At 64.0% G+C, this 57,671-nt stretch carries 50 protein-coding genes (1 of these 50 running past the window's edge); 31 read left to right on the top strand and 19 right to left on the bottom strand.

Annotated elements, in window-relative coordinates; translation table 11 throughout:
* The 12 genes from GTP41_RS15245 to GTP41_RS15190 form a co-directional block, all read left to right on the top strand.
* A protein-coding gene (locus GTP41_RS15245) for a UDP-N-acetylmuramoyl-L-alanyl-D-glutamate--2,6-diaminopimelate ligase (RefSeq protein ID WP_371867362.1) crosses the window boundary here: on the top strand, positions 1–215 show its 3' end. It extends 1,318 nt beyond the left edge of the window; only the last 215 of its 1,533 coding nucleotides appear in the window; the start codon falls outside the window, past its left edge; it ends in the stop codon at positions 213–215.
* Positions 215–1,660, top strand: coding sequence for a UDP-N-acetylmuramoyl-tripeptide--D-alanyl-D-alanine ligase (locus GTP41_RS15240; RefSeq protein WP_161026431.1), 1,446 nt, complete (start codon positions 215–217; stop codon positions 1,658–1,660). The genes GTP41_RS15245 and GTP41_RS15240 overlap by 1 nt, the downstream gene beginning before the upstream one ends.
* Positions 1,661–1,662: 2 nt before the next feature.
* Positions 1,663–2,832, top strand: coding sequence for a phospho-N-acetylmuramoyl-pentapeptide-transferase (mraY, locus tag GTP41_RS15235; RefSeq protein ID WP_161026430.1), 1,170 nt, complete (start codon positions 1,663–1,665; stop codon positions 2,830–2,832).
* On the top strand, positions 2,832–4,337 hold the full coding sequence (gene murD, locus GTP41_RS15230) for a UDP-N-acetylmuramoyl-L-alanine--D-glutamate ligase (RefSeq protein ID WP_161026429.1): 1,506 nt from the start codon (positions 2,832–2,834) through the stop codon (positions 4,335–4,337). The genes mraY and murD overlap by 1 nt, the downstream gene beginning before the upstream one ends.
* Entirely contained in the window at positions 4,337–5,548 is a 1,212-nt protein-coding gene (ftsW, locus tag GTP41_RS15225; protein WP_161026428.1) for a putative lipid II flippase FtsW, read from the top strand. Before murD ends, ftsW begins: the two co-directional genes overlap by 1 nt.
* Positions 5,549–5,559: 11 nt before the next feature.
* The gene (gene murG / locus GTP41_RS15220) at positions 5,560–6,615 is read left to right on the top strand and encodes an undecaprenyldiphospho-muramoylpentapeptide beta-N-acetylglucosaminyltransferase (protein WP_161026610.1); all 1,056 of its coding nucleotides are present in this window, start codon (positions 5,560–5,562) and stop codon (positions 6,613–6,615) included.
* Positions 6,612–8,000 carry a UDP-N-acetylmuramate--L-alanine ligase gene (gene murC / locus GTP41_RS15215; protein WP_161026427.1) on the top strand — a complete coding sequence of 463 codons (1,389 nt, stop codon included), beginning with the start codon at positions 6,612–6,614 and terminating at the stop codon, positions 7,998–8,000. The genes murG and murC overlap by 4 nt, the downstream gene beginning before the upstream one ends.
* 4 nt (positions 8,001–8,004) lie before the next feature.
* A complete protein-coding gene (locus GTP41_RS15210; RefSeq protein WP_161026426.1) occupies positions 8,005–8,964 on the top strand; it encodes a D-alanine--D-alanine ligase in 960 nt (319 codons plus the stop codon).
* Positions 8,965–8,979: 15 nt separating this feature from the next.
* Positions 8,980–9,744, top strand: a complete 765-nt coding sequence (locus GTP41_RS15205; RefSeq protein WP_161026425.1) for a cell division protein FtsQ/DivIB — start codon at positions 8,980–8,982, stop codon at positions 9,742–9,744.
* Positions 9,745–9,759: 15 nt separating this feature from the next.
* The gene (ftsA, locus tag GTP41_RS15200; protein WP_161026424.1) at positions 9,760–10,992 is read left to right on the top strand and encodes a cell division protein FtsA; all 1,233 of its coding nucleotides are present in this window, start codon (positions 9,760–9,762) and stop codon (positions 10,990–10,992) included.
* 96 nt (positions 10,993–11,088) lie between these two features.
* Positions 11,089–12,312, top strand: a complete 1,224-nt coding sequence (ftsZ, locus tag GTP41_RS15195) for a cell division protein FtsZ (RefSeq protein WP_161026423.1) — start codon at positions 11,089–11,091, stop codon at positions 12,310–12,312.
* A gap of 174 nt (positions 12,313–12,486) precedes the next feature.
* Positions 12,487–12,990 (top strand): peroxiredoxin, encoded by a 504-nt coding sequence (locus GTP41_RS15190; RefSeq protein ID WP_161026422.1) that lies wholly within the window; start codon positions 12,487–12,489, stop codon positions 12,988–12,990.
* Between the two features lie 2 nt (positions 12,991–12,992).
* Here GTP41_RS15190 and GTP41_RS15185 read toward each other — a convergent pair whose 3' ends face one another.
* A complete protein-coding gene (locus GTP41_RS15185; protein ID WP_161026421.1) occupies positions 12,993–13,556 on the bottom strand; it encodes an SET domain-containing protein in 564 nt (187 codons plus the stop codon).
* A 171-nt stretch (positions 13,557–13,727) separates the two neighbouring features.
* Here GTP41_RS15185 and GTP41_RS15180 point away from each other — a divergent pair, with 171 nt between their 5' ends.
* Positions 13,728–14,570, top strand: a complete 843-nt coding sequence (locus GTP41_RS15180; protein WP_161026609.1) for a DMT family transporter — start codon at positions 13,728–13,730, stop codon at positions 14,568–14,570.
* 65 nt (positions 14,571–14,635) lie between these two features.
* A complete protein-coding gene (gene lpxC / locus GTP41_RS15175; RefSeq protein WP_161026420.1) occupies positions 14,636–15,571 on the top strand; it encodes a UDP-3-O-acyl-N-acetylglucosamine deacetylase in 936 nt (311 codons plus the stop codon).
* 31 nt (positions 15,572–15,602) lie between these two features.
* Here lpxC and GTP41_RS15170 read toward each other — a convergent pair whose 3' ends face one another.
* Positions 15,603–16,073: a DciA family protein gene (locus tag GTP41_RS15170; protein WP_161026419.1), complete on the bottom strand. Its 471-nt coding sequence runs from the start codon at positions 16,071–16,073 to the stop codon at positions 15,603–15,605.
* Between the two features lie 147 nt (positions 16,074–16,220).
* On the opposite strand from GTP41_RS15170, the gene secA reads away from it, so the two are divergent.
* The gene (gene secA, locus GTP41_RS15165; protein WP_161026418.1) at positions 16,221–18,983 is read left to right on the top strand and encodes a preprotein translocase subunit SecA; all 2,763 of its coding nucleotides are present in this window, start codon (positions 16,221–16,223) and stop codon (positions 18,981–18,983) included.
* Between the two features lie 248 nt (positions 18,984–19,231).
* Positions 19,232–20,110 carry a class I SAM-dependent methyltransferase gene (locus tag GTP41_RS15160; protein ID WP_161026417.1) on the top strand — a complete coding sequence of 293 codons (879 nt, stop codon included), beginning with the start codon at positions 19,232–19,234 and terminating at the stop codon, positions 20,108–20,110.
* 46 nt (positions 20,111–20,156) lie between these two features.
* Here the strand turns inward: GTP41_RS15160 and GTP41_RS15155 are convergent, their stop codons facing one another.
* From GTP41_RS15155 to GTP41_RS15145, 3 genes are all read right to left on the bottom strand, one after another.
* Entirely contained in the window at positions 20,157–22,130 is a 1,974-nt protein-coding gene (locus GTP41_RS15155) for an ATP-binding protein (protein ID WP_161026416.1), read from the bottom strand.
* A gap of 215 nt (positions 22,131–22,345) precedes the next feature.
* Positions 22,346–22,753 carry a type 2 periplasmic-binding domain-containing protein gene (locus tag GTP41_RS15150; protein ID WP_161026415.1) on the bottom strand — a complete coding sequence of 136 codons (408 nt, stop codon included), beginning with the start codon at positions 22,751–22,753 and terminating at the stop codon, positions 22,346–22,348.
* Positions 22,754–22,763: 10 nt separating this feature from the next.
* Positions 22,764–23,996 (bottom strand): porin, encoded by a 1,233-nt coding sequence (locus GTP41_RS15145; protein ID WP_161026414.1) that lies wholly within the window; start codon positions 23,994–23,996, stop codon positions 22,764–22,766.
* 251 nt (positions 23,997–24,247) lie between these two features.
* Between GTP41_RS15145 and argJ the strand changes: the two genes are divergently transcribed.
* The 3 genes from argJ to mutT are packed head-to-tail and all read left to right on the top strand — an operon-like array spanning position 24,248 to position 26,758.
* Entirely contained in the window at positions 24,248–25,486 is a 1,239-nt protein-coding gene (gene argJ, locus GTP41_RS15140) for a bifunctional glutamate N-acetyltransferase/amino-acid acetyltransferase ArgJ (protein WP_161026413.1), read from the top strand.
* A gap of 4 nt (positions 25,487–25,490) precedes the next feature.
* Positions 25,491–26,360 carry an ATP-binding protein gene (locus tag GTP41_RS15135; protein ID WP_161026412.1) on the top strand — a complete coding sequence of 290 codons (870 nt, stop codon included), beginning with the start codon at positions 25,491–25,493 and terminating at the stop codon, positions 26,358–26,360.
* Positions 26,357–26,758 (top strand): 8-oxo-dGTP diphosphatase MutT, encoded by a 402-nt coding sequence (mutT, locus tag GTP41_RS15130; protein WP_161026411.1) that lies wholly within the window; start codon positions 26,357–26,359, stop codon positions 26,756–26,758. The genes GTP41_RS15135 and mutT overlap by 4 nt, the downstream gene beginning before the upstream one ends.
* Before the next feature lie 69 nt (positions 26,759–26,827).
* On the opposite strand, the gene GTP41_RS15125 is transcribed toward mutT, so the two are convergent.
* The 8 genes from GTP41_RS15125 to GTP41_RS15090 all read right to left on the bottom strand — a co-directional run bounded on the left by GTP41_RS15125 (position 26,828) and on the right by GTP41_RS15090 (position 34,077).
* A complete protein-coding gene (locus GTP41_RS15125; RefSeq protein WP_161026410.1) occupies positions 26,828–27,268 on the bottom strand; it encodes a nuclear transport factor 2 family protein in 441 nt (146 codons plus the stop codon).
* Positions 27,265–27,444, bottom strand: a complete 180-nt coding sequence (gene yacG / locus GTP41_RS15120; protein WP_161026409.1) for a DNA gyrase inhibitor YacG — start codon at positions 27,442–27,444, stop codon at positions 27,265–27,267. Before yacG ends, GTP41_RS15125 begins: the two co-directional genes overlap by 4 nt.
* Positions 27,445–27,449: 5 nt before the next feature.
* A complete protein-coding gene (gene zapD / locus GTP41_RS15115) occupies positions 27,450–28,205 on the bottom strand; it encodes a cell division protein ZapD (protein WP_161026408.1) in 756 nt (251 codons plus the stop codon).
* A 61-nt stretch (positions 28,206–28,266) separates the two neighbouring features.
* Complete coding sequence (gene coaE, locus GTP41_RS15110) at positions 28,267–28,869, bottom strand: dephospho-CoA kinase (RefSeq protein WP_161026407.1); 603 nt, start codon at positions 28,867–28,869, stop codon at positions 28,267–28,269.
* 1 nt (position 28,870) lies between these two features.
* Positions 28,871–29,740, bottom strand: a complete 870-nt coding sequence (locus tag GTP41_RS15105) for a prepilin peptidase (RefSeq protein ID WP_161026406.1) — start codon at positions 29,738–29,740, stop codon at positions 28,871–28,873.
* A gap of 7 nt (positions 29,741–29,747) precedes the next feature.
* On the bottom strand, positions 29,748–30,959 hold the full coding sequence (locus GTP41_RS15100) for a type II secretion system F family protein (RefSeq protein WP_161026405.1): 1,212 nt from the start codon (positions 30,957–30,959) through the stop codon (positions 29,748–29,750).
* Between the two features lie 11 nt (positions 30,960–30,970).
* On the bottom strand, positions 30,971–32,704 hold the full coding sequence (gene pilB, locus GTP41_RS15095; protein ID WP_161026404.1) for a type IV-A pilus assembly ATPase PilB: 1,734 nt from the start codon (positions 32,702–32,704) through the stop codon (positions 30,971–30,973).
* A gap of 83 nt (positions 32,705–32,787) precedes the next feature.
* A complete protein-coding gene (locus GTP41_RS15090) occupies positions 32,788–34,077 on the bottom strand; it encodes an HlyC/CorC family transporter (protein ID WP_161026403.1) in 1,290 nt (429 codons plus the stop codon).
* Positions 34,078–34,175: 98 nt separating this feature from the next.
* Here GTP41_RS15090 and GTP41_RS15085 point away from each other — a divergent pair, with 98 nt between their 5' ends.
* Both GTP41_RS15085 and GTP41_RS15080 read left to right on the top strand, forming a co-directional pair.
* Positions 34,176–35,042, top strand: a complete 867-nt coding sequence (locus tag GTP41_RS15085; RefSeq protein WP_161026402.1) for a helix-turn-helix domain-containing protein — start codon at positions 34,176–34,178, stop codon at positions 35,040–35,042.
* Between the two features lie 95 nt (positions 35,043–35,137).
* Positions 35,138–35,620: a NuoB/complex I 20 kDa subunit family protein gene (locus tag GTP41_RS15080; RefSeq protein ID WP_161026608.1), complete on the top strand. Its 483-nt coding sequence runs from the start codon at positions 35,138–35,140 to the stop codon at positions 35,618–35,620.
* 4 nt (positions 35,621–35,624) lie between these two features.
* Here GTP41_RS15080 and uraH read toward each other — a convergent pair whose 3' ends face one another.
* Entirely contained in the window at positions 35,625–35,978 is a 354-nt protein-coding gene (gene uraH, locus GTP41_RS15075; protein ID WP_161026401.1) for a hydroxyisourate hydrolase, read from the bottom strand.
* Positions 35,979–36,070: 92 nt separating this feature from the next.
* On the opposite strand from uraH, the gene puuE reads away from it, so the two are divergent.
* The 7 genes from puuE (at position 36,071) to GTP41_RS15040 (ending at position 48,475) form a co-directional block, all read left to right on the top strand.
* Positions 36,071–37,021 carry an allantoinase PuuE gene (gene puuE, locus GTP41_RS15070; protein WP_161026400.1) on the top strand — a complete coding sequence of 317 codons (951 nt, stop codon included), beginning with the start codon at positions 36,071–36,073 and terminating at the stop codon, positions 37,019–37,021.
* 79 nt (positions 37,022–37,100) lie between these two features.
* Complete coding sequence (gene xdhA / locus GTP41_RS15065; RefSeq protein WP_161026399.1) at positions 37,101–38,570, top strand: xanthine dehydrogenase small subunit; 1,470 nt, start codon at positions 37,101–37,103, stop codon at positions 38,568–38,570.
* Entirely contained in the window at positions 38,567–40,894 is a 2,328-nt protein-coding gene (gene xdhB / locus GTP41_RS15060; RefSeq protein ID WP_161026398.1) for a xanthine dehydrogenase molybdopterin binding subunit, read from the top strand. The genes xdhA and xdhB overlap by 4 nt, the downstream gene beginning before the upstream one ends.
* 1 nt (position 40,895) lies before the next feature.
* The gene (gene xdhC, locus GTP41_RS15055) at positions 40,896–41,834 is read left to right on the top strand and encodes a xanthine dehydrogenase accessory protein XdhC (protein WP_161026397.1); all 939 of its coding nucleotides are present in this window, start codon (positions 40,896–40,898) and stop codon (positions 41,832–41,834) included.
* A 3-nt stretch (positions 41,835–41,837) separates the two neighbouring features.
* Positions 41,838–43,151 carry a guanine deaminase gene (guaD, locus tag GTP41_RS15050; protein ID WP_161026396.1) on the top strand — a complete coding sequence of 438 codons (1,314 nt, stop codon included), beginning with the start codon at positions 41,838–41,840 and terminating at the stop codon, positions 43,149–43,151.
* Between the two features lie 29 nt (positions 43,152–43,180).
* The gene (locus tag GTP41_RS15045; protein ID WP_161026395.1) at positions 43,181–44,602 is read left to right on the top strand and encodes an adenosine deaminase family protein; all 1,422 of its coding nucleotides are present in this window, start codon (positions 43,181–43,183) and stop codon (positions 44,600–44,602) included.
* Positions 44,603–45,031: 429 nt separating this feature from the next.
* On the top strand, positions 45,032–48,475 hold the full coding sequence (locus GTP41_RS15040) for a TonB-dependent receptor (protein ID WP_161026394.1): 3,444 nt from the start codon (positions 45,032–45,034) through the stop codon (positions 48,473–48,475).
* Between the two features lie 74 nt (positions 48,476–48,549).
* Here the strand turns inward: GTP41_RS15040 and GTP41_RS15035 are convergent, their stop codons facing one another.
* The 5 genes from GTP41_RS15035 to GTP41_RS15015 form a co-directional block, all read right to left on the bottom strand.
* Complete coding sequence (locus GTP41_RS15035; RefSeq protein ID WP_161026393.1) at positions 48,550–48,741, bottom strand: hypothetical protein; 192 nt, start codon at positions 48,739–48,741, stop codon at positions 48,550–48,552.
* Between the two features lie 127 nt (positions 48,742–48,868).
* Positions 48,869–50,965 carry a peptidase domain-containing ABC transporter gene (locus GTP41_RS15030; RefSeq protein ID WP_229502894.1) on the bottom strand — a complete coding sequence of 699 codons (2,097 nt, stop codon included), beginning with the start codon at positions 50,963–50,965 and terminating at the stop codon, positions 48,869–48,871.
* Positions 50,962–52,272, bottom strand: coding sequence for an HlyD family secretion protein (locus GTP41_RS15025; protein WP_161026391.1), 1,311 nt, complete (start codon positions 52,270–52,272; stop codon positions 50,962–50,964). The genes GTP41_RS15030 and GTP41_RS15025 overlap by 4 nt, the downstream gene beginning before the upstream one ends.
* Entirely contained in the window at positions 52,269–53,186 is a 918-nt protein-coding gene (locus GTP41_RS15020; RefSeq protein WP_161026390.1) for an ATP-grasp domain-containing protein, read from the bottom strand. Before GTP41_RS15020 ends, GTP41_RS15025 begins: the two co-directional genes overlap by 4 nt.
* A gap of 55 nt (positions 53,187–53,241) precedes the next feature.
* Complete coding sequence (locus GTP41_RS15015) at positions 53,242–53,451, bottom strand: hypothetical protein (protein WP_161026389.1); 210 nt, start codon at positions 53,449–53,451, stop codon at positions 53,242–53,244.
* A gap of 220 nt (positions 53,452–53,671) precedes the next feature.
* Here GTP41_RS15015 and GTP41_RS15010 point away from each other — a divergent pair, with 220 nt between their 5' ends.
* Genes GTP41_RS15010 through GTP41_RS15000 form a run of 3 tightly spaced genes read left to right on the top strand, consistent with a single transcriptional unit; the run spans position 53,672 to position 57,585 of the window.
* Entirely contained in the window at positions 53,672–55,330 is a 1,659-nt protein-coding gene (locus GTP41_RS15010) for a bifunctional metallophosphatase/5'-nucleotidase (RefSeq protein WP_161026388.1), read from the top strand.
* Between the two features lie 9 nt (positions 55,331–55,339).
* The gene (locus GTP41_RS15005; protein WP_161026387.1) at positions 55,340–56,566 is read left to right on the top strand and encodes a phospholipase D-like domain-containing protein; all 1,227 of its coding nucleotides are present in this window, start codon (positions 55,340–55,342) and stop codon (positions 56,564–56,566) included.
* The gene (locus GTP41_RS15000; protein WP_161026386.1) at positions 56,563–57,585 is read left to right on the top strand and encodes a S1/P1 nuclease; all 1,023 of its coding nucleotides are present in this window, start codon (positions 56,563–56,565) and stop codon (positions 57,583–57,585) included. The genes GTP41_RS15005 and GTP41_RS15000 overlap by 4 nt, the downstream gene beginning before the upstream one ends.
* Positions 57,586–57,671: the final 86 nt, after the last annotated feature.

The following is a 57,671-nucleotide window of genomic DNA, read 5'->3' as shown; positions in this document are numbered from 1 at the left end:
CCGGGCATGCGAACTCCGAATTCATGACGGTGGAAGACCGCGCCGCCGCGATCCTGTCCGCCGTGCGCCACGCCGGCAAGGCCGACGTCATCCTGCTGGCGGGGAAGGGCCATGAGCCCTACCAGGAAATCAAGGGCCGCAAGATTCCGTTCTCGGACGCCGAGCACGCGCAGCTGGCATTGTCGGCGCGCCTGACCATGATGAGGCCGCACTGATGCGCAGCACACTCGCCCACATCCTGCCCGAGCTGCCCGGCGCGCACCTGCACCACGGCGTGCTGACCAATGACGCCGCGCTGGGGCTGGAATTCGACGGCGTGTCGATCGACACCCGCACGGCCGGCGCCGGCCAGCTCTTTGTCGCCTTGCGCGGCGAAGTGTTCGACGCCCACGACTTCCTGCCGCAGCTGGCCGGCAGCGGCGTGGCCGCCGTGGTGGTCGAACAATTGCCGGAAGGCTGGACCCTGCCTGCCATCGTGGTGCCGGACACCCTGGCGGCGCTGGGCCGGATTGCCAATTATTGGCGCCGGCAGTTCGCGCTGCCGCTGATCGGCGTGACCGGCTCCAATGGCAAGACCACCGTCAAGGAAATGATCGCCGCCATCCTGGCCGCCGCCCACGGCGAAGAAGGCCGCCTGGCGACGCGCGGCAACCTGAATAACGAAATCGGCGTGCCGCTCACGCTGTTCCGCCTGGACGCCGCGCATCGTTCCGCCGTGGTGGAGCTGGGCATGAACCATCCGGGCGAGATCGGCCGCCTGGCCGTCATCGCCGCGCCGACCATCGGCATGGTGAACAACGCCCAGCGCGAGCACCAGGAATTCATGCACACCGTGGAAGCGGTGGCGCGCGAAAACGGCAGCGTGCTGGCCGCCTTGCCGGGCGACGGCGTGGCCGTGTTCCCGCACGGCGACGAGTTCACCCCGGTCTGGCGCGAAATGTCGGTCGGCCGCCGCGTGCTGACCTTCGGCCTGGACGCCGCCGCCAATGTGAGCTGCAGCTACAGCGCCGGCGACTTCGGCGCCGAGCTGGCCGTCACCATCCATCCGGCGGCGTCCGCGTCGGCCGGCGCCGCCGCCTCGTTTGCCGCGCCGGACGCGGTGCCGCGCCACTTCACCGTGTCGCTGCAGGCCGCCGGCGAGCATAACGTGCGCAACGCGCTGGCCGCCATCGCCTGCACTTACGCCGCCGGCATCGACACTTCCACCATCCGCACCGGGCTGGAAGCGTTCGCGCCGGTGAACGGCCGGTTGCAGAAGAAGCAGGCGGCCAACGGCGCGCTGCTGATCGACGACACCTACAATGCCAACCCCGACTCCGTGCGCGCCGCCATCGACGTGCTGGCCAAGGCCAAGGCGCCGCGCGTGCTGGTGCTGGGCGATATGGGCGAAGTCGGCACCCAGGGCAAGGAGTTCCACGAAGAGGTGGCGGCCTACGCCGCCAGCAAGGGCATTGAGCATTTCTTCGCCACCGGCGCGCTGGCGGCCCACATGGCGCCGCACGCCGAGCACCACCAAGAATTCGACGCCTTGCTGCAAGCTGTAACGGCTGCGGCAACGCCGGATGCAACCGTATTGATCAAGGGCTCCCGCTTCATGAAAATGGAACGGGTCGTGCAGCATTTGATTGGATCGCAACACGTAACAAAGGAAACACACTAATCATGCTGCTCTGGCTTGCACAAATCCTGCAGGACGACATTGGGGCTTTCCGCCTCTTTAACTACATCACCTTCCGCGCCGTGATGGCCACCATCACGGCCCTGCTGATCGGCCTGATCGCCGGTCCCGCCGTGATCCGCAAACTGACCGTCATGAAGTACGGCCAGGCGGTGCGCACCGACGGCCCGCAGACCCACCTGAAAAAGCACGGCACCCCGACCATGGGCGGCGTGCTGCTGCTGATCGCCGTCGGCATCGCCACCATCCTCTGGTGCGACTGGTCGAACCGCCTGATCTGGCCGGTCATCGTGGTGACCATGGGCTTCGGCGCCGTGGGCTGGGTGGACGACTACCGCAAGGTGGTGCGCCAGGACCCGGAGGGCATGCGCTCGGCCGAGAAATATTTCTGGCAGTCGCTGGTCGGCATCGCCGCCGCGCTCTACCTGGCGTTCTCGGTGTCGGCCCCGACCCCGGCCCAGGTGTTCGAACTGTTCTTCCAGTGGGTGCAATCGGGCTTCTCGATGGACCTGCCGCCGAAGGCCGACCTGATCGTACCGTTCTTCAAGACCATCAGCTACCCGCTGGGCGTGTGGGGCTTCATCGCGCTGACCTACTGCGTGATCGTCGGCACCTCGAACGCGGTGAACTTCACCGACGGCCTGGACGGCCTGGCCATCATGCCGACCGTGATGGTCGGTTCCGCGCTCGGCCTGTTCGCCTACCTGACCGGTTCCGCGACCTATTCGAAATACCTGTTCATCCCGCACATCCCGGGCGCCGGTGAGCTGATCATCTTCTGCGGTGCGATGGCGGGCGCCGGCCTGGCTTTCCTGTGGTACAACGCGCATCCGGCGCAAGTGTTCATGGGTGACGTCGGCGCACTGGCGCTGGGCGGCGCGCTCGGCACCATCGCCGTGATCGTGCGCCAGGAAATCGTCCTCTTCATCATGGGCGGCATCTTCGTGGCGGAGACGCTGTCGGTGATCATCCAGGTGGGTTGGTTCAAGTTCACCAAGAAGCGCTACGGCGTTGGCCGCCGCGTGTTCCTGATGGCGCCTTTGCACCACCACTTTGAACAGAAGGGTTGGAAAGAAACCCAGGTTGTCGTGCGCTTCTGGATTATCACGATGATGCTGGTCCTGGTCGGCCTCTCCACTTTGAAACTGCGCTGATGATCTACAACGGCAAAATTGCACTGGTACTGGGGCTCGGCGAGTCGGGCCTGGCGATGGCGCACTGGCTGGCGCGCTGCGGCGCGCTGCTGCGCGTGGCCGACACGCGCCCGGTGCCGGAGCGCCTGCCGCTGCTGCGCGAGCAGCTGCCCGGCACCCAGTTCATCGCCGGTCCGTTCAACGCAGCCCTGCTGGACGGGGTGGACTTCGTCTGCGCCAGCCCGGGCCTGGCGCCGAACCGCGAGCTGGCCGAGATCATCCCGGCCGCCGCCGCCAAAGGCATCCCGGTCTGGGGCGAGATCGAAATCTTCGCCCAGGCGCTGAAGTGGCTGAAGGACGAGCGTGCCTACGCGCCGAAAGTCATCGCCATTACCGGCACCAACGGCAAGACCACCGTTACCAGCCTGACCGGCCAGCTGTGCGAACGCGCCGGCCTGTCGGTGCGCGTGGCCGGCAATATCAGCCCGGCCGCGCTGGACGTGCTGCGCGAAGTGATGGACAACGATGAATTGCCGCAAGCGTGGGTACTCGAGCTGTCCAGCTTCCAGCTGCACACCACCTACAGCCTGCAGGCCGACGCCGCCACGGTGCTGAACCTGACCCAGGACCACCTGGACTGGCATGGCAGCATGCAAGCCTACGCCGACGACAAGCAGCGCATCTTCGGCGAAAACACCGTGCGTGTGCTGAACCGCGACGACAAGTGGACCATGGCCATGGCCAATCCAATCGGCGAGAACGTGACCTTTGGCACCGACGCGCCGGAACTGGCGCATAGCTTCGGCCTGGTGAGCGAGCGCGGCGTGTACTGGCTGGCCACCGCCGAACCGACCGACGACGCCGAAGCGCCCAAGCGCCGCAAGAAAAACGATCCGCCGCCACCGCCGGTGGAGTGCTATACCAAGAAGCTGATGCCGTCCGACGCGCTGCAGATCCGCGGTACCCACAACGCCTCCAACGCGCTGGCCGCGTTGGCCCTGTGCCGCGCCATCGGCCTGCCGTTCGCGCCGCTGCTGCACGGCCTGCGCGACTACAAAGGCCAGCCGCACCGGGTGGAGCTGGTGGCCTCGATCAACGGCGTGGACTACTACGACGACTCGAAAGGCACCAACGTCGGCGCCACGGTCGCCGCCCTGGTCGGCCTGGGCCAGGCCTTCGGCGGCAGCGAGCAAAAGCTGGTGGTGATCGCCGGCGGCGACGGCAAGGGCCAGGAGTTCGACCCGCTGGCCGACCCGGTGCGCCGCTTCGTGCGCGCCGTGGTGCTGATCGGGCGCGACGCGCCGGCCATCCGCAGCGCGCTGGAAGCGACCGGCGTCAAGCTGGAAGACTGCGCCACGCTGGAGGAGGCCACCAAGCGCGCGTCCGCCATCGCCCACGCCGGCGACGCGGTGCTGCTGTCGCCCGCCTGCGCCAGCCTGGACATGTTCAAGAACTACGCGCACCGCGCGCAGGTGTTCATCGACACCGTGCGCGAGATCGCGCTTGATGCGGGGCAGGAGATCTGATGGCGATCCAGCTTCCATTCCGCTTCGGCGGCGCCGAGTCCCCAGCACCGCTGGATGGACGCGCGCGCCATTCGAAGATGATGGACTACGACCAGCCCCTGGTCTGGAGCGTGCTGCTGCTCATGCTGTTCGGCATGGTGATGGTGTATTCGGCGTCGATCGCGCTGCCGGATTCGCCCAAATTCGCCAATTACAAGAATCACTTCTTCGTGCAGCGCCAGGCGGTCTTCATCGGCATCGCCATGGTGGCGGCCGCCGTTGCCTTCCGCGTGCGGGTGCAGGACTGGCAGCGCGCCGCGCCCTACCTGTTCATCGCCACCCTGGTGGCGCTGGTGCTGGTGCTGATCCCGGGCCTGGGCGTGAACGTAAACGGCGGCCGCCGCTGGCTGTCGCTCAAGGTATTCCAGTTCCAGCCGTCCGAGCTGATGAAGCTCTTTATCGTGCTGTACGCCGCCGACTACACAGTGCGCAAGCAGGAATACATGCACCGCCTGTCGAAAGGCTTCCTGCCGATGGCGCTGGCGGTGGCTTTCGTCGGCCTGTTGCTGCTGCTGGAACCCGACCTGGGCGCCTTCGGCGTGATCGTCTGCATCGCCATGGGCATCCTGTTCCTGGGCGGCGTGAACGCAGTCTGGTTCGGCGGTATCGCCGGCATGCTGGTGACGATCTTCGTGGCGATCATCATGCTGTCGCCGTTCCGCCGCGCGCGCCTGTTCGCCTACCTCAATCCTTGGGAAGAGGAGAACGCGCTGAACAAGTCCTACCAGCTGACCCACTCGCTGATCGCCTTCGGGCGCGGCGAGCTGACCGGCGTCGGCCTGGGCGCCAGCGTGGAAAAGCTGCACTACCTGCCGGAAGCGCACACCGACTTCCTGCTGGCGGTGATCGGCGAAGAGCTGGGCATGATCGGTGTCCTGATCACCATCGGCATGTTCTACTGGATCGTCAAACGCGCTTTCGACATCGGCCGCCAGGCCATTGCCATCGACCAGACCTTTGCCGGCCTGGCGGCGAAAGGCATCGGCATCTGGATCGGCATTCAGACCTTTATCAATATGGGCGTGAACCTGGGGCTGCTGCCGACCAAGGGCCTGACCCTGCCGCTGATGAGCTATGGCGGCACCGGCATCATCATCAACTGCGTCGGCCTGGCCATTCTGCTGCGTATCGACTACGAAAACCGCCAGTTGATGCGTGGAGGCCGCGTATGAGCAAGCGCCTGATGATCATGGCAGCTGGCACCGGCGGCCACATCTTCCCCGGCCTGGCGATCGCGCAGGTGATGCGCGCGCGCGGCTGGGAAGTGAGCTGGCTGGGCACTTCGCACGGCATGGAAACCGACCTGGTGCCGAAGCACGGCGTGCAGATGGACCAGATCCACTTCAGCGGCATGCGCGGCAAGGGCCTGGCGCATACGGTAAGCGGCGCGTTCAAGATGATCGGCGCTTTCGCGGCCTGCTTCGGCTTTATCGGCAAGCGCAAGCCGGATGTGGTGCTGGGCATGGGCGGCTATGTCTGCGTGCCGGGCGGCCTGATGGCCAAGCTGCGCGGCGTGCCGCTGGTGCTGGTGAACGCCGACGCGGCCCTGCTGCTGTCGAACAAGACCCTGGCGCCGCTGGCCAAGCGCGTGTGCTTCGGCTTCCCGGCCGATTTCGGCGCGGCAGCGGGCAAGGCGGTCGTGACGGGCAACCCGGTGCGCAAGGAAATCCTGGCGCTGCCGGCGCCGGCACAGCGCTTTGAAGGCCGCGAAGGCGCGCTGCGCATCCTAGTGGTGGGCGGCAGCCTGGGCGCCAAGGCGCTCAACGACGCACTGCCGGCCGCGCTGGCAATGCTCGCGCCGGAGCAGCGTCCGCTGGTGACCCACCAGTCGGGCAAAAAGAATATCGAAGCCCTGCGCGCGGCTTACGCGCAGGCGCATGTGGAAGCGAACGTGGTCGATTTCATCGACGACATGGCGGGCGCCTACGCGCAGGCGGATGTCGTGATCTGCCGCGCCGGCGCCATTACCGTGTCGGAACTGACGGCAGCCGGCGTGGCCAGCGTGCTGGTTCCCCTGGTGGCTTCGACCACCAGCCACCAGCGCGACAACGCGCAGTGGATGGCGAAGCAGGGCGCCTCGATCCACATGCCGCAGACGGAACTGAATCCGGAAAGCCTGGCAGCGCTGTTGCAGACGCTGAACCGCAACACCTGCCAAAAGATGGCGGCCGCCGCGCATGCAGTGGGCAAGCGCGACGCGAACGACGCCATCGCACAAGAATTGGAAGCACTCGCATGAAACATAAAGTAAAGAATATTCACTTCGTCGGCATCGGCGGCAGCGGCATGAGCGGCATCGCCGAAGTGCTGGTCACGCTGGGCTATACCGTGACCGGCTCGGACCTCGGTTCGAACGCCGTGACCCAGCGCCTGGTCGACATGGGCGCCACCGTGCACCAGGGCCACGACGCGGCCTTCATCGGCAATGCCGACGCAGTGGTGACCTCCACCGCCGTCAAGAACGACAACCCGGAAGTGGTCGCCGCGCGCGCCCGCAAGATCCCGATCGTGCCGCGCGCCGTGATGCTGGGTGAATTGATGCGCCTGAAGCGCGGCATCGCCATCGCCGGCACCCACGGCAAGACCACCACCACCAGCCTGGTGGCGTCCGTGCTGGCCGAAGGCGGCCTGGACCCGACCTTCGTCATCGGCGGCCGCCTGACCGCCGCCGGCGCCAACGCCAAACTGGGTTCGGGCGAATACCTGGTGGCGGAAGCCGACGAGTCGGATGCGTCCTTCCTGAACCTGACCCCAATGATCGAAGTCATCACCAACATCGATGCCGATCATATGGAGACCTACGAGCACGATTTCGAAAAGCTGAAGCAGGCCTTCGTGCACTTCACGCACCGCCTGCCGTTCTACGGCCGCGCCATGCTGTGCATCGACGACCCGCACGTGCGCGCCATCATCCCGCAGGTGACCAAGCCGGTCACCACCTACGGTTTCGCGGAAGACGCGGAAGTGCGCGCCGTGAACGCGCGCGCCGTCGGCACCCAGATGCACTTCACCGTGCTGCAGGAAGGCTACCCGGACCTGGACATCGTGTTGAACCAGCCCGGCATGCACAACGTGCAGAACGCCTGCTCCGCCGTCGCGATTGCGCGTGAAATCGGCGTGGAAGACACGGCAACCCAAGCCGGCCTGGCGGGTTTCGCCGGCGTCGGCCGCCGCTTTACCAAATACGGCGAAGTCGCCATCCCGTCCGGCGGCAGCTTCACCCTGGTGGACGATTTCGGCCATCACCCGCTGGAAATGGAAGTGACCACCGCCGCCGCGCGTGCCGCCTATCCGGGCCGCCGCCTGCTGCTGGCCTTCCAGCCGCACCGCTACAGCCGCACGCGCGACCTGTTCGAAGATTTCGCGAAAGTCCTGAGCACGGTCGACGTACTGGTGCTGTCGGACGTTTATGCAGCAGGGGAGCAGCCGATCGTGGCTGCCGACGGCCGCGCCCTGGCGCACGCGATCCGTGCGCGCGGCAAGGCGGAACCGGTGTTCGTCGAGAACATCGCCGACATGCCGGAAACGATTATGAACGTGGTGCGCGACGGCGACGTTGTGCTGACCATGGGCGCAGGCTCGATCAGCGGCGTCCCGGCAAAACTGACGAATTGGAAGGCGTAAGGCAATGACCAAACTGACTGCACAAGAAGCGCAAGCATTCGGCAAGGTGGGCGTGCTGATGGGCGGCTTGTCCGCCGAGCGCGATGTATCGCTCATGTCCGGCAGCGGCGTGCTGGCGGCGCTGCAAGCGCAAGGCGTGGACGCCCACGCCTTCGACCCGGGCCAACGTTCGCTGGCTGACCTGGCGGCGGAAAAATTCGACCGCGTCTTCATCGCGCTGCACGGCCGCTACGGCGAAGACGGCAGCCTGCAGGGCGCGCTGGAACTGCTGGGCATCCCCTACACCGGCTCGGGCGTGATGGCCAGCTCGGTGGGCATGGACAAGATCACCACCAAGATCCTGTGGCTGCGCGAAAACCTGCCGACCCCGGAGTACGCGGTGCTGGGCGCCGATTCCGACCTGGACGCGGAAGCCGCGCGCCTGGGCCTGCCCCTGATCATGAAGCCGCCGCATGAAGGCTCGACCATCGGCATCACCAAGGTGACCGACACGGCCGGCCTGAAAGCGGCCTACGACGCCGCCGCCGCGCTGGACGACTGCGTGCTGGCCGAGGAATTCGTGCAAGGCCGCGAGTTCACCGTGGCCGTGCTGGGCACCGGCAAGGACGCGCGCGCGCTGCCGATCGTCGAGATCGTCGCCCCGCAGGGCAACTACGACTACCAGAACAAGTACTTCACCGACGACACCCAGTATTTCTGCCCGCCGCAGCTGGACCAGGCCTTGCAGGATGAGATGCAGCGTATCGCCGTGGCGGCCTACCGCGCCGTCGGCTGCGAGGGCTGGGGCCGGGTCGACGTGCTGCTGCGCGAGAAGGACCAGAAACCGTTCCTGCTGGAGGTGAACACCTCGCCCGGCATGACCAGCCATTCGCTGGTGCCGATGGCGGCGCGCGCCACCGGCGTGAGCTACGAAGAACTGTGCGTGGAAATCCTGCGTACCGCGCGCTTGAAGCTGAAGAAGTAAAGGGAACCGGGACTTATGTGGCACGACGTCAAAGCCTTGAATGCAACCGCCAGCGGCATGGTCGCGCTGTCGGTGCTGGCTTGCGCCGTCGCCGGCGTGTGGTGGCTGGCGAATCGCCCTGTATTCGATTTGCGCTCGATCCGCGTTGAGACCATGGACAAGTCGGAGTTCAAGCACGTGAACCACCTGACGCTGCGCAACGGCACCCAGGGCCGCATCGTCGGCAACTTCTTCACCGCCAACCTGGAGCAGGTGCGCCAGGTGTTTGAAGCGGTGCCATGGGTGCGCCGCGCCAGCGTGCGCCGCGAGTGGCCCGACCAGTTGATCGTCTCGCTGGAAGAGCACGAGGCGCTCGGCACCTGGGGCGAAGACGGGCGCCTGCTGTCGGTGAAGGGCGACGTTTTCACCGCCAACCTGGCGGAGGCGGAAGAGGATCACGAGCTGCCGGAGTTCTCCGGTCCGGATGGCAGCGAGAAGGAAGTACTGGCACGCTACGGCGAATTGAAGCAGTGGTTCGCGCCGGCCAGCCTGGAGCCGAAGGCCCTGGCGCTGTCGAGCCGCTACGCGTGGACGGTAAAGCTGGACAACGGCGCCAGCGTGGCGCTGGGCCGCGAGGCGACCCACGACACGCTGCGCCAGCGGGTTGACCGCCTGGTGCGGATCTGGCCGCAGATCGCGGCCCGCGTGCCGAATATTGAAACGATTGACATGCGCTACCAGAACGGTCTGGCCTTGAGCGCAGCGGGGCTGAAGATTCCCGCGGATACGAAGAAACATTGATAAGCAGGCAGAGAGATGACTAAAGACGCTAAGAACCTGATCGTCGGCCTCGACATCGGCACCTCCAAGGTGGTGGCCGTGGTGGCCGAGGTGATGGCAGATGGACGCCACGAAGTGATTGGCCTGGGCCAGCACGAGTCCAACGGCCTGAAAAAAGGCGTGGTGGTGAACATCGAGGCGACCGTCGAATCGATCCAGCGCGCGCTGGAAGAGGCGGAGCTGATGGCCGACTGCAAGATCCGCAATGTGTACGCGGGCATCGCGGGCAGCCATATCCGCAGCTTCAACTCCAGCGGCATGGTGGCGATCAAGGACAAGGAAGTCACCGCCACCGACGTGGCGCGCGTGATCGAAACGGCCAAGGCAGTCAACATCCCGACCGACCAGCAGCTGCTGCACACCGTGCCGCAGGAATTCATCGTCGACTCGCAGGACGACGTGCGCGAGCCGATCGGCATGAGCGGCATCCGCCTGGAAGTGAAGGTGCACATCGTGACCGGCGCGGTGAGCGCGGTGCAGAACATCGTCAAATGCGTGCGCCGCTGCGGCCTGGAAGTGTCGGACCTGATCCTGCAGCCGATGGCATCGGCCGACGCGGTGCTGACCACCGATGAAAAGGAGCTGGGCGTGGTGCTGATCGACATCGGCGGCGGCACCACTGACGTGGCGGTCTTCAGCGACGGCGCGATCCGCCACACGGCCGTGATCCCGATCGCCGGCGACCAGATCACCAACGACATCGCCATGGCGCTGCGCACGCCGACCGGCGAGGCCGAAGAAATCAAGATCCGCTACGGCGTGGCCAAGCAAGTGCTGGCCGATCCGGGCGAGCACCTGGAAGTGCCGGGCCTGGGCGACCGCGGCCCGCGCAACCTGTCGCGCCAGGCGCTGGCGGCCGTGATCGAGCCGCGCGTGGAAGAACTGTTTGCGATGGTGCACCAGGTGGTGCGCGAGTCCGGCTACGAGGGCGTGCTCTCGTCGGGCATCGTGCTGACCGGCGGCACCGCGATCATGCCGGGCATGGTGGAGATGGCGGAAGACATCTTCCTGAAACCGGCGCGCCTGGGCACCCCGGACTATCGCGGCCAACTGGCCGACGTGGTCCGCAGCCCGCGCTACGCAACCGTGTTAGGCCTGTTATTGGAAGCAAAGAAGCAGTATCTGCGCGGCCACATCGTGACCCGCCAGGATGGTTCGGTAAAGGCAGTTTGGCAGCGCATGAAGGAATGGTTCCTGGGTAATTTTTAAACGTATTTTCGATAATAAACGCAGTTTTCAATCTCCAGTTCTCCTAACGATATGAGGCCTGGCGCTTGAAAACCGCATTCTAGATAGGAGTACATCATGGAGTTTGATATGGTTGATAACGCAACACTGGGAACGGTCATCAAGGTCGTCGGCGTGGGCGGTGCAGGCGGCAACGCCGTGCAGCACATGATCAACAAGGGCATGAGCGGCGTGGAATTCATCGCCGCCAATACCGACGCGCAGGCGCTGGCGACGTCCAAGGCCAACAACATCATCCAGATCGGCGAGACCGGCCTGGGCGCCGGCATGAAGCCGGACGTGGGCCGCGCACTGGCCGAAGAATCCCGCAGCCGCATTGAAGATGCGCTGCGCGGCGCGCACATGGTGTTCATCGCTGCCGGCATGGGCGGCGGCACCGGTACCGGCGCGGCGCCGATCGTGGCGGAAATCGCCAAGCAGCAGGGCGCGCTGACCGTGGCCGTGGTGTCCAAGCCGTTCTCGCACGAAGGCCAGAAGTGCCTGGATATCGCGGAAGAGGGCCTGGAGCAGCTGTCCGCCAACGTCGACTCGCTGATCGTGATCTGCAACGAGAAGCTGGAAGAGATCTACGAAGACGAATCGCTGATCGAATGGCTGCAACACGCCGACGACGTGCTGAACAACGCCGTGGCCGGTATCGCCGAGATCATCAACGTGCCGGGCCACATCAACGTCGACTTCAACGACGTGAAGACCATCATGGGCGAGCAGGGCAAGGCGATGATGGGCACCGCCACCGCGTCCGGCGTGGACCGCGCCCGCGTGGCCGCCGAGCAGGCCGTGGCATCGCCGCTGCTGGACGGCGTCGACCTGTCCGGCGCGCGCGGCGTGCTGGTGAACGTGACCGCATCGCGCGGCCTGAAAGGTAAGGAGATCAAGGAAGTCATGGCCGCCGTGCGCGCCTTCGCCGCACCGGATGCGTCGATCGCACAAGGCATCGCCTACGACGACGCGATGGGCGACGCGATCCGCGTGACCGTGGTGGCGACCGGCCTGGGCAAAGCCAAGAAGCACGTGCAACTGGTACCGCAGCAAATGCTGCGCACCGGCACCCACGGCGGCAGCGGCCTGAACGTGAATGCCGGCCTGGGCGGCGGCGCGGTCACCAGCGCAGTGGGCGGCTTCGGTTCCGCCGGCTTCGGCGCAGGCGTGTCTGCCGACGTGCAGAAGCAGCCAGCCGTGTGGCGCCGCGAATCGGCCACCGAGCAGGTGAACGCACTGGCCAAGTCCGGCATGGAAACCTACGACATTCCAGCCTTCCTGCGCAAGCAGGCTGACTAAATACCGTCAGCCACGCCGCCGGACAACGCGTCCGGCGGCGTGGAGTTATACTAAGAATTCAGGGCTACCCGCGCACTGCGCGGTTTTTTTATTTTCAGAACCGGGAAGCCGAAAAATGGGGTACGTCCCCATTTTTCGGCTTCCCGGTTCTACAGAACAACAGGAGAAAAACGAATGACCATCAAAATCGGCGACAAACTGCCAGAAGGCCAGCTGTCCGAATTCATCGAGACCGAAACCGAAGGCTGCTCCCTCGGCCCGAACACTTTCAACGTGCAAGACCTGGTCAAAGGCAAAAAGATCGCCATCTTCGGCCTGCCAGGCGCCTACACCCCGACCTGCTCGGCCCAGCACGTGCCAGGCTACGTCCAGCACGCGGCCGACCTGAAAGCCAAGGGCGTCGATGAAATCTGGTGCATCTCCGTGAACGACGCCTTCGTCATGGGCGCCTGGGGCCGCGACCAGAAAGCCACCGGCACCGTGCGTATGATGGCCGACGGCAACGCCGCCTACTCCAAGGCCCTGGGCCTGGACGCCGACTTCTCCAAGTACGGCATGGGCACCCGCTCCCAGCGCTACTCGATGCTGGTGGAAGACGGCGTGGTCAAGCAGCTGAACGTCGAACAGGGCGGCAAGTTCGAAGTGTCGAACGCCGAGACCATGCTGGGCCAGCTGTAATCCTAGGCTTGCTCCGCTAAAGACGGCGCTTCGGCGCCGTTTTGCGTTTCCGCACCCGACTCTGCGCCGGGCTTGGCACGCGATTTGCGCTTCTTGGGCGCCAGCATGACGCCGCTGCACGACGGCGCGCCGCAATAGCAGGCGAACTGCTTCTTCACCTTGGCCGTGTGGCGCGCCTCATAGATCAGGCCGTAGTTGTAATTGAGTTCCTCGCCGGCCTCGATATCGCGCAGCGAGCAGATGAAGACGCGGCTGTCGTCATCCTCCTCCGCCTCGCAGTTCGGCTCGCAGGAATGGTTGATGTAGCGCGCTTCGTTGCCGCCTGCGCCGCCATCGATCAGCATGCCGTTGTTCAGGCTGAAGAAGAAGGTGTGGCCGATCGGTCCGCCTTTCGCGTCGGTGCGGCGGCAGCACTCCTCCCAGTCCACGATTTCGCCCGTGTATTCGATGATGCGGGTGCCGGCCGGAATCGTGCGCGCAGCGAACACCCCGCGCCCATGCACCGGCGATTCATGCACCACATAGAGCGGCTGCGCCGCTTCGACTTGTAAAGCGTGTGTATTCATTCCGCCATCATAACTCGCCGCGTAAATCTCGGATGCGTGTGATGTAGCGCATGCAAATTCAGCACCCTCAGCAATAAATCATTTCTTTCAGTACAATGGACGACCCGGTAAAGTATTTGGGCCTCCATCGTGACTCCACAACAAAAAGAAAACCTGCAAGCCATTTACGCTATGGTGGCCGCCGTCGCCATGTTCTCCCTCATGGACGCCTCCATGAAAGTGCTGGCCGAACGCTACCCGGCGGTGCAGGTCACGGCGCTGCGCTGCATGCTCTCCATGCCCCTGGTATGCGCCTATATGGCCTACCGCGGCAAATTCACCGGCATCCTCAAGGTCCGCTGGCCGCTGCACATCCTGCGCGGCGCGGTCGGCATCGCCATGCTCTCGCTGTTTGCCTACGCATTGAAAACGCTGCCGCTGGCCGATACCTACGCCATCTTCTTCATCGCCCCCGCACTGGTGACCGTGCTGGCAGTGTTCGTGCTGAAGGAAAAGGTCAGCCTGGGCCAGTGGGTCGCCATCTTCGTCGGCCTGGGCGGCGTGCTGGTGGTGCTGCGCCCGGACGGCACCAGCTTTGTTTCGCTGGCCGGCCTGGCCGTGCTGGGTTCGGCCGTCTGCTACGGCATCTCCGCCATCGCCGGCCGCGTGCTGGCCAAGACCGACGCGCCCGAGCACGTCATGTTCTGGGTGCTGACCCTGATGGGCGTGGGCGTCGCGCCGCTGGCCATCCCGGCCTGGGTGTCGATCGACTGGGCGCTGTGGCCGGCCATGGCGGCGCTGGCCGTGACCGGCTTCTTCGGCCAACTGGCGCTGACGCGCGCCTTCAGCATGGGCAAAGCCTCCATCGTGGCCCCGTTCGAATACACCGCGCTGGCCTGGGGCGTGGGCATCGACTGGCTGCTGTGGCAGACCCTGCCGGACCGCTTCACCTTGCTCGGCGCCGCCATCATCATCGCCTCCGGCATCTACCTGGTGCGGCGCGAGACCGAGCATTTGGAAGCAGAGCATCCCTGACAATATTGCCCCGTTCGCCCCGGCGGCCGCGAACGTTCGTTCGGGAAAGCTACTATAATCGTGGCATGCTGAAACAACGAACCATCAAAGAAGTGGTCCGCACCACCGGTGTGGGCCTGCACTCCGGCACCAAGGTCGAGCTGACCCTGCGCCCGGCCGAACCGGACACCGGCATCGTATTCCGCCGCGTCGACCTGAGCCCGCAAGTGGTGTTCCCGACCCGCGCCGACATCGTTGGCGACACGCGCATGGCCACCGTGCTGATGAAGGATGGCGGCCGCGTTTCCACGGTCGAGCACCTGATGTCGGCCTGCGCCGGCCTCGGCATCGACAACCTGTATGTCGACGTGACGGCCGAAGAAATCCCGATCATGGATGGTTCCGCCTCCTCCTTCGTCTACCTGCTGCAGCAGGGCGGGGTACAGGAGCAGGAAGCGGCGAAAAAATTCATCAAGGTGAAAAAGCCGATCGAAATCCGTGAAGGCAAGGGCGCGCAGGAAAAGTGGGCGCGCCTGGTGCCGCACGACGGTTTCAAGCTCGACTTCTTCATTGAATTCAACCACCCGGCGGTGGATGGCACGGCGCAGCGCGCCACGGTGGATTTCGGCGACGTGTCGTATATCCAGGCGATTGCCCGCGCCCGTACCTTCGGCTTCATGCAGGACGTGGAGATGCTGCGCGGCATCGGCCTGGCCCGCGGCGGCTCGCTGGAGAATGCCATCGTGATGGACGAATACCGCATCCTGAACCAGGACGGCCTGCGCTACGACGACGAATTCGTGCGCCACAAGATCCTCGACGCGATTGGCGACCTGTACATGGTCGGCCACCCCATCATCGCCAGCTACGAAGCGCACAAGTCCGGCCACGCCCTGAACAACCAGCTGCTGCGCGCCATGCTGGCCGACCCCGACAGCTACGAGCTGGTCACCTACGACTCGCTCGACACCGCCCCCCCATCCTACGCCCGCCAAATGGCCCGCGAGTGGGCCTACCTGTAAGCGGATAAAAAATGGGGTACGTCCCTATTTTTTATCCGCGGCGGCGGGCGACCAGGCGCTGCATGGCGGCGATCAGGGGCTCGTTGGCGGGGGTGGCTTCCAGTTTCTTGCTCATCTCGTCGAAGGAGTCGACGGCGGCTTCCGATAGCTTCAATCCTTCGCCGCTCGGGCCGACGTGGGCGATGCCCTTCGGCATCTGCACGCGGAAGCGGATGTTGTTAATTTGCCACCCTTTGCCATTCAAGGTCAGCAACAGCGCCGGCACTTGCTGCTTGAGCTTGGCTGCCAGGGCAGTGTTCGGCACGGCCAAGGTCAGTTCGCTGCCGTCAAAGGCAAAAATTTCACAGGTTTTGAAGGCGGCAGGCAGTACTTCGTGGCAATCACGTTGTAAATTTGCCATGCGCTGCACGGCCGGCAACAAACGGGCCAGCGTGGCGTTGCCTTGCAGGAAATTCGTGGCTTCCTGAGGGGCGTAACGGCGGTTGGTGAACGAGAAACGCATGGCGCCATTTTACCTTGGCAGCCTCAGCCGGTGAATTTTTCAGGGTTGGCCTATTGTTATAGTGGCCTTCACCCCCAACGTTGCCCGGAACGCATGATAAAATCACGCACTTTTGCCATTGGCGGACCCGAAGGAAGAATTTAAGAAATGTCCTTACTGACCCAGATTTTCGGCAGCCGCAACCAGCGTCTGCTCAAGCAATACCAAAAAACGGTCAAGGCGATCAACGCCCTGGAACCGGAGTTCGAAAAGCTGTCGGATGCCGAGCTGCAAGCGAAAACGCCTGCCCTCAAGGAACGCGTTGCCAATGGCGAAACGCTGGACGACCTGTTGCCGGAGGCGTTTGCCGTCTGCCGCGAAGCGTCCAAGCGCGTCTTCAAGATGCGCCACTTCGACGTGCAGCTGGTGGGCGGCATGGTGTTGCATTACGGCAAGATTGCTGAAATGGGCACCGGCGAGGGCAAGACCCTGACCGCGACCCTGCCGGCCTACCTGAATGCGCTGTCCGGCAAGGGCGTGCACATCGTGACCGTCAATGATTACCTGGCGCAGCGCGATGCCGAGACCATGGGCAAGCTGTACCGCTGGCTGGGCCTGTCCTGCGGCGTCAACCTGTCGCAGATGCCGCACGCCGACAAGCAAGCCGCCTACGCGTCCGACATCACCTACGGCACCAATAACGAATTCGGTTTCGACTACCTGCGCGACAATATGGTGTTCGAAGCCGGCGACCGCGTGCAGCGCGCCCTGAATTTCGGCATCGTCGACGAAGTGGACTCGATCCTGATCGATGAAGCGCGCACCCCGCTGATTATTTCCGGCCAGGCCGAGAACCACACCGACCTGTACCACAAGATGAACTTGCTGCCGCCGCAGCTGACCCAGCAGGTCGGCGAGGAAACGCCGGACGGCAAGGGCAAAGTGGAAGTGCCGGGCGACTACACCAAGGACGAGAAATCGCACCAGGTGCTGCTGACCGAAGCCGGCCACGAGAAGGCCGAGGCGATCCTGACCAAGATGGGTCTGCTGCCGGAAGGCGCGTCCCTGTACGACTCCGCCAACATCACCCTGGTGCACCACCTGTACGCCGCCCTGCGCGCGCACGCCCTGTACTTCAAAGACCAGCACTACGTGGTGCAGAACAATGAAGTGGTGATCGTCGACGAATTCACCGGCCGCCTGATGACCGGCCGCCGCTGGTCCGACGGCCTGCACCAGGCAGTGGAAGCCAAGGAAGGCGTCAAGATTCAGAACGAGAACCAGACCCTGGCCTCGATCACCTTCCAGAACTACTTCCGCATGTACGGCAAGCTGGCCGGCATGACCGGTACCGCCGACACCGAAGCTTACGAATTCCAGGAAATCTACGGCCTGGAAACCGTAGTGATCCCACCCAACCGTCCATCGGCGCGTAAAGACCGCCAGGACCAGGTGTACAAATCCAACGCCGAAAAGTACAACGCGATGATGCTCGACATCCGCGAGTGCTACGAGCGCGGCCAGCCAGTGCTGGTGGGTACCACCTCGATTGAAAACTCCGAGCTGCTGTCCGGCATCCTGGACAAAGCCGGCCTGCCGCACAACGTGCTGAACGCGAAGCAGCACGCGCGCGAAGCGGAAATCATCGCCCAGGCGGGTTCGCCGAAAGCGATCACCATCGCCACCAATATGGCCGGCCGTGGTACCGACATCGTGTTGGGTGGTAACGTTGAAAAGCAAATCCAGTTCATCGAAGCCAATCCTGACCTGAGCGACGCCGACAAGGCGGCCCAGGCGCAGTCCCTGCGCGACGGCTGGCAAGCGCTGCACAACCAGGTGGTGGCGGCCGGCGGCCTGCACATCGTCGGTACCGAGCGCCATGAATCCCGCCGCGTCGACAACCAGCTGCGCGGCCGTTCCGGCCGCCAGGGCGACCCGGGCTCTTCGCGCTTCTACCTGTCGCTGGACGACCCGCTCCTGCGCATCTTCGCCGGCGACCGCGTGCGCGCGATCATGGACCGCCTGAAGATGCCGGAAGGCGAACCGATCGAAGCGGGCATCGTGTCCCGTTCCATCGAATCCGCCCAGCGCAAGGTCGAAGCGCGCAACTTCGACATCCGTAAGCAACTGCTGGAGTACGACGACGTCGCCAACGACCAGCGTAAGGTGATCTACTCGCAGCGTAACGAGCTGCTGGAAGCCACCGATATTTCGGAAACCATCCAGAGCCTGCGCCAAGGCGTGTTCACCGACCTGGTGCGCCAGTACGTACCGGCGGAATCGGTGGAAGAGCAGTGGGACGTCCCTGCGCTGCAGAAGGCCCTGGCCAGCGAGTGGCAGATCGACCTGCCGCTGGTGGAAATGCTGGAGAAGGAAAGCCAGATCAGCGATGAGGATATCGTCGAGCGCGTGGTGGCGGCCGCCGATGCCGTGTACCAGGCCAAGGTCGATATCGTCTCCAAGGAAGCCTTCGGCGGCTTCGAGCGCAACGTCATGCTGCAGTCGGTGGACACCCACTGGCGCGAGCACCTGGCAGCGCTGGACCACCTGCGCCAGGGTATCCACCTGCGCGGTTACGCACAGAAGAATCCTAAGCAGGAGTACAAGCGCGAAGCGTTCGAGCTGTTCGGCACCATGCTGGACATGATCAAGAACGACGTGATCCGCATGATCATGATGGTGCGCATCCAGTCGCGTGAAGAGGTCGAGGCGGCGGAAGCGGCCATGAACCAGACCCACCTGGAAAACGTGCACTACCAGCACGCCGACTTCAACCCGAACGCCGCGCCGGAAGAGTTGCTGGCGCCAACCGCCATGCCGGCGGGCGAACTGGAAGAGGCCCTGAGCCAGGGCTTCAAGGTCGGCCGCAACGATCCATGCCCATGCGGCAGCGGCAAGAAGTTCAAGGCTTGCCATGGCAAGCTGGCGTAAGCCTTAAACGCCCCCATCTAAAATGGCCCGGCCGCGCAAGCGCCCGGGCCGTTTTCATTGGGCGCCCATGGCGTCAAATGATCGACCTCAACGATGCCTGGTCAAATATACCTACGATGGGTTGCTTGACATATTCGGCGCGCACACCGCGATGCAAACGCTTATCTCTTCCGTAATTGGCGGAAAAGCGGCATGATAGCAAGACGGCAGGCATATTATTTATGCAACAATTTGACGATGGAGTTTGCATGACTGAAAAGAGACTGGAAGTCACCGTTTTGGAGGCACTGAACCATTTGATCAGCAATCACCCGCAGCTCCTGGCGCCCATGTACGAAATCGTGCATGACCGGCTCGGACTGCCGAAGAACGAACTGCCTTATGTGTTGGGGCATAACCGCATCCCCCTCATCGACATCCACCAGTTCGACTATGATCGCCAACTTGGCGTCGAAATGGACATTCGTACCAAGTACAACTACGACGGCATCCTGGCGCGCATCTACGCCGAGAACAAAGGCTGCCTGGTGCACAAATGGCACCAATACATTCCGCTTTATGACCGCTACTTTGGCCCATACCGCGGCAAGAAGATCCGCTTCCTGGAGATAGGCGTCAGCAAAGGCGGCAGCCTGCAAATGTGGCGCAAATACTTCGGCGACGAAGCGATTATCTATGGCATCGATCTCGACCCCGAATGCGCGAAGTTAGATGGCCAAGCGGGCCAAGTGCGCATAGGTTCGCAGACCGACCTACAGTTCCTGGCGTCCGTGGTGGACGAGATGGGGGGCGTCGACATCGTGCTGGATGACGGCAGCCACCATATGGACCACATCCCCGTCACGCTGAAAGCCCTTTTCCCGAAAGTCAGCGAGGGAGGGCTGTACCTGATCGAAGATTTGCATACGGCTTACTGGGAATCCTTCGGGGGCAGCTACCGCTCGCCAACCAACTTCTTCAGCACCGTCATACAGGATTTGATCGACGACATGCACCACTGGTACCACAAGGATGGTCAGAAGCGGCCGGAAGTCAGCAATTTCTGCCCAGGCGTGCATATCCATGATTCCCTCGTGGTGCTGGAGAAGCAGCGTGTGCTACGGCCTTCGCGTTCAATGATTGCCTAACAACGGCTGGCGGGCCTGGCGCTGTCGGACCCAGGTGCCCTGGCACTCACTCGCGTTGCGGCGAAGTGGTAGGAACCACCATGCGCACCGTGGTGCCGGCACCTAGCGTGGAATCGATGACGATGCGCCCGCCCATCACGCCGGTGACGATGTTGTAGACGATATTCATGCCCAGCCCCGTGCCGCCATTACCCATCTTGGTGGTGAAGAAGGGGTCGAAGATGCGGCGTTTGACTTCGTCCGACATGCCGACGCCGTCGTCGCGGAACACGATCTCCAGTTGCTGGCCCGGCAGGGCGCGCGCGGACAGCCATAGCTTGCCGCAATTGCGGCCCTCAAAGGCATGCAGCAGGGCGTTGTTGATCAGGTTGTTGAACACCTGGTAAAGGCTGCCTGGGTAGGAGTCCAGCTCCAGTTCGGCCGGCACCTCGACTTGCATTTGAATGGCGCTGCGGCGCAGGCGCGGCGTGTAGGTGGCGGTGGTGTCGAGCGCCACCGACTGCAGGCGGAAGTGGCGGCGCTGGTCATTGGTCTGGTCCACCGCGATTTGCTTGAAGGAGGCGATCAGGTCGGCCGCTTTCTGCAGCGAATTGGAAATCAGCCCGCACGCCATCTGCACTTCATCCAAATGGTGGTTCAGGGTGGAGCGGCGGATGCTGCCGTCGGCCACGGTTTGCTGGAACTCTTCCACCCGGTCGGTCAGCGCGGTGGAGGCCAGCAGGGAATTGCCGATCGGCGTGTTGAGTTCATGCGCGATGCCGGCCACCAGTGAGCCGAGCGAGGCCATCTTCTCGGAAGCGATCAGGTCGTGCTGGGTGCGCTGCAGCGTCTCCAGCGCGCTCGACAGGTCGCGGTTGGCCTGCTCCAGCGCCGCCGAACGTTCCCGCACCCGCGTCTCCAGCGCATCGTTCAATTCGCGCAATTCGCGCTTGGCATCCATTTCCTGGGTCAGGTCAAGGATGGCCCAGATGATGGCGCGCCGCCCGTCCAGCATCAAAGAGGAGGACCAGATCGCTACCTGGCCCGGGCGTTGGCCCGGTAGCATGACGTGGGCCAGCTCGCCCTGCACCACGCCATGCTTGGCGAAGACATCCCACACGCGCTGGCGCTCGCCCGGGTCGGCCCAGAACTGCACGGTGTCCGAGCGCTTGCCGATCAGCTCGTGCAGCGGCGTGCCGAAGGTGCGCACCACGGCCTGGTTGGCGCCGATGATATGGCCTTCCTGGTCGGACACGGTGAGCGGCAAGGGCGTCATGTCGAACAGGGTGCGGAAGCGTTCCTCCGACTCGCGCAGGCGGCGCTGCGATTGCTCCAGTTGGGCGATGCGTTCGCGCAGGGCGGCGCTCATCAGGTTGAGCGAATGGGTCACCACTTCCAGCTCGTCGCCGCCGCCCTCGGGCAGTTCGCTGAACTGGCCCTCGGCCAGCTTTTCCGAATGGCGCGCCAGTGCGCCCAGGCGCTGGCCGACGCCGCGCGTCAGCAGGAAGAACAGCAAGAGGGCCAAGGCGAAGCCGAGCACGGCGATCAGGCCGCCCTGGCTCAGCACATCATCGCGCGCCGCCACCAGGTCGCTGGTGGAGAGGCCGAAGTGCAGGGTGCCGACCTGGTTATCCTTCAGCAGCAGCGGCGCCTGGGCGTGCAACAGGTTGCCATCGACGGCGGTGCGCACCCCGCCCAGCTGGGCTTGGCGCAGCGATTCCGGCATGAAGTCGGGCCGTTCGCCCGCTTCCAGGATGGTTTCGCCGGAGGCATCCAGGATCACGATATAGCGCAGGAAGCTATCGCGCGGGTCGGACAGCATTTCCGACCAATAGGTGCGCAGCTCAGGCAGACGGCCGCTGCTGGCGTAGGGTGTCAGGGTCAGGTTCAGGTTGACGGCATACTCATGCGCCACGCGGTCGCCATTGCGGCTGACGGCATTGGTCATCAGGCGCAGGCTATTCCCGATCAACAAGGCCACCACCACCGCCTGCACAAAGGCGCTCAGCAGCAGAAATTTCGCGCGCAGCGACAACTTCAAAACGGACTCCAGGCTCAAATGTCCGTCCTGGGGTCAGGAAGAAAAGTGGACATTCCTCATGGAATGTCCACTTTTCTTCCTGCCCCCAGGACGGACATTTATTGTGTAAATATCACAGCATTGTATCCGTACAGTTGTGAAAGTTGCCGGTGTTTAAAACAAAACGCCGCCCGGCTGTTGCGGGGCGGCGTCGGAGGGAGTGCGGGGGACGGCGATTACGGCAGGGTCAGGATGACTTTGACGCTGTCGTCCACCGCCGATTTGTCGATGTAGCCGATGGCTTTCGGGTCGTCGGCGACGGCTTTTTTCACCTCGGCGTGCGACTTGAATTCCTTCGGCGGGGTGGCTTTGCCGGTGAACACCAGCTTGGACCAGATGGCTTTCACCTGGGCCGGGTCTTTGTCGGCCACTTTCTGGTAGAACTCGGCACGGATCTTGGAGCCTTCGGCCTGGTCCACCGGGGTGAACATGGCCGATTTGCCCAGGAAGAATTGCGAGGCTTGTTCCGAGAACATGCGCGAGGCTGGATTGTCCTTGTTGACGATCACCACGATTTCAGCCGAGGCCGGCACAGCAGCGGCTGCCAGCGCGGAAGCGAGGAGGGCGGTCAGGATGTTTTTCATGGCTACCTCCTTAGAACACGAAGTCGATGCCGGCGGCATAGACGTTGATGCTGCGGTTGTAGGTCGCTACGCCCGATGGCAGGATCAGGGAGCCGCCTTTGGCTTGTGGCTTAATGTGGTCGATCTGCACTTTCAGCGCCAGGTTCTTGGCGAAGTCCCAGCGCATGCCGATCAGGTCGGACTTTTGCTCAGGCGATGCCAGCAGGCCGCGCACGCCGGCCAGGGTTGGCGCCAGCGGGTGCGCCGCCGGTACGCTCGGCACGCTCACGGAGGTGCCGGCATCCTTGTAGAAGGCATGGGTGTAGTACGGCAGCACTTTGCCCAGGCGGTAGCCGAGCATCACGTAGCCGGAGTTGGTTTCCGGGATGTAGACCGGCTCGTGGGCGCGGCGCTGGGCGTATTCGGCCTGTACCACCACGTTCTTGTAGTCCATGGTGAAGCCGATTTCCGTGAAGCTCATGCGCTTGCCGCCCTTCAGGGTCAGGTCGTTGGCGAGCTGGATGGCGGCCGGTACGCCGGTCTTGTTCAGGCCGTCGGTCAGGGCGTTGATCGGTGCCAGGTTGTTGACTTCGATCTGGGCGCGGGCGTGCGCGACGCGGGCGGTGAATGGGCCGTATTCGGCGGTCACGGCGGCGCCGAACACTGGCGACTGGTGCTTGGCGACGGAGCCGCCGCCGGTCGGAATGTACAGCTTGCCGCGGCTGGTGCCGCCGAAGGCTTGCACGGTCACATTGGTGTCGCCGAAGGCGCGCTGCCAGTTGACGTCAGCACCATCCACGTTTTCGATCGGGGCCTGGCCGTACATTTCGATCGGCGGGCGCATCATGGTGTTGGCGTAGCCCACGTTCTGGTAGTCCGAAATCAGGAAGGCGGGCAGTACCACGCGGCCCAGGCGAATGCTGGTTTCGTCGTTCAGCTTGTACTTCAGGAAGCCCCAGGTCAGGTCGGTGGTGAACTGCGGGCTGGTGTTCTTGCGGGTCAGCACCTGCACCGTGGCCGACAGGCGGTCGCTGAAGGTGTAGGTGGCTTGCAGGCCCAGGTTGCTGTCCAGGCCGATGCGCGGCGAGTCGCCGGTGCCGGACGCCTGGTTGTAACGCGCGAACTTGGCGTCATCCGAGTCGGTTTGGGCGACGCCCAGCGTGCCGAAGCCGCTGATGCTCAGGTTGCCGTCCCCCAGGCTGGCGGCCTGGGCCATCATGCCGGTGGCAGCCAGCACGGCGGCGGCGAGAAGCTGTTTCTTCATGAAAGTGTTCCGATCAAGTGTTGTTATATTGTCGGTGCTTTGCACCAAAGTGTGCCGTATTGTAACAGCCGTTTCCTAAGATAAATCAAAACCTTAAGTGGTTAAACGGTTTCGTTTCGAAATAGTGGGACTGTTCTAGAAACTGTGGGTTTTTTGCCGGTGTTGATTCCGGCCATTGCGCCGCGCATGCAAATACGCTCTGCGTTTAAAATAGCGCCTTCATCCCACAATTTTTGACCGAGAAGAACACCATGGCCGTCAATTCCCCTATCCCTGTCGCCGCCGACCTGCTGCCTGTTGCCGGTATCGAGCTTGGCTTTGCCGAAGCCGGTATCAAGAAGCCGGGCCGCAAGGACGTATTGGTTATGAAGCTGGCCGATGGCGCCACCGTGTCCGGCGTGTTCACGCTGAACCGCTTCTGCGCCGCGCCGGTGCAGATTTCCAAGGAAAACCTGGCGGCGGTGAAGGCCGGCGGCAAGCCGATCCGCGCCCTGATGATCAACACCGGCAATGCCAACGCCGGCACCGGCGAAGCCGGCATGGCCAACGCGCGCTCGACCTGCGCCGCGCTGGCGCAGGAGCTGGGCTGCGACGCGCAGCAGATCCTGCCGTTCTCCACCGGCGTCATCCTGGAGCCGCTGCCGGTGGCTAAGATCGTGGCCGGCCTGCCGAAAGCCATCCAGAACCTGAAGCTGGATAACTGGTTCAATGCCGCCGAAGCCATTATGACCACCGACACCCAGCCGAAGGCGGGTTCGCGCACGGTGGACATCGCCGGCCATAAAGTCACCCTGACCGGTATTTCCAAAGGTGCCGGCATGATCAAGCCGAATATGGCGACCATGCTGGGCTACCTGGCGTTCGACGCCAAAGTGGCGCAGCCGGTATTGGATATGCTGGTCAAGGAAGCGGCGGACAAGTCCTTCAACTGCATCACCATCGACGGCGATACCTCGACCAACGACTCCTTCATGCTGGTCGCCACCGGCGCCGGTTCGCTGGTGGTCGACTCGGTCGATGCGCCGGAATACAAGGCGCTGGCTGCCGCCGTGACCGAGCTGTCGGTGTTCCTGGCGCAAGCCATCGTGCGCGACGGCGAGGGCGCCACCAAGTTCATGACCATCACCGTGGAAGACGGCAAGGACGCCGCCGAATGCCGCAAGATCGCCTACTCGATCGGCCACTCGCCACTGGTGAAAACCGCCTTCTTCGCCTCCGACCCTAATCTGGGCCGCATCCTGGCCGCCATCGGCTACGCCGGCGTGGACGACCTGGACGTGTCGAAGATCAACCTCTACCTGGACGATGTGTGGGTGGCCAAGGACGGCGGCCGCAACCCCGACTACAAGGAAGAAGACGGCCAGCGCGTGATGAAGCAGAGCGAAATCACGGTACGCGTCAAGCTGGCGCGCGGCAGCGCCGCCGCCACCGTGTACACCTGCGACCTGTCGCACGACTACGTGTCGATCAACGCCGACTACCGTTCCTGAGCGGATGTCGCCCCAACTCGACCAGTTCCTGCGCCGCGCCGAGGCGCTGCTGGAACGCGTGGAAGCGATCCTGCCGCCGCCTCCCGTAGCGCCGGACTGGAAGGCTTCCACCGCGTTTCGCTGGCGCAAGCGCGGCAACGGCCCGGGCTACCTGCAGCCGGTGCCGCGCCCGGCGCAAATCGCGTTCGACGACCTGCAGCACATCGCCCGGCAGAAGGCGCAGATCGAACAGAACACGCGCCAGTTCGTGCAGGGCAAGCCGGCCAACAATGTGCTGCTGACGGGCGCGCGCGGCACCGGCAAGTCGTCCCTGATCAAGGCCTGCCTGGCGGCGTTTGCCGCCGACGGCCTGCGCCTGATCGAGGTTGATAAGGCCGAGCTGCACGACCTGCCCGATATCATGGACCTGGTTGCGGGCCGCCCGGAACGCTTCGTGGTGTTCTGCGACGACCTGTCGTTCGAGGAAGGCGAGAGCGGCTATAAGGCGCTGAAAGTGGCGCTGGACGGTTCGGTGTCGGCGGTGATCGACAATGTGCTGATCTACGCCACCTCCAACCGGCGCCACCTGATGCCGGAACGTATGTCGGACAACGCGTCGTACAAGCATGACGAGGATGGCGACCTGCATCCGGGCGAGACGGTGGAGGAGAAGATTTCCCTGTCGGAGCGCTTCGGCCTGTGGCTGTCCTTCTACCCGTTCAAGCAGGACGATTACCTGGGCATCGTGGCGCACTGGCTGGCGGCGTTTGGCTGTTCCGTGCCGCAAATCGCCGACGCGCGGGCCGAGGCCCTGCAATGGGCCCTGCAGCGCGGCTCGCGTTCCGGACGCGTGGCCTGGCAGTTTGCGCGCGACTATGCGGGGAGGCTGCCATGAGCGCGCCGCAACAACCGATTGATGTGGCGGTGGGCATCCTGATGCAGCCGAACGGCGATGTCCTGCTTGGCCAGCGGCCGGAGGGCAAGCCGTATGCGGGCTATTGGGAATTCCCGGGCGGTAAAGTCGATCCGGGCGAGACTATCCTGGAGGCGCTCAAGCGCGAGTTTGTGGAGGAGCTGGGGATTCATATCACCAGCGCCGAGGAGTGGTGCGGCATCGAGCACGTCTACCCGCACGCCCACGTGCGCTTGCATTTCTTCATCAGCCGCCAGTGGACCGGCGAGCCGCAAAGCCTGGAAGGCCAGGCCTTTGCCTGGCAAGGCACGGTGGGCGTCGAGCCCCTGCTGCCAGCCACCATTCCCTTGCTGGAGTGGCTGGACCGGGTACGTTACTGAAACCGTGAGAAGCCGGGACACCAGGGGCCGGCCCTTTGGGCCGCACCCTGGTGTCCCGGCTTGGTGGTTTCAGGGTGCCAGCCGAGAGGAATGGGACGCCAGCATCACCCAGCGCCCGTCCTGCCACTGCCAGGTGCGAGTAAAGCGGAAACTGCCGCTGAACGGCCCTTGTTCGCCCACGCCGGACTGTACGCTCTTGCCGGTGACGATGGCGGTGTCACCGTAATACTGGATCACGGAATCGTGGTTGGTGATGGCGGTATTGCGGCGCGAACCGGTGGCCAGTTGCGCCAGATAGTCCGCCTTGTGCTGCACCTTGCCGTCCGAATGCGTCAGCACCCAGCCCTCGGCCAGCAGCGGCGCCAGCGACTTGGCATCGCTGTGCAGGCGGAAATGGTTCCATTGCAAATCGGCCAGCTGCAGCGCTTCTTCGCGCGGTCCGGCGGCAGCCGTCCCGCCAGCCAGCATGGCGCCTGCGGCCAGCACGGCGGCGAAGCGGCGGCGTTTCATTGCTTTTCCTCGTCCAGCGGATCGGTCGGCGCGGCGCCGGGAATGGTGTACTTTTCCTCGGCCCAGGCGCCGAGGTCGATCATCTTGCAGCGCTCGCTGCAGAAAGGGCGGTATTTATTGGCTTCCGTCCACTCAACCTTGGTTTGGCAGGTGGGGCAATCGACGACAGTGGTCATGGTGCTTAGAAATTACAGAGGGTGAGCTCGAATGGTACATCTTCTTCCAGCGGCTTGGGTTTCAAGTCCCCACCCTGGGAAGTAAAGCGCACCCACAGCATGTATTTGTTGGCCGAGATCTCGGGAATCGCGCCCGAAGCCTGGTCCACGGACAGGCGCAGCATCTGGTAGACCTTGCCTTGCAGCATTTGCTGGTAACTGCCGGCATTGGCGATCATCTTCACCGGCGCGCCCGAGTCGCGCAGCAGGCGCAGCACCAGGGCCAGCGCGTCGAACAGCGGCACCAGGGGATTGAACCAGGTCGCAATATCGTTGAAGCGCTTTTCGGCGGGCTGCTTTTGCCAGGCGTAGTAGGACGGCAGGTCGAATTCGCAGGCGCCGCCCGGAATGATGGTGCGGCCGCGGATGCTCATCAGCCATTCATTGTCGCGCACGTTCTGCCCGGTTTTGCCCTGCGCCGCCACCAGCGCGCTCGACACGCTGTCGAGCTCGGACAGGATGGCGTCCAGCATCTCGGCCTGTACATTGGGGTTGGAACGGTAGCCCAGCAGGCTCTGGCGCTGGCGCTCCAGCTCCTGCAGCAAATCGGACTTGAGGTCGGCGCGCCCGGCCACTTCGAGCATGTCGAAGATGGTGGCCAGCGCCACGTGATGCTGCATCGGGTGTTCCTGATGCACGAAGAACTTGAATTTCTCGTATAGATCCTCCAGGCGCAACAGCGTGCGGATGCGCTCATTGAAAGGATATTCGTAGACGATCAAAGCATCCCTCGTGTGGAAGACTCATTAATAATCACGTGATTCTGAACCATGCGAAGCAAAATTACAAATATTGCTGATATAAATCATGCAGGCGGTCCACTTGGGGCGCCAGGGCCTCGATGCTGCCGCCGTTGTCGATCACGTCATCGGCCGCCGCCAGGCGCACCGCGCGCGGCACCTGGGTCGCCATAATGGCCCGCACTTGCTCCTCGGCCAGGCCATTGCGCGCCATCACGCGCGCCACCTGCACCGGTTCCGGGCAGTCGATCACCAGCACGCGGCTGACCCGTTCCTTCCAGCTGCCCGACTCGACCAGGAGGGGAATCGCCAGCATCACATAGCAGCCCGTGGCGTCGGCCGCCGCTGCCAGGGTGGCGTCGCGGATCATGGGGTGGAGGATGGCTTCCAGGCGGCGCTTGGCCGCCGGTTCGCGGAACACCAGTTCGCGCATCCTGGCGCGGTCCATGGCGCCGCGGCTGTCGGCCATGTGCTGGCCGAACTCGGCCAGGATGTCGGGCATGGCGGCGCCGTGCGGGCCGGTCAGGCTGTGCGCGATCTGGTCGGTGTCGATGATGCTGGCGCCGCGCTCGGCAAACAGGTTGGCCACCAGGCTTTTACCGCTGCCGATGCCCCCTGTCAGGCCGACCGTGAAGCGCGCCGGCATCTCAGACTGCCGCTCCGCTGATGAAGGCGCTGATCTGCGGGCCGAACACCAGGGCCAGCAGGCCGGCGCCGGCCAGGTACGGGCCGAACGGGATCGGCTTGCTGCGGCCGTGCTTGAAGAACAGGATCAGGGCGATACCCACCACCGCGCCCACCACGGAGGACAGCAGGATGATGGCGGGCAGCATTTGCCAGCCCAGCCAGGCGCCCAGCGCGGCCAGCAGCTTGAAGTCGCCGTAGCCCATGCCTTCCTTGCCGGTCAGCAGCTTGAAGGCCCAGTACACGCTCCACAGCACCAGGTAACCGGCGGCGGCGCCGATCACGGCGTCCTGCAGCGGCACGAAGCCGCTTTTGAGATTGAACAGCAGGCCGAGCCACAGCAGCGGGTACGTCAAGTCGTCCGGCAGCAGCTGGGTGTCGGCGTCGATAAAGGTCATGGCGATCAGCAACCAGGCGAACACCAGGGTGGCCAGGCCGGTCCAGCCGAAGCCGAACTGCCACACCAGCCAGCCCGACAGCAGGCCGGTCAGCGCCTCGATCACCGGGTAGCGCGCCGAGATCGGCGCCTTGCAGGCGCGGCATTTGCCGCCCAGGGCCAGCCAGCTGACGACCGGGATGTTCTCCAGCGCCGTGATGCGGTGGCCGCAGTGCGGGCAGGCCGAGCGCGGCAGCACCAGGTTGTAGCGCTCGGTGTGCGGCAGTTCCTTGCCGGACTCCTCCGCCACATAATTGTCCGATTCGCGCTGCATCATGATCGGCAGGCGGTGGATCACCACATTCAGGAAACTGCCGACCAGCAGGCCCAGGATGCCGGCCACGATGGCGGCAGCCAGGGTGGCGGGCGGGGAGAACAGCATCAAAGCGTCTTGCATTCTTGTTTTACACCACAGAACCGAGTTTGAAGATAGGCAGGTACATGGCGACCACCAGGCCACCGATCACCACGCCCAGGATGACCATGATGGCCGGTTCCATCAGGCTCGACAGCTGGGACACGGCCTCGTCCACTTCTTCCTCGTAGAAGTCGGCCACCTTGCCCAGCATGGAGTCGAGCGCGCCCGATTCCTCGCCAATGGCCACCATCTGCGTCACCATGCTCGGGAACACGTCGGCGTTCTGCATGGCCACCGTCAGGCTGGTACCGGTCGACACTTCGGTCTGGATCTTGCGGGTCGCTTCCATATAGACATGGTTGCCGGAGGCGCCGCCCACCGAGTCCAGCGATTCCACCAGCGGCACGCCGGCGGCAAACATGGTCGACAGGGTGCGGGTCCAGCGCGCCACGGTGGCTTTGCGGATCACGTCGCCGAACACCGGCAGCTTGAGCATCAGGCGGTCCATGAAGGCCTGCATCTTGACCGAACGGCGCCAGGACTGGAAGAAGAAATACAGGCTGGCGAACAGGCCGCCGAATATGAGGTACCAATAGCTGACGAAGAAGGCCGACATGCTCATCACGAACACGGTCGGCGCCGGCAGGTCCGCGCCGAAGCTGGCGAACACCTCCTTGAAGGCCGGCACCACCCAGATCATGATCACGGCCGTCACAATGAAAGCCACCGCCAGCACCGCCACCGGGTAGGTCAGGGCCGACTTGATCTTGGCCTTGATGGCCAGCGTTTTTTCCTTGTAGATCGCGAGGCGGGTCAGCAGGTCTTCCAGGATACCGGCCTGCTCGCCGGCCGCCACCAGGTTGCAGAACAGCGGATCGAAGTACAGCGGGTATTTGCGGAAGGCCATGTTCAGGCTGGTACCGGTCTCGATGTCCGAACGCAGGTCCAGGATCAGCTTGGCCACCGAGGGGTTGGCGTGGCCCTTGCCGACGATGTCGAAGGCTTGCAGCAGCGGCACGCCGGCCTTCATCATGGTCGCCAGCTGGCGCGTGAACAGGGTGATGTCCTTGTCGCTGATTTTCTTGCCGGAGCGGTAGACCTTCTTTTTGACCTTGGTCACCATGATGCCCTGGCGGCGCAGGGTCACGTTGACCACGGCCTCGCCCCCGGCGCGCATTTCGCCGCGCACCGTCTTGCCAGTCTTGTCCTTGCCTTCCCAGGCGAAGACTTGTTCCTTCGCGTTGCCCGCAGTAGCCATATGCTTGTTTCCTATTCGTTGGTGCAGCCCAGCACTTCTTCCAGGCTGGTCAGGCCGTTTTTGACCTTGACCAGGCCCGATTGGCGCAGCGATTTGACGCCTTCCGCCTCGGATTGTGCCGCGATCTGCATCGAGTTGCCGTTTGCCAGGATCAGTGCTTCGATCGCGGGCGTGATCGGCATGATCTGGTAGATACCTACCCGGCCCTTGTAGCCGGTTCCATTGCAGCGCTCACAGCCGACCGGGCCGTAAGGCTTCCAGGTGCCATCCAGGTCGGGCTCCTTGAAACCCGCTTTCAGCAGCAGGTCGTGTGAAATGTCGACCGGCTTCTTGCAGGTGCACAGGCGGCGCGCCAGGCGCTGCGCCGTGATCAGGATGACCGAGGAGGCGATATTAAAGGGCGCCACGCCCATATTCATCAAACGCGTCAGGGTCGACGGCGCGTCATTGGTGTGCAGGGTGGAGAACACCATGTGGCCGGTTTGCGCCGCCTTGATCGCGATGTCCGCCGTTTCCAGGTCGCGGATCTCGCCGACCATGATGATGTCCGGGTCCTGGCGCAGGAAGGACTTCAGCGCCACCGGGAAGGTGAGGCCGGCCTTGTCGTTGACGTTGACCTGGTTAATGCCGGGCAGGTTGATCTCGGCCGGGTCTTCCGCGGTCGAGATGTTGATGCCGGGCTTGTTCAGGATGTTCAGACAGGTGTACAGCGACACCGTCTTGCCCGAGCCGGTCGGGCCGGTCACCAGCACCATGCCGTAGGGACGGACGATGGCGTCCATCAGGATTTCCTTCTGGTCCGGGTCGTAACCGAGCGAGTCGATGCCCATCTGGGCCTGGGTCGCGTCCAGGATACGCATCACGGTCTTTTCGCCGAACAGGGTCGGCAGGGTCGAGACGCGCAGGTCGATGGTCTTGGTGGGCGAGACGATCAGGCGCATGCGGCCGTCCTGCGGCACGCGCTTTTCCGAAATATCGAGCTTGGACAACACCTTGATGCGCGACACCAGCTTGTCCTTGATCGAGGTCGGCGGCTGGGCGTGTTCGACCAGCATGCCGTCGACGCGGAAGCGGATGCGGTAAAACTTTTCGTACGGCTCGAAGTGCAAGTCGGACGCGCCCATATTCACCGCGTCCATCAGCATCTTGTTCAGGAAACGCACGATCGGCGCGTCTTCCACGTCGGCGGCGGCGTCGGTCTGGGCCTGGCTCGGGGTCGCCGAGTCGTCTTCGGCGAATTGGATATCGCCCTCGTCGCCGGCCAGGTCGGCAATGCTTTGCTCGGAACTCTTGGTCAGGCTCTCCAGCAGCTTGAGCAGGGCATCGTGCGGCACGATGACCGGTTCCACCGTCGATTCGGCCTGGAACTTGATCTGGTCCAGGGCCTGGCTGTTGGTCGGGTCGGACAGCGCTACCGACATCTTGTTGCCGCGCTTGGAGAGCGGGATGACGCGTTGCGTCAGCATCAGCTTGATGTCGATGGCCTTGGGCGGCAGCACCTCGATATTCAGGGCGGCCAGGTCCAGCAGGGGATAAGCGAAGGTGTCCGAGCAAAACGCCGCCAGGTCGCGCGCATTGATGGCGCCGCTACCGAGCAGCACATCAATAAAATGCGACTTTTCGGCCTGGGCCTTTTTCTGCAGCGCGTCAGCCTGCGGCGGGGTCAGACGCCCCGCTTGCATCAGGGCCCGCGCCAAACCCGACATGGGTGTGCCGGTTGCCGGGTTGGGTTGAACTGCAGCCATAGGAGCGCACTATCAGATTGATAATATTAAGTGAGTCTCCGGATGATGCCTGCAGGCATCATTTTTGTAAAGCGCCGCACGGTTCACTCTGCGTGGCGGGGCTCCGGGCGTCGCAATTTCACTACTTTGATAGCCTGGTCCTGGGCTTGCACCACTTCCACCACGCAAGCCCCCACCTTGACCGAGATCGGGGCGTCGGGAATGTCCTGTAATATTTCAAGCAACATTCCGTTCAAGGTTTTGGGCCCATCCAGCGGAAAGTTTAAACCCAGACGCTTGTTGATGTCACGTAATGCCGTACTACCCTCGAGCAGGCATTCGCCCTGGGCGTCCCAGGCAAAGCTGTCGGCGCGCGCCGCGCTCGGGGTCGAAGTGGTGAATTCGCCGATCATTTCCTCGATGATGTCGTCCAGCGTCAGCACGCCCTGCACCTCGCCGTATTCGTCGACCACCAGGGCCAGGCGCTCCTTGTTCTCCTGCAGGTTCTGCAGGGCGGCGAAGGCGGGCGTGTCCTGCGGGATGAAGAAAGGCGCGCTCAGCAGGGCGCGGAAGTGCTCGACCGTCAGCTCGTCTTCCTCGTTCAGCAGGGCGATGGCCTTGCGCACATGCAGCACGCCGCTGACCTGGTTGATCTCGCCCTCGTGCACCGGCAGCTTGTTGTGGAAGCAGGTGGTGAGCTGGGCCTTGATTTCGGCCACCGGCAGCGAGAAATCGAGCGCCTCGACCTGGGCGCGCGGGGTCATGATGTCCTCTACCGAGATGGTGTCCAGGTCGAACAGGTTGAGCAGGATGCTTTTGTGCTGTTTCGGGATGAAGCTGCCGTTCTCCAGCAGCACCGAGCGCAGCTCGTCGGCCGACAAGGGCCCCTCCTGCACCTGGCCGGTGGGCTTGACGCGGAACAGGCGCAGCAGGGTGTTGACGAACAGGTGCACGAACCACAGCAGCGGCTTGGATACCGAGAGCAGCGGCCGCAGCACGAAGGAGGCCGGCAGCACGATCTGGTCGGCGTAGCGCGCGCCGACGATCTTGGGCGAAATCTCGGCCAGTACGATCAGCACGAACACGGTGGCCACGGTGGACAGGGCGATGACGTGTTCCTCCAGCCCGAACTGGGTGATGGCAATGGCGGTGGCCAGGGCGATGGCCATGGCGTTGATCAGGGTGTTGGCGACCAGGACCAGGGACAGCAGTTGTTCGGTACGTTCCAGCAGCCACAGGGTGGCGATGGCGCGGCGGCTGCCGCGTTTGGCCTGGTGCCGCAGGCGGAAGCGGTTGGCGGCCATCAGGGCCGTTTCAGCCATCGCGAAGAAGGCCGAGGCAAGGATCAGGAAGGAGAGGGCGGCAAATTGCGCCCACAAGGGAACGGTATCCAAGGTCGTGGCGACAAGTCAGTAAGAGGGCGATTCTATCACGCGGCCCCGGGGCACCCGGCCGCCAGCGCGCCGCCCCGCGCCACCCTATAATGTGCGCCATGCGAGACGTGGACCCGACATTGGCGCCGATGCGCCTGGCCATACTGCCGCCGCCCGCCTTGGCCGGCGTGGTGCGCTACTTCCACATCGAGCATTCCAGCCCGGGCCCGGTGATCGTGCCCGCCACCCCTTGCCCCATGATCGGCTTTTACCTCGCCGGCGGCAGCCGTTTCGCCGCGCCCGACGGCAGCGAGCGGCGCTGCGGCGAGCCGATGGTGTCGGGCGCCCTGACGCGCCCCACGCCGGCGGTGTGGGAGCCCGGCACCACCTTCATCAGCGCCATGCTGGAGGCGGGCCAGTTCGCCCGCCTGCTCGACATTCCCCTGCCGGAGCTGCGCGACACCCTGCTGCCGCTGGACGTCCTGGCGCCGCAACTGGGCGCCGCCCGGCTGCAGGAGCGCCTGCAGCGCATGACAGGCAGCATGCAGTGGGTGGCCGCCGTCTCCGACTGGCTGCTGCAGCTGCTGGGCAAGCGTGAAGGGCAGCGGCTGCCGTTCGCCCTGCCAGCCGGCGCGCTGGCGCTGCCGACCGAGGCGATTGCCGGCCACTGCGGCCTGAGCGTGCGCACGCTGGAGCGGCGCTACCTGGCCAGCTACGGCCAGACCATCCGCGACAGCCGGCGCATGGCGCGCTATGTGAAGGCGCTGGGCCGGCTCATGCTGCTGCCGCCGCGCCATGGCCTGCTGACCCGCCTGGCCATGGACTGCGGCTACCACGACCAGGCCCATATGGTGCGCGATTTCGTCCATTTCACCGGCATGCCGCCTGGCGCCCTGATGGACGGCGCCGCCGCCGATGCCGCCGGCAAGCTGCGCCTGCTGCGCTACGAGGGCGATTCGCGCCGCATCGTCACGCGCGAGGACTGAGCGCCGGACGCTGGCCCGCCTGTCGTTTCCATACAATACATTCGCCGTCAGCCTCTGTATCTTGGCGCTGCTAATGAAAGGGGATCGACATGGAAATGGAAGCAACGCTGGAGCGCGACGGCTACGTACTCACCTCGCTTGACGGCCTGATGGAAACCGTGCGCACCAACAGCCTGTGGTACCTGAGCTTCGGCCTGGCCTGCTGCGCGGTGGAGATGATGGAGGCCGCCTCGGCGCGCTATGACATGGACCGCTTCGGCATGTGCCCGCGCCCGTCGCCGCGCCAGGCCGACCTGATGATCGTGGCCGGCACCTTGACCAACAAGATGGCGCGCGCCATACGCAAGGTGTACGACCAGATGGCCGAGCCGCGCTACGTGGTGTCGATGGGCTCCTGCGCCAACGGCGGCGGCTACTACCATTACTCCTACTCGGTGGTGCGCGGCTGCGACCGTATCATTCCGGTCGACGTTTATGTGCCGGGCTGCCCGCCCACGCCGGAAGCCTTGCTGTATGGCCTGATGCAGCTACAGCAGAAAGCCCGGCGCGGCGAGCGCGCCGTCATGCTGCGCGACTAGTGCCTCAGCTGCCGCGATAGGTCGAATACGACCAGGGCGACACCACCAGCGGCACGTGGTAGTTCTGGTCGGTATCGGCAATGCCGAAGGTGATCGTCACCTGGTCGATAAAGCGCGGCTCCGGCAGCGCCACGCCAAGCGCGGCGAAATAGTCGCCCGCGCCGAAGATCAGCTCATAGCGGCCCGGCCGCATGGCGTCGCCCTCCAGCAGCGGCGTGCTGCAGCGGCCATCGGCATTGGTCACGTCCTCCTTCAGCAGCGTGCGGCCGCTGCCGGCCAGCGCATACAGCGCCACGCGCACACCGGCGCCCGGTTTGCCGTGCGCAGTATCGAGGACGTGGGTGCTCAGTTTTCCCATATTGATTCCTTATCCTGTGTATCCGGCAGATCATATACTGGTACTGCAAGGCCAATATATTATTGCCCATATACCATTTTTCCCAGGCGATCATGAGCAACTACCCGCGCGACCTCATTGGCTACGGCCGCAACCCCGTCCACCCGAACTGGCCCGGCCAGGCGCGCGTGGCCTTGCAGTTCGTGCTGAATTACGAGGAGGGCGGCGAGAATTCGGTGCTGCATGGCGACCCCGCGTCGGAAACCTTCCTGTCGGAGATTATCGGCGCGGCAGCCTTTCCGGCGCGCCATATGAGCATGGAGTCGATTTATGAGTACGGCTCGCGCGCCGGCCTGTGGCGCCTGCTGCGCATGTTCGAGGAGCGCAAGCTGCCGCTGACCGTCTTCGGCGTGTCGATGGCCTTGCAGCGCAATCCGGAGGCGGTGGCCGCCTTCCAGGAGTTGGGCCACGAAATCGCCTGCCACGGCCTGCGCTGGATCAGCTACCAGAATATGGACGAAGCCACCGAGCGCGCCCATATGCAGGAGGCGGTGCAGATCATCAAGGAGCTGACCGGCAGCGCGCCGCAAGGCTGGTACACCGGGCGCGATTCGCCCAATACGCGCCGCCTGGTGGTGGAGCATGGCGGCTTCCGCTACGACGCCGACTATTACGGCGACGACCTGCCGTTCTGGCAGGACGTGGCGCATACCGGCGCCGATGGCAAGCCGGCCAGCACGCCGCAGCTGATCGTACCGTACACCCTGGATACCAACGATATGCGATTTGCCGCAATGCAAGGCTTCAATAGCGGCACGCAATTCTTCGATTACCTGAAGGACGCCTTCGACGTACTCTACAAGGAAGGGGACCCGAACGGCCTGAACCAGCCAAAAATGCTGTCGATCGGCCTGCATTGCCGCCTGGTGGGCCGTCCGGCGCGTGCTGCCGCCCTGGCGCGTTTCCTCGATTACGTGCAAAGCCATGACAAGGTGTGGATCACACGCCGCATCGACATTGCCGAGCACTGGCACCAGCATCATCCTTATATGGTAAACGTCTGATATTCAAAATAAGCGATTTCTTATATGGCGGGGTGCTGGAAATGGTAGTCTTGCAAGCTGGGACTATTGCGAGGCCAAGATGGCAGAACCGATCCGTTTTTACTACCGTGGCGCCGTACATGAGGTACGCGATGCCGCCCCGACGCAGACTGTGTTGCAGCACCTGCGCGAGGACTTGCACTGCACCGGCACCAAGGAAGGCTGCGCCGAAGGCGACTGCGGCGCCTGCACCGTGGTGGTCGGCACGCTGGCCGATGGCAAGCTGCAGCTGAAAGCGGTCAACTCCTGCATCCAGCTCACCCCGACCCTGGACGGCAAAGCCCTGTTCACGGTGGAAGACCTGCAGCAGCCGGACGGCGCCTTGCACCCGGTGCAGCAGGCGCTGGTCGAATGCCACGGCTCGCAATGCGGCTTCTGCACCCCCGGCTTCGCCATGTCGCTGTGGGGCCTGTACCTGAAGCAGGAAGGGCAGTGCGCCTCGCGCAAGGCAATCGACGACTGCCTGTCGGGCAACCTGTGCCGCTGTACCGGCTACCGCCCGATCATCGATGCCGCCCAGCGTATGAGCGAGCTGCCGCCGGTGGAATTCGATGCGGCCCACGTGGCCGCGCAACTGCAAGCGCTCAAGCGCGACACACTGGCCGTGTACAGCGCGCAGGGCCAGACTTTCCTGGCACCGCGCACCCTGGACGAGCTGGTGCAACTGCGCGCCGCCAACCCCGGCGCGACCCTGCTGGCCGGCTCCACCGATGTCGGCCTGTGGATCACCAAGCAGATGCGCGAGCTGGGCGACATCATCTACCTGGGCCACGTGGATGCCCTGCGCGAGCTGCGTGAACACGATGGTTCGCTCGAGATCGGCGCCGGCGTGTCGCTGGAAGACGCTTACACGGCGCTGTGCCGGCACTACCCGCAAGAGCTGGGCGAAATGCGCCAGCGTTTCGCTTCGCTGCCGATCCGCAATGCCGGCACCCTGGGCGGCAACGTCGCCAATGGCTCGCCGATTGGCGACTCGATGCCGTGGCTGATCGCGCTGGGCGCCCAGATTGTGCTGTGCGGCGCCGCCGGCGAACGTGTGCTGGCGCTGGAAGACTTCTACCTCGATTACATGAAGAAGAACCTGCAGCCGGGCGAATTCGTGCAGGCGGTGCGGGTGCCGCTGCCGCGCGCGGACGTGCGCTTCCGCACCTATAAGCTGGCCAAGCGCTTCGACCAGGATATTTCCGCCGTGTGCGCGGCATTCGCCTTGCGCATGGACGGCGACGCCATCGCCGAAGCGCGCATCGCCTACGGCGGCATGGCCGCCACGCCCAAGCGCGCCGCGCAGGCGGAGGACGCGCTGGTGGGCCGCGCCTGGAGCGAGGCTGCGCTGGCGGACGCCATGGCGGCCCTGGCGCGCGATTACGCGCCTTTGAGCGATATGCGCGCCAGCAGTGAATACCGCATGAAAACGGCGCAAAACCTGCTGCGCCGCTTCTGGCTGGAGACGCGCAGCGATGCGCCGCTGGCGGCCAATGCTGTGAATGCCTTTGCCGTGGAGGCGCCATGAACCACCCCGTCACCCCCGAACTGAAGGCCGCCGCCTGGACCGGCGTCGGCATCCCGCGCGCGCACGAATCGGCCGAACTGCACGTGCTGGGCCAGGCCACCTATACCGACGATATCCCCGAGCTGCAAGGCACGCTGCATGCGGCGCTGGGCCTGTCGTCCAAGGCGCATGCGCGCATTACCTCGCTCGACCTGGACGCGGTGCGCGCGGCGCCGGGCGTGGTGGCGGTGTACACGGTGGCCGACATCCCCGGCACCAACGATTGCGGCCCGATCATCCACGACGACCCGATCCTGGCCGATGGCCTGGTGCAGTACGTCGGCCAGCCGATATTCATCGTGGTGGCGGACTCGCACACCAATGCGCGCCGCGCCGCCAAACGCGGCGTGGTGGGCTATGAGGAGCTGCCGGCGATCCTGACGCCGCAAGCCGCCAAGGCGGCCGCTTCCTACGTGCTGCCGCCGATGAAGCTGCTGCGCGGCGATGCGCAGGCGGCGTTCGAAAAGGCGCCGCACCGCGTCAGCGGCCAGCTGTATGTCGGCGGCCAGGAGCAGTTCTACCTGGAAGGCCAGATCGCCTACGCCATCCCGAAAGAGGGCAGGGGCATGCTGGTGCAGTGCTCAACCCAGCACCCGAGCGAGATGCAGCACGTGGTGGCGCACGCGCTCGGCCTGCATTCGCACCATGTGACGGTGGAGTGCCGCCGCATGGGCGGCGGCTTTGGCGGCAAGGAGTCGCAATCGGCCTTGTGGGCGGCATCGGCGGCGATTGCCGCTGCGCGCACCGGCAAGCCGGTCAAGCTGCGCGCCGACCGCGACGACGACATGATGGTGACGGGTAAGCGCCACTGCTTCTACTACGAGTACGAAGTCGGCTATGACGACGAGGGGCGCATCGTGGCGGCCAAGGTCGATATGACGTCGCGCGCGGGCTTTTCGGCCGACCTGTCCGGCCCGGTGGCGACGCGCGCGGTCTGCCACTTCGACAACACCTACTACCTGTCGGACGTGGAGATCCACGCCGGCTGCGGCAAGACCAATACCCAGTCGAACACCGCATTCCGCGGCTTTGGCGGGCCGCAGGGCGCCATCGCCATTGAGTACGTGATCGATGAGATTGCGCGCAACCTGGGGCGCGATCCACTCGACATCCGCCGTGTGAACTTCTACGGCAAGACGGAGCGCAACCAGACGCCGTACGGCCAGGTGATCGTGGACAACGTTATCCACGAACTGGTGACGGAACTGGAGCAGAGCAGCGAGTACCGCGAGCGCCGTGCAGCGGTGGCGGCCTACAACGCCGCCAATCCGGTGTTGAAGCGCGGGCTGGCGCTGACGCCGGTCAAATTTGGTATCGCCTTCAACGTCACCCACCTGAACCAGGCGGGCGCGCTGGTGCATGTGTATGTCGATGGCTCGGTGCTGGTCAACCATGGCGGCACGGAGATGGGGCAGGGCATCAACACCAAGGTGGCGCAGGTGGTGGCACATGAGCTGGGCCTGGACCTGTCGCATGTGCGGGTGACGGCGACCGATACCAGCAAGGTGGCGAACACCTCGGCCACGGCGGCGTCGACCGGCGCGGACCTGAACGGCAAAGCGGCGCAGGATGCGGCGGGCAAGATCCGCGCCCGGCTGGCCGAGTTTGCGGCGAAGACGCTCGGTGGCGAGGCTGCCGGCGTGCGCTTCGCCGACGACCAGGTGCATGTGAATGGCCAGAGCGTGCCGTTCGCGGCGCTGGTGCAGAAGGCTTACCTGGCGCGCGTGCAGCTGTGGTCGGACGGCTTCTATGCGACGCCGAACCTGCACTGGGATCCAAAGAGCATGAACGGCCATCCCTTCTCCTACTACGCTTACGGCGCTGCGGTGTCGGAAGTGGTGGTCGACACGCTGACCGGCGAGTGGAAGCTGCTGCGCGCGGATGCCTTGTATGACGCGGGGCAGTCGCTGAATCCGGCCATCGATATCGGTCAGGTGGAGGGGGCATTCATCCAGGGCATGGGGTGGCTGACCACGGAGCAGTTGTGGTGGAACCCGGCGGGCAAGCTGATGACGCATGCGCCGTCCACTTACAAGATTCCGGGCATTTCCGACTGCCCGGCGGATTTCCGCGTGAACCTGTTCGCCAACCGCAATGTGGAGGATTCCATCCATCGCTCGAAGGCGGTGGGCGAGCCGCCGCTGCTGTTGCCGTTCTCGGTGTTCTTTGCGATCCGCGACGCCATTTCGGCGGTGGGCGGGCATCGCGTGAATCCGCCGCTGAATGCGCCGGCCACCAGCGAAGAGATCCTGCGCGCGATCAGCGCGGTTGAAGCGGCGGGCTGACATGATTGACTGGTTGACGCCAGCCGGTGCGCCGGCAGTGCTCGTCACGGTCGCGCGCGCCGAAGGTTCGGTCCCGCGCGAAGCGGGCACCCACATGCTCGTCACGGCGCACAGCCAGCAAGACACCATCGGCGGCGGCCACCTCGAACACAAAGCCCTCGCCATCGCCCGCGACATGCTCGCTACCAGCGCCGCACGCGCGGCCGGCGTGCCGGCGCCGAGGCTGGAACGCTTCCCCCTCGGGCCGAGCCTGGGCCAATGTTGCGGCGGCGTGGTATGGCTGCTGTTCGAAATGGTGCAGGGCGACCTGGAAGACGTCCTCGGGCTGCTGCGCCAGCGGCGCCAGCAGGATAGCTGCCGCATCGTGGCCATCGACGCCTCGCCCGAGTCGCGCATCCTGGATGAGCGGCACGCGCAAACCCACATCCGTACCGACGCCGCCGGCCGCCGCTGGCTGGTAGACGCGGTCAACGCGCCCAAAGCGCATCTGGTACTATTCGGCGCCGGCCATGTCGGCGCCGCCATCGTGCGTGCGCTGGCCGAGCTGCCCTGCACCGTGACCTGGGTCGATGAACGCGACGCCATGTTCCCGGACCAGGTGCCGCCGAACGTCACAATCGATGCCACCGACACGCCGGAAGCCTGCGTCGCGCAAGCGCCCGACGGCGCCAGCTACCTGGTCATGACCCACAGCCACGCACTGGACCAGCAACTGTGCGAAGCGATCCTGGCACGCGGCAAGGTCGGCTGGTTCGGCCTGATCGGCTCCAAAACCAAGCGCGCCCAGTTCACTTCCCGCATGGAAGCCAAAGGACTGAACGCCGACAGCATGGTCTGCCCGGTTGGCCTGCCGGGTATCATCAATAAAGCACCGGCCGTCATTGCCGCGTCGGTGGCAGCACAACTACTAATGGTCTGGGAATCCCAGGCGAAAGACTAAAGCATGAACAAGCAATCCAGCGTGCAAGCCTACCGAGCGGGCTTGCTGCACTTTCACGCCGATCCGGCTTTCAACGAGCGCGCCCACGCCTGGCACGCAGACGGCCTGCTGGTCGTCGAAAATGGCAAGGTCAGCGCCGCCGGCGACTACGCCGCGCTGGCCCCAACCCTGCCGCCCGGCACCGAGGTGAAAGACTATCGCGGCAAAATCATCATGCCCGGCTTTATCGACAGCCACGTGCACTACCCGCAGACCGACATGATCGCCTCGCCGGCGCCGGGCCTGCTGCCATGGCTGGAGCAATACACCTTTCCGACCGAGCGCCAGTTCGCCGATCCGGCGCACGGCGCACAGGTGGCCGAGTTCTTCCTCGATCAGCTGCTGGCCAACGGCACCACCACCGCCATGGTCTACTGCACCGTGCATCCGCAATCGGTGGATGCCTTCTTCACCGCCAGCGAAGGGCGCGGCCTGCGCATGATCGCCGGCAAAGTGATGATGGACCGCCACTGCCCGGAGTTCCTGTGCGACAGCGCCGCAAGCGGCGCAGAGGAAACCGAAGCGCTGATCCAGCGCTGGCACAAGAAGGGCCGCTCGCTGTACGCCATCACCCCGCGCTTCGCTCCCACCTCGACCGAAGCCCAGCTGCAGCTGGCCGGCGAGCTGGCACGCAAGTACCCCGACACCTTCCTGCAAACCCATGTCTCGGAAAACAAGGAAGAATGCGCCTGGGTCAAACAGCTGTTCCCCGAGGCGCGCAGCTACTTGGACGTGTACGACCGCTACGGCATGATGCGCCCGCGCGCCGTCTACGGCCACTGCATCTGGCTGGATGAAACCGACCGCGCCCGCATGGCCGAGACCAGGGCCGCCGCCGCCGTCTGCCCGACTTCCAACCTGTTCCTCGGCTCCGGCCTGTTCGATTTCGAGCAAGCCGACCGGGCCGGCATGCTGCTGTCGCTGGCCACCGACGTCGGCGCCGGCACTTCCTTCAGCATGTTGCAAACCATGAATGAAGCCTATAAAGTAGCGCGCTTGAAGGGCAGCTACCTGCCTGCCATGCGCATGTTCTACCTGGCCACGCTGGGCGCCGCGCGCAGCCTGCACCTGGACGACACGATCGGCAGTTTTGCCGTAGGCCGCGAAGCGGATTTCATCGTGCTCGACCCGCAGGCTACGCCGCTGCTGGCACGCCGCAGCGCCAATACCGACAGCCTGGAAGAGCAGCTGTTCGCCTTGGCGCTATTGGGGGACGATCGCGCCATCGCCGCCAGCTATGCGGGCGGACGACTGGTGCATGCGCGCGGGCAGGGCTGACCACGACCCCTGACGCTGAAAGAGAAGCCATGCAAAAGAACCTGACCAGCCTGCTCACCGCCGCCGCGCTTGCGACCGCCTTTGCGGCGCCGGCCGTTGCCGCCCCGGGCAGCAACGCCGACGCCACCGCGCGCCACTTCGCTTCGCTGGTGTCCGGCCCCGTGCCCAAGACCGCCGAGCTGGCCATGTTCTTCAACAATATGCCGAAGGGCGCCGACCTGCACCACCATTACTCGGGTTCTATTTATGCCGAGCAATACCTGGAGTGGGTCGACAAGCTGGGCTACTGCATCGACAAGACCAGCTGGAGCGTGCAGACCGACAAGGCGGCCGACCGCAAAAACTGCGCCACCGTTGCCGAGCTGGAGAAGGACCCGATCGCCTACCGCTCGCTGATGCACAAGTGGTCCACCATGGACTTCTACAACCACACGCAAAACCAACTGCCGCCGGACCTGGCTTTCTTCACCACCTTCCTGCGCTTTGACGGCGTTGCCTCGACCAATGGCAACGATGGCCAGAAACGCCTGAAAGAGCGCGCCATCGCGGAAAACGTCAGCTATATCGAAACCGTGTTCGAGATCGCGCCGATTACTTTCGACGCCGAATTCGACGGCAAGCTGACCGACGATGCGGCGTTTGCCGCCTACCTGGCCAAACTGGAAGCGAGCCCGGCCTTCAACAAGGGCATCGCCGACTACAGCGCCTACGTCGACAGCAGCAGCGCCGGGATCGACGACGAGCATTTCACCATGCGCTACCAGCCGTTCGTGCTGCGCTTCCTGTCGCCCTCGATCGTGTTCTCGCAGATGGCGGCCGGTTTCAAGATCGCCAGCCAGAACCAGAAAGTGGTGTCGGTGAACATTGTTGGCGCGGAGCACTATCCGGTCTCGATGCGCGACTACAAGTTGCACATGCGCATGTTCAAGTTCCTGAGCGCCAAGTACCCGGGCGTGAAGCTGGCGCTGCACGCGGGTGAGCTGGCCCTGGGGCAGGTGCCGCCGGAAGGCCTGAAATTCCATATCGCCGATGCGATTGAAATCGCCGGCGCCAAGCGCATCGGCCACGGCATGGACATTGCCCACGAGCGCCAGCCGCACGCCATCCTGAAAAAGATGCGCGAGAAAAATATTCCGGTGGAAGTGAACCTGACTTCCAACGAATTCATCTTGGGCGTGAAGGGTGAAGCGCACCCGATCAATATTTATCGCAAATACGGCGTGCCGTTTGTGCTGTCGAGCGATGACACCGGTGTCAGCCGCAATACCCTGTCCAATGAATACGTGCTGTTCGCCAGCCGCTACAAAACCAATTATGCGGAAGTCAAAAAGCTGTCATATGACAGCATCCGCTACGCTTTCCTGGCCGATGGTGACAAACAGCGCCTGTTGAAACAATTGGACACGCGCTTTGCCAAATTCGAAGCCGAGGTAGCAGCTTCACTGAAGTAAGCCACGTTTTAAGCGCACTTGTGGCCCTTTCACCACAAGTGCGCACAGCACGTTACAAATCCCCAAGCTTGCATTTCCCTCCAAGCGGCGGCAATTCTTTATAATGCCGCCTTAAAGCCCCCAGCAATTACAAAAAAACATATAACGATATGCAATTTATTTGCTCTGCGTATAAATACGTAAAGGAAAATGAATTTGTGTAGGAAGGCGCCTTTCAGGCATAGTTGACGGAAAGATACGTCCACTGCACCTGGGAAGTCCCGCGCGTCACACAATCGTCATAAAGCTGTCGCACCCTTGTCATCAACGGTGCCTAAAATCGCTGGGCGGCTACTATTTTTGCAACATTTAGTAAAAAGCGCAAATGAGGCAACACAGCAGTAAGTTGCCGACATTTACCAATATTTTGTTCTCTTTTGGGGTATATCAATGATGAATCATAAACGGCTTCGGCTGACGCAAATCGCGTTGAGCCTGTCCATCGCACTGGCGGCAGCGCCAGCGCTGGCACAGAACACCACTTCGGCAATCGGCGGCCGCATTTCCGCGTCCGACGGCAAGCCGGCAGCTGGCGCTACTGTGCACGTGGTGCACGTGGAATCGGGTTCGGTCAGCACCGTGACCACCGATGCCGAAGGCCGTTATGTGGCCCGTGGCCTGCGCGCCGGCGGTCCATACACCATCACCATCACCAAGAACGGCATCTCCGAGAAGCGTGAAAACGTCTTCGTGGAAGTTGCTGAAACCGCAGCCGTGGACGCGACCATCGGCCAGGCCATGCAGACCGTGACCATCGCCGGTTCCTCGGCTGCCCGCAGCGAGAAATTCGCGCGCACCACCATGGGTTCCGGTTCCAGCATTTCCTCCGCTGAACTGGCGATCCAGGGTTCGATCCAGCGTAACCTGCAAGACTACGCCCGTATCGACCCACGCGTTTCGCAGACCGACAAAGAGCGCGGTGAACTGTCGATCGCCGGCCAGAACTCGCGTTTCAACTCCATGACCATCGACGGCGTGGCGGTGAACGACACCTTCGGCCTGGAAGCCAACGGCTCCCCAATGTCCAAGCAGCCGATCTCGATCGAAGCGATCCAGTCGGTGCAGGTGAACGTTGCCAACTACGACGTGACCCAGAAGGGCTACACCGGCGGCAACATCAACGCCGTGACCAAGTCCGGCACCAACGCGGTCAAGGGCTCGCTCTACTACGTCTTCCAGAACGAGAAGATGATCGGCGACCGCTTCAACCCGACCAACGGCACCTACGTTGAGCCGGCCAAGGTCCGCAACACCACCAAGGGCGCCACCATCGGCGCGCCGCTGATCAAGGACAAGCTGTTCATCTTCGCCAACTACGAGAAGACTGAATCGCCATCCAAGAACACCATGCCTTCCGGCCCGATCGGTTCCGGCCTGACCAACGTCGGCGTGACCGCGGAACAGCTGGGCCAGGCAGTTGCCGCGGCGAAAGCGTACGGCATCGATGCCGGCACCGTTGGCGAAACCGGCGGCAAGCTGCTGGACGTGACCGACAAGCTGGTGAAACTGGACTGGAACATCAACGACGACCACCGCGCCATGGTGCGCTGGTCCAAGACTGAAGAAGCCAACCCGTTCTTCCCAGGCTCCGGTACCTCCTCGCTGTCCCTGAGCAGCTACTGGTACAACCAGGTGAAATCGCTGGAAACCAAGGTTGCCCAGCTGACCTCGGACTGGACTTCGACCTTCTCGACCGAAATCAAGTTCTCCGACCGCGACTACGCGTCCGTGCCGGCCCTGAACTCCGTGCTGCCATCGATCCGCCTGAACTTCGGCGGCCCGCTGCCAGGCAGCGCCGCCAGCGGCGTGTCGACCAATGAACGCGGCGTGCTGTTCGGTACCGAAGCCAGCCGTCACCGCAACGTGCTGGGCACCCGCACCAAGGACGTGTACGTCGGCGCCAACTGGTCGCTGGGCGCGCATGAGCTGAAGTTCGGCGGCGACATGAACAGCAACAAGGTGATGAATGCCTTCCTGCAGAACGTGAACGGTGCCTACACCTTCGGCTGCCTGGCCAACGTCAAGTACGACTTCCTGAACGGCGGCACCATGGCGTGCGACAGCCGCACCGAGTCCAACGAGAACTTCGCGAAAGCCGTGCTGGAAAACTTCGCCAAGGGCCGTCCATCCACCTACACCGTGCAAGCCGCACTGCCAGGCCACACCCTGGACGAAGCGGTTGCCAACTTCACCGCCAAGGACTACGGCCTGTTCGTGCAGGACACCTGGTCCGTCAACGACCGCCTGACCGTGACCGGCGGCGTGCGTGTTGACTACATGGATATCGGCGAGCGCCCATCCTACAACGCCGCCCTGGCCGCTGCGCCAGGCCCGATCGTTGACGGCCGCGCTACCGGCGGTTTCGGCCTGAACAACACCCACACCTTCGACGGCCAGAAACTGTGGCAGCCGCGTCTGGGCTTCAACTACAAGCTGCCAGGCGTGAGCGATCGTCCAACCCAGCTGCGCGGCGGCGTGGGCCTGTTCCAGGGTTCGGCCCTGGGCGTATGGATGGGTAACCCATTCCAGAACAGCGGCGTTGCTACCCGTACCCTGACCTGCTCCAACAGCAGCAACCCGGCTTGCCCATCCGGCATCTTCCAGGCTGATCCAACCAAGCAAGTGACCTCGCTGCCAGGCGCCGTGCCGGCCCAGGCAGTCGACCTGCTGGCAGGCGGCCTGAAGCAGCCATCCGTCTGGAAAGCCAACCTGGCCTTCGATACCGAACTGCCATGGTACGGCGTGATCTTCTCGGCTGAACTGCTGAAGATCAAGACCAACCAGATGGCTTACTACCGTAACGAAAACCTGGGCGCACCAACCCGCCTGGGCACCGACGGTCGCGACCTGTACTGGACCAGCCAGGGTTACAACACCAACTGCTTCAACGCCTCCACTGGCGCCGCGATCAACACCGGCACCGGCTGCGCGGGCCTGCGTAACCGCGCTGGCAGCAACAACTCCTTCCTGACCGTGTTCAACGCAGTCAACACCAAGGAAGGCTACAGCAAGCTGGCCACCATGAGCCTGAGCCGTCCGCTGATCGGCGGTTTCGGCTGGTCGCTGTCGTACACCTACACCGATTCGAAGGAAGTGTCGCCGCTGACCGCTTCCACCTCGGGCACGAACTGGTTCGCACGTTCCGTGTTCAACCCGAACGAAGAAGTGCTGGCGAACTCCAGCTACCTGGTGAAGGACCGTATCGCTGGTATGGTTAACTTCCGTAAAGCGTTCTGGGGCAACTACCGGACCTCGGTGGGTCTGTTCTACGAAGGCCGTACCGGCAAGCCATACAGCTGGACCTTCAACAACGACATGAACGGCGACGGCGTCACCGGTAACGACCTGATGTACATCCCGTCCAAACCAGGTTCGGGCGAAGTCATCTTCAAGGGCGACACCGCCACTAGCCGTGTGAACGAAGACAAGTTCTGGGCCGTGGTCGAGGGCTCCCGCGCCCTGCGCAACGCCAAAGGCAGTGTGGTTAGCCGCAACACCGCTTTCGCGCCATGGACCAACAGCTTCGACATGCGTATCGCACAAGAGCTGCCAAGCTTCTTCTCGGGCCACAAGGCAACCTTCACCTTCGACATCTTCAACGTGGGCAACCTGTTGAACAAGCGTTGGGGCCGCGTGTATGACATTTCCTACCAGGGCAGCAGCACCTCCGGCCTGGGTGGCGCGAATGCACGTAGCTTCGTGGATTACGCTGGTATCGATGCGTCCGGCAAGTACATCTACAAAGTCCGTGACAACCTGGAAGCGTACAACCTGAAGACCGACGCCAACGTGTCGCAGTGGGCACTGCAAGCTACCCTGAAGTACGAGTTCTAAGCAGCTCGTCTGAAGTAGCCTGAAACAAAAACGGCCAGCGTAAGCTGGCCGTTTTTTTTATGCGGGAGAAAGGCTTATGCCAGGTATTCCGGCGGCAGGCCGCCTTCTTCGCCCAGGGCCAGGGTGGTTTCGCGGCCGTCTTCTTTGGCTGGCACGCTGATCGGGTCAATCTGGCCGCCTTCGAGCAGCAGGTTGCTCAGGCCGTCGTGCAGGGCGCCGCCGCTGACTTGTTCGATTTCTTCGGTATTCAAGGAAAATGGATGCATGGTTGTCTCAATAGGTGAAAGTTAAAAGATAGGGGTGGCCACCCTGCGCCCACTATACGCGCAGTTACCAAAAATGCAATATTGCTTTTAAGGGAATAGTCACCCGGCGCGCGCACCGCGCGCCGGCTCAGGCGGCGGCCGCGCGGCCGTTGCGCACTTCCAGTGCCTTGCCGTTCTGGATGCCGATCACGCGCTCGGCGGCGTTGATGGTTTCGGGGCGGTGCGCCACCATGATGCGGGTCAGGTTGAGCTCGGCCAGCGCGTGGTTGACGCGCGCCTCGTTGCGCACGTCGAGGTGGCTGGTGGCTTCGTCCAGGGCCAGGATCTTCGGTTCCTTGTACAGCGCGCGCGCCAGCAGCACGCGCTGTTTCTGACCGCCCGACAGGCTGCTGCCCATATCGCCCACCAGGGTCTGGTAGGCCATCGGCATGGCGGCGATATCGTCGTGGATAGCGGCCAGGCGGGCGTAGTGCTTGACCTTCTCCGGGTCGGCGCCGTTGTCGAAGAAGCTGATGTTGTCCAGGATGGAGCCGGCCAGCAGCACATCGTCCTGCATGACGGTGCCGATCATGCTGCGGTAGGCGCGCAAGCCGAGCTGGCGCAGCGGGATGTCGTCGACCAGGATTTCGCCCTCGGTCGGTTGCAGCAGGCCCAGCACCAGCTTGCACAAGGTGGTCTTGCCGCAGCCGCTGGGGCCGACCAGGGCCAGGCTCTGGCCGGCGGGGATATGCAGGTCGATGCCGTCCAGGATCCACGGTTCGCCCTCGGCGTAGCGGAAGCGTACATTGCGCAGGGTGATGGCGGGCGCGATGCGGCTCACGTCCGCCTCAAACGCATCCTCCGGCTCGGCCGGCTCCTTGACGATATCGGCCAGGCGTTCGGCGTGCATGCCCAGCATCTTGACGTCGATGTACAGGTCGACCAGGCCGAAGACGCGGCCGGTGAAGGTGGTGGAATAGCTGGTGAAGGCCATCAGCATGCCGATGGTCAGCGCGTTGTCCATGACCAGCAGGGCTCCCACGTAGAACAGAAGCAGGGCCTGGCCGCTGCTCAGGGTCGAGCTGCCCAGCTTGAACAGGATGCCCAGTTTCTGAGTCTGGATGTCGCGGTTGACGACATCCTGCTTCAGGTTGAGCCAGCGCGCGCGCCGCTCCACTTCACGCCCGAACAGTTTCAGCGGCACGATGGCACGCACGGTTTCCAGGAAGTGGCTGTTCTCCTTGGCCGACAGCACCAGCCGTTCCTGCGATGCGGCGCGCAGCGGGTGGTAGGCCAGCGCGCGCAGCGCGATATAGGCCGCCAGGCCGGCCAGCACGATGCAGGTCAGCTTGGGGCTGTAGGCCAGCATCATGCCGAAGGCGAGCAGGGCCATCAGGCCGTCCAGCATGCTTTCGACAAACAGGCTGGTCAGGGTGGTCTGGATCGCATTCATGCTGCCAAAACGCGAAACCACGTCGCCCAGGTGGCGCTTTTCGAAGTAGCTGACCGGCAGGCGGATCAGGTGGGTGAAGACGCGGGTGGACCATTGCAGAGCCACGTCGGTGCCCCAGCGCATCAGCACCCAGCTGCGCGCCAGGCTGATGGCCGATTGCGTCACCAGCATCAGGGCGAAGCCCAGGACCAGGACCTTGAGCAATTCGCGGTCGCCATTCACCACCACCTCGTCGATCACGAACTGGTTGAACAGGGGCGAGGCGAGGGCGAACACTTCCAGCGCCACCGCCAGCATGATGACCTTGGCGATGGCCCAGCGCAGGCCGATCACTTTGCCGGTCAGCTCGGTGAGCGAGACTTTGCGCACGGCCTTCTTTTCCTCGAACTCCGCCGTCGGGCTCAGCTCGAGCGCGACGCCAGTGAAGTGGCGCGACAGCTCGGGCATGGAATAGTCGCGCGCGCCGGTGGCGGGATCGTGGATGGTGGCCAGCACATTGCCGCGCAAGTCGCGCCTGATGGCGGACAGCACCACAAAGTGGTTCAGGTTCCAATGCAGGATGGCCGGCAGCTGCAGCTGCGACAGGTGTTCCAGCTCCAGGCGCAGCGGCCGCGAGGACAGGTGCAAGCTGCTGGCATGGCGCATCAGCTGGTTGAGGGTGGCCCCTTTCAGGCTGATGGAAAACCTGCGGCGCAGTTCCGCCAGGTCGGTCTGGTGGCCGTGATGGGCGGCCACCATGGCGATGCAGGCCAGGCCGCATTCGCTGGATTCGGTTTGCAGGATGGTTCTCATTCGTTGCTCTTCTGGCGCGGGGCGATGGCGATCAGCGGTTCCGCGATCCATTCCCAGATCTTGCGCTGGTCTTGCACGATGTCGGCTTCCAGGGTCATGCCGGGTTTGACCGCCAGGCTGTCGCCGTAGACCTGGATCGCCTGCCGGTCGAGCTTGACGCGGATGCGGTACAGCGCCTCGTTGCTGGCGCCGCGCGAGACGGTGCCGAGGATGGTGCCGGCGATATTGGCCGGCAGCTCGCTCGGCGCGAACGGGGTGCGGCTGACATCGACGATCTCGCCGCCGTGCAGGCCGAATTTCTGATAGGGGAAGGCTTGGTAGCGAATCAGCACTTTCTGCCCCGGCTTGACGAAGCCGGCGGTGCGGCTGGGCGCGTACAAGTTGGCTTCCAGGGCGGCGCCATCGGCCGCGCCGGGCACCAGGGTGGCCAGCGATTGCCCGGCGCTCAAGGCTTGGCCCACATGGTAGTTGAGGGCGGTGAGCGTGCCTGCTTGCGGCGCCACCACCAGGGTGCGGCGGCGGTCGCGGTTTTGCACCGCCTCCTGCTCCAGGGTGGCCTCGGCGCGCCTGAACTGGGCCAGCTCGCCGTCCAGGTCCTGCCCCAGTTGTTCGCGTTCGGCGCGCAGGTTGACCAGGGTGCTGGCGAGCTGGCTCTGGCTGCGCGCCAGGGCGCTCAGGCGCGCTTCGGTGTCGATCAATTCTTCCTGCTTTTGCTGGGTCTGCGCTTGCGATACAAAGCCGCTGGCCTGCAGGGTTTCGTACTTCCCCACGCTTTGCTGCGCCAGGCCCTTGCGGCGCGTTGCCAGCTTGATCTCGTTGCCCAGCTGGACTTGCTCGGCTTCCGCATTGGCGATGCGCGCTTCGATGGCGCGCTGCTTTTCGCGCGCCATGGCGATGCGCGCGGTGCGCTCCGACTGCAAGGCTTCGCGGCGGATGGTGAGCTGCTGGGCAATCAGCGTGCTCAGCTCGCCGCCGCTTTGCTGCCGCTCGGACGACAGTTCAAACAGCAGATCGCCGGCCTTGACGGTGCTGCCTTCCGCCACCAGCGAGCGCACCAGGGTGCCGGCCTGCGGCGTGGTCACGGCCAGGGCGCCGTTGACCGGCACCACCAGCCCGCCGACCCGGGCTTTCTGGGTGAAGCTGCCGAGCGCGACAAAGGCGACCAAGGCGCCGGCAATGCTCAGGGCCACGGCTGCCACCACCGTGCCGGACATGGTGTGCTTCAGCCGGATCGATCCCAGCCAGTTGGAGGTGAGCGCTTGCGCCACCTCCGGCCGGAACAGCGGCGGCTTGGCGTCCGCGCTCACGCCGTCATCGCCCTCAGCAGGGTGTCGCCGAGCGGGAAGCCGCTGCGTTTTTCCATGCCCAGGAACATCGGGCTCGGATTCGCTTCCAGGAAGTAGTAGCGGCCGTCGTGGTCGCGGCGCCAATCGATGGCGGTCCAGTTCAGCCCCAGGCTGCGCATGATGGCCGGCACCAGGGCGGCTTGCTCGGGCGGCAGCTCGATCGGCTTGATTTCCATGCCGCGGTCGGTGCGGAAGTCGATGTTGTCGCTGTTCAGCTCGGCGGTGAACAACTGCTCGCCGATGGCATAGGTGCGGATATTCGTGCCCGGCACAAATTGCTGCAGGGTGATGGGGGCCAAGGCCAGCGCTTTGCTCATATGCTCGCTCTCCAGGTGCTTGGGCGTAATGCGTTCGGTATGCGCGCCGCCGTACACCGGCTTGAAGATCACATCGCCTTCCGCCTCGCAGAAGGCACGCGCCTGCTCGATATCGTTGCCGATATAGGTGCGCGGGATGGCCACGCCGGCTTGCGCGGCCAGGCGCAGCTGGTGCGGCTTCTCCTGGTGCGACTGGAAGGCGCTCCAGGAATTGAACCAGCGTGTCGGCAGCTCGGCCTGGAACCAGGAGCGGATGCAGGCCATGCTGTCGTAATAGGAAATGTCTTCCAGCGTGCCGCGCACGGCGCGCGCGCGCGTGCCCTGGCTGACGCCGCAGAAGTTGCGCCAGTAGACCGAGCCAATCTGTTCCAGGTCCAGCAGGGCGCCATCGGCCAGGCGCAGGGTGCCGCCGCCGTGTTGCGGGCGCAGGCTCAGTTGCAGTTCGCTGGGGAATTTGGAGCTGTCGATAAGGTGCGCCTGGAAGCCGCGTGCGGCCAGGCTCTCAAGCATGTGGGTGACGTGGGCGTCGCTGGGGTGTCCGAGAACGATATGTTTCATGCTGGGTTTTCTTGGCAAGGATGGCCGGCGCCGGCCATCCTGGGGTTGGAGCAGCTTAGATCTCTTGGGCTGGCAGGCCGCCTTCTTCGCCGATCGCCATGGTGGTCAGCTCGCCGCCGTCTTCTTTCAGTTTGACGGTTGGCTCCAGGCCGGTTTCATAGTTCAGAATGCTGCATTCTTCGCCGCCTTCGCGCAGGACATTGCTCACCTCGGTGCCGCCGCTTACTTCTTCAATTTGCTCTTTGTTCAGGGAAAACGGATGCATAGTTACTCCTAAATAAATAGTCAGTTAGACAATGTTAAGGATTTTACAATCCCGCCGGAATCATACTCAATAAATAGTGATTTAAATGTCTCGGATTATCACTAGATTAATTTATTGGCGATGTTGGCAACCTGCCGGGCGGGGGCATTGCCGGGGCAGGTTTTTTTTGCGTTTTGGCGCTGTACAATGCGTGCTTTCGCCCGTCATTACTGCCGTCCCGATGAAACCTGTTTTGCCCTTGCTTGCTATCGCGAGCCTGCTCGCCGGATGCGCCGCACAGCGCCCGGCCCACCACGTCGAGCTCAATTTCGCCGCGCTGAACGACTTGCACGGCCACCTGGAAGCGACCCGGTTTGACCAGGGCGGCACGGCGGGCGGCATCGACGCGCTGGCGGCCACGCTGAACGCCTGGCGCCAGGAAGACCCGGAACTGCTGTTGGTGGGCGCGGGCGATATGATCGGTGCCAGCCCGGCAATGTCGGCCATGTTTGCCGACGAGCCGACCATCCAGGCCCTGAACCTGATCGGCATGCGCGCCACCTCGGTCGGCAACCACGAATTCGATAATGGCCGTGTGGAGCTGCTGCGCCAGGCCAAGGGCGGCTGCGCCAATTCGCCGCGTCCGGACCGGGCCTGCAAACTCGGGCCGCACGAAGGGGCGAAGTTCAGCTACCTGGCCGCCAATGTGATCGACACGCGCACCAACCAGCCCCTGTTCCCGGCCTACCGCATCGAGGAAGTGAAGGGCATCAAGGTCGCCCTGATCGGCACCGTGCTGAAGGCCACGCCGGACCTGGTGGGCGCGGCCGGTGTTGGCGGCCTGCAGTTCATCGACGAGGCGCAGGCCGTGAACCGCCTGCTGCCCGAGCTGCGCGCGCAGGGCGCCACCGTCTTCATGGTGCTGATCCACCAGGGCGGCCACACGCCGGCGCGCTACGACCAGCAGTACTGCCAGGACCTGAGCGGCGACATCGTCGACGTGGTCAAGCGCATCGACCCCGCCGTGCGCGTGGTGGTCAGCGGCCACTCGCACAACGGCTACCTGTGCCGCGTGGACGGCAAGCTGGTGACGCAGGCCGAACGCTACGGCCATATGCTGTCGCGCATTTCGCTGGTGGTGGACCGCCAGACCGGCGCCGTGGTCGATACCAGCGCGCGCAATATCCTGGTGCAGCCGGGCAAGCATGCCGGCGTGCCGGAAGTCGACGCCTTGCTGGCATCGCTGCGCGCGCGCAGCAGCGAGGAGCTGGGCAAGCCGGTGGCGCGCCTGGCGCAGCCATCCATCAGCCGCGAGCTGATGCCGAACGCCGATGAATCGCCGCTGGGGCAGCTGGTGGCGGACGCCGTCCTCGCCTCGGGCCGCAAATGGGGTGCGCAGCTGGCCTTCACCAATACCGGCGGCATCCGCACCCATCTCGATGCCGGCGACGACCGTATCGTGACTGTCGCCAATGTGCAGGCGGTGCTGCCGTTCGCGAATGAGATCGTGGTGATGAACATGAGCGGCGCCCAGATCGTCGCGCTGCTGGAAGGGCAGTGGGGCGGCGTGGAGGCGGACAAACGCGGCGTGCTGCAAGTATCGGAAGGCTTTACCTACGCTTGGGACGGCCGCCGCCCCCTGGGCCAGCGCATCGTGCGCGAGAGCGTCAAGCTGAATGGCGTGGCGATCGAAGACGGCGCCAGCTACCGCGTGGCGGTCTTCAATTTCCTGGCCGAGGGCAACGACGGTTTCGTCACCTTCCGCCAGGGCAGCAACCAGGCGCCGACCGGCGTGCGCGATGCCGATGCGCTGCGCAGCTACCTGCAGCGCCTGGAACAAGACAATAAACCGGCCGGCACCTATGGCGCCGTCCCGCGCATTTTGCGCGTCAAACAGTAAAGGATGAATATGCGCCGTTATCTCCTGGCCGCCGCACTGGCTGGCTGTTTCGCCTCCGCCCACGCCGCCTTCCAGGTGCCGGGCTTTGAGCTGGTGCAGACTGCACCGGTGGAAACCACGCTCAAAAGCGACGACCTGCGCGGCCCGATCGAAGTCTGGACCGAATTGTTCGACAACGCGAAATCGGAAATCTGCATCGGCCAGTTCTACGTCGCCAGCGTGACCGGCGCGCCGTTCGAAAAGGTGATCGAGCGCCTGGAAGCTGCCGGCAAGCGCGGCGTGAAGATCCGCTTCCTGATCGACAAGAAGGGCGTCAGCGGACTGTCCGAGAAGGCCACCGTGGAGCGCCTGCGCGCCATCCCCAACCTGGAAATGCGCGTGCTGGATGTGAACCAGCTGACCGGCAACGGCATCATCCACGCCAAGTACCTGACCGTGGACCGCAACATCGCCTTCGTCGGCAGCCAGAACTTCGACTGGCGCGCCTTCACCCACATCCACGAAACTGGCCTGCGCATCACCGACGCCAAAGTGGCAGGCCAGGTGCAGGCTATCTTCGAGCAGGATTGGGCAGCGCAAGCCACGCTGGCCGCCGGCAAGACCGTCGCCCCGGTGCAGGCCAAATCGATGGCGCCGGCGGCGCTGCCGGCCGACGCCAGCTTCCTGGTCGCCAGCCCAGCCGCATTCAACCCGGTTGGCGTGGCCGATTCCGAAACCGTGCTGCCGGCCTTGCTGGCCGATGCCAAACAGGAGATCAGCGTCTCCATGCTGGACTACGCGCCCCTGAGCTACGGACCTAAGGGCACGCGCCCGTTCTACGCCGTGGTCGACAACGCCCTGCGCGCCGCCGCCACGCGCGGCGTCAAGGTCAAGCTGATGGTCTCCAACTGGAACACCGAAAAGCCGGCCATCAACCACCTGAAATCGCTGGCCATGCTGCCGAATGTCGAGATCCGCATCGTGACGCTGCCCAAGGCCAGCACCGGCTTCATCCCGTTCGCCCGCGTATGGCATAGCAAGACCATGGTCATCGACGGCAAGCTGGCCTGGGTCGGCACCAGCAACTGGGCCGGCGGCTACTTCGACCTGTCGCGCAACCTGGAAGTGGTGATGCGTAACGAAGCCATGGCCAAGCGCCTGAGCGCCGTGCAGGAGCAGGCCTGGTCGTCGCCATACGCGCAGCCGATTGATATCAACAAAGACTATCCGAAACCAAGCAAGGGTAAAGAAGAATGAAGAAACTCGCACTGATCGCGGCGCTGGCCGGCGCCTTCGCCGCCAACAACGCCATGGCCTGGGGTAACAACGGCCACCGCATCGTCGGCGCCATCGCCGACAACCTGATCAAAGGCTCCAACGCCGAGAAGCAGGTCAACGCGCTGCTGCAGCAAGGTGAAAACCTGGAGAAGATCGCCAACTGGGCCGACTGCGTGAAGGGCACGTTCTGTGGCCCGCAATCGCAGGAGATGAACGATTACGTCGCCGCGCACCCGCAGCACAGCGAGTACCACTACACCGACGTGCCGTTCCAGTTGAACGAGTACCACAGCCACGGCGCCGGCACGTCGGGCCACGATATCGTGCAGACCATGCAGCAATGCATCGCCACCCTGCAAGGCAAGGGCGACGGCAAGTTCACGCCGCGCCAGGCGTTGTTGATCCTGACCCACCTGGCGGGCGACATCCACCAGCCGTTGCATGTAGGCGCAGCCTTCGTCGACAAGGAAGGCAAGTTCGTGGTGCCAAAGTCCGCCAAGGAGATCGACTCCCTGAACATCTTCGATTCGCGCGGCGGCAATAATCTGCAGATGGACGAAGCGGCACTGAAGGCTGCCAGTGCCAAGGTGATCCCGGGTGAGGATGCAGAAGTATCGAAGTACCCGACCAAGCCGTTCCACTCCTACTGGGACACCACCGTGGTCGATTACGCCATGCGCCGCAGCAGCCAGCGCAGCGTGGACAAGTTCACGCAATGGGCGATCGACGGCAAACCAAGCATCATGCTCTCCAAAGGCGACGTCGCCAGCTGGCCGGTGCAATGGGCCAACGACTCCCTGGTCGCCGCCAAGCAAGCCTATGCCGACGTGAAGGTCGGTGTGGCCACCAAGCAGACCAGCCGCAGCGGCTCCACCTACACCGTATGGGCGATGACCGTGCCGGACAGCTATCCCGTGCCGTCGTCCGCCCTCGCGCGCGAACAGCTGATCAAAGGCGGCTACAACCTGGCCGCCATGCTGCAGAAGATTTGGCCATAAGTTAAATTCGGGGTCAGGTCTGACAATCGGACAATCTATGCGCTTCGCGCATAGATTGTCCGATTGTCAGACCTGACCCCGAATCT

Origin of the sequence: Pseudoduganella guangdongensis (genome assembly GCF_009857475.1) — a bacterium.
Classification (GTDB): domain Bacteria; phylum Pseudomonadota; class Gammaproteobacteria; order Burkholderiales; family Burkholderiaceae_D; genus Rugamonas; species Rugamonas guangdongensis.
This window is presented reverse-complemented; position numbering and strand designations above follow the sequence as displayed.

Excerpts from the sequence above, each read along its gene's own strand:
- GTP41_RS15240 (WP_161026431.1), top strand. The coding sequence starts at position 215 with ATGCGCAGCACACTCGCCCACATCCTGCCCGAGCTGCCCGGCGCGCAC.
- mraY (WP_161026430.1), top strand. The coding sequence starts at position 1,663 with ATGCTGCTCTGGCTTGCACAAATCCTGCAGGACGACATTGGGGCTTTC.
- murD (WP_161026429.1), top strand. The coding sequence starts at position 2,832 with ATGATCTACAACGGCAAAATTGCACTGGTACTGGGGCTCGGCGAGTCG.
- ftsW (WP_161026428.1), top strand. The coding sequence starts at position 4,337 with ATGGCGATCCAGCTTCCATTCCGCTTCGGCGGCGCCGAGTCCCCAGCA.
- murG (WP_161026610.1), top strand. The coding sequence starts at position 5,560 with ATGATCATGGCAGCTGGCACCGGCGGCCACATCTTCCCCGGCCTGGCG.
- murC (WP_161026427.1), top strand. The coding sequence starts at position 6,612 with ATGAAACATAAAGTAAAGAATATTCACTTCGTCGGCATCGGCGGCAGC.
- GTP41_RS15210 (WP_161026426.1), top strand. The coding sequence starts at position 8,005 with ATGACCAAACTGACTGCACAAGAAGCGCAAGCATTCGGCAAGGTGGGC.
- GTP41_RS15205 (WP_161026425.1), top strand. The coding sequence starts at position 8,980 with ATGTGGCACGACGTCAAAGCCTTGAATGCAACCGCCAGCGGCATGGTC.
- ftsA (WP_161026424.1), top strand. The coding sequence starts at position 9,760 with ATGACTAAAGACGCTAAGAACCTGATCGTCGGCCTCGACATCGGCACC.
- ftsZ (WP_161026423.1), top strand. The coding sequence starts at position 11,089 with ATGGAGTTTGATATGGTTGATAACGCAACACTGGGAACGGTCATCAAG.
- GTP41_RS15190 (WP_161026422.1), top strand. The coding sequence starts at position 12,487 with ATGACCATCAAAATCGGCGACAAACTGCCAGAAGGCCAGCTGTCCGAA.
- GTP41_RS15185 (WP_161026421.1), bottom strand. The coding sequence starts at position 13,556 with ATGAATACACACGCTTTACAAGTCGAAGCGGCGCAGCCGCTCTATGTG.
- GTP41_RS15180 (WP_161026609.1), top strand. The coding sequence starts at position 13,728 with ATGGTGGCCGCCGTCGCCATGTTCTCCCTCATGGACGCCTCCATGAAA.
- lpxC (WP_161026420.1), top strand. The coding sequence starts at position 14,636 with ATGCTGAAACAACGAACCATCAAAGAAGTGGTCCGCACCACCGGTGTG.
- GTP41_RS15170 (WP_161026419.1), bottom strand. The coding sequence starts at position 16,073 with ATGCGTTTCTCGTTCACCAACCGCCGTTACGCCCCTCAGGAAGCCACG.
- secA (WP_161026418.1), top strand. The coding sequence starts at position 16,221 with ATGTCCTTACTGACCCAGATTTTCGGCAGCCGCAACCAGCGTCTGCTC.
- GTP41_RS15160 (WP_161026417.1), top strand. The coding sequence starts at position 19,232 with ATGACTGAAAAGAGACTGGAAGTCACCGTTTTGGAGGCACTGAACCAT.
- GTP41_RS15150 (WP_161026415.1), bottom strand. The coding sequence starts at position 22,753 with ATGAAAAACATCCTGACCGCCCTCCTCGCTTCCGCGCTGGCAGCCGCT.
- GTP41_RS15145 (WP_161026414.1), bottom strand. The coding sequence starts at position 23,996 with ATGAAGAAACAGCTTCTCGCCGCCGCCGTGCTGGCTGCCACCGGCATG.
- argJ (WP_161026413.1), top strand. The coding sequence starts at position 24,248 with ATGGCCGTCAATTCCCCTATCCCTGTCGCCGCCGACCTGCTGCCTGTT.
- GTP41_RS15135 (WP_161026412.1), top strand. The coding sequence starts at position 25,491 with ATGTCGCCCCAACTCGACCAGTTCCTGCGCCGCGCCGAGGCGCTGCTG.
- mutT (WP_161026411.1), top strand. The coding sequence starts at position 26,357 with ATGAGCGCGCCGCAACAACCGATTGATGTGGCGGTGGGCATCCTGATG.
- GTP41_RS15125 (WP_161026410.1), bottom strand. The coding sequence starts at position 27,268 with ATGAAACGCCGCCGCTTCGCCGCCGTGCTGGCCGCAGGCGCCATGCTG.
- yacG (WP_161026409.1), bottom strand. The coding sequence starts at position 27,444 with ATGACCACTGTCGTCGATTGCCCCACCTGCCAAACCAAGGTTGAGTGG.
- coaE (WP_161026407.1), bottom strand. The coding sequence starts at position 28,869 with ATGCCGGCGCGCTTCACGGTCGGCCTGACAGGGGGCATCGGCAGCGGT.
- GTP41_RS15105 (WP_161026406.1), bottom strand. The coding sequence starts at position 29,740 with ATGCAAGACGCTTTGATGCTGTTCTCCCCGCCCGCCACCCTGGCTGCC.
- GTP41_RS15100 (WP_161026405.1), bottom strand. The coding sequence starts at position 30,959 with ATGGCTACTGCGGGCAACGCGAAGGAACAAGTCTTCGCCTGGGAAGGC.
- pilB (WP_161026404.1), bottom strand. The coding sequence starts at position 32,704 with ATGGCTGCAGTTCAACCCAACCCGGCAACCGGCACACCCATGTCGGGT.
- GTP41_RS15085 (WP_161026402.1), top strand. The coding sequence starts at position 34,176 with ATGCGAGACGTGGACCCGACATTGGCGCCGATGCGCCTGGCCATACTG.
- GTP41_RS15080 (WP_161026608.1), top strand. The coding sequence starts at position 35,138 with ATGGAAGCAACGCTGGAGCGCGACGGCTACGTACTCACCTCGCTTGAC.
- uraH (WP_161026401.1), bottom strand. The coding sequence starts at position 35,978 with ATGGGAAAACTGAGCACCCACGTCCTCGATACTGCGCACGGCAAACCG.
- puuE (WP_161026400.1), top strand. The coding sequence starts at position 36,071 with ATGAGCAACTACCCGCGCGACCTCATTGGCTACGGCCGCAACCCCGTC.
- xdhA (WP_161026399.1), top strand. The coding sequence starts at position 37,101 with ATGGCAGAACCGATCCGTTTTTACTACCGTGGCGCCGTACATGAGGTA.
- xdhB (WP_161026398.1), top strand. The coding sequence starts at position 38,567 with ATGAACCACCCCGTCACCCCCGAACTGAAGGCCGCCGCCTGGACCGGC.
- xdhC (WP_161026397.1), top strand. The coding sequence starts at position 40,896 with ATGATTGACTGGTTGACGCCAGCCGGTGCGCCGGCAGTGCTCGTCACG.
- guaD (WP_161026396.1), top strand. The coding sequence starts at position 41,838 with ATGAACAAGCAATCCAGCGTGCAAGCCTACCGAGCGGGCTTGCTGCAC.
- GTP41_RS15045 (WP_161026395.1), top strand. The coding sequence starts at position 43,181 with ATGCAAAAGAACCTGACCAGCCTGCTCACCGCCGCCGCGCTTGCGACC.
- GTP41_RS15040 (WP_161026394.1), top strand. The coding sequence starts at position 45,032 with ATGATGAATCATAAACGGCTTCGGCTGACGCAAATCGCGTTGAGCCTG.
- GTP41_RS15035 (WP_161026393.1), bottom strand. The coding sequence starts at position 48,741 with ATGCATCCATTTTCCTTGAATACCGAAGAAATCGAACAAGTCAGCGGC.
- GTP41_RS15030 (WP_229502894.1), bottom strand. The coding sequence starts at position 50,965 with ATGAGAACCATCCTGCAAACCGAATCCAGCGAATGCGGCCTGGCCTGC.
- GTP41_RS15020 (WP_161026390.1), bottom strand. The coding sequence starts at position 53,186 with ATGAAACATATCGTTCTCGGACACCCCAGCGACGCCCACGTCACCCAC.
- GTP41_RS15015 (WP_161026389.1), bottom strand. The coding sequence starts at position 53,451 with ATGCATCCGTTTTCCCTGAACAAAGAGCAAATTGAAGAAGTAAGCGGC.
- GTP41_RS15010 (WP_161026388.1), top strand. The coding sequence starts at position 53,672 with ATGAAACCTGTTTTGCCCTTGCTTGCTATCGCGAGCCTGCTCGCCGGA.
- GTP41_RS15005 (WP_161026387.1), top strand. The coding sequence starts at position 55,340 with ATGCGCCGTTATCTCCTGGCCGCCGCACTGGCTGGCTGTTTCGCCTCC.
- GTP41_RS15000 (WP_161026386.1), top strand. The coding sequence starts at position 56,563 with ATGAAGAAACTCGCACTGATCGCGGCGCTGGCCGGCGCCTTCGCCGCC.